The organism is Nocardiopsis moroccensis, assembly GCF_055763695.1.
Genome location: NZ_CP199747.1, coordinates 2559669 through 2616949, shown reverse-complemented (window position 1 = coordinate 2616949; position 57281 = coordinate 2559669). Strand labels below are relative to the sequence as shown.

The 57281-nt window shown below is 72.5% G+C and carries 52 protein-coding genes and 1 pseudogene (1 of these 53 only partly in view); 44 read left to right on the top strand and 9 right to left on the bottom strand.

Annotation, left to right across the window (positions count from 1 at the left end; translation table 11 throughout):
- Window positions 1-25 precede the first annotated feature (25 nt).
- The 14 genes and pseudogenes from ACUKCB_RS11620 to ACUKCB_RS11555 all read left to right on the top strand — a co-directional run bounded on the left by ACUKCB_RS11620 (window position 26) and on the right by ACUKCB_RS11555 (window position 16230).
- Window positions 26-805 carry a coiled-coil domain-containing protein gene (locus tag ACUKCB_RS11620; protein WP_473040521.1) on the top strand — a complete coding sequence of 260 codons (780 nt, stop codon included), beginning with the start codon at window positions 26-28 and terminating at the stop codon, window positions 803-805.
- A 37-nt stretch (window positions 806-842) separates the two neighbouring features.
- On the top strand, window positions 843-1022 hold the full coding sequence (locus ACUKCB_RS11615; protein WP_473040520.1) for a hypothetical protein: 180 nt from the start codon (window positions 843-845) through the stop codon (window positions 1020-1022).
- 21 nt (window positions 1023-1043) lie between these two features.
- Window positions 1044-1844, top strand: coding sequence for a TlyA family RNA methyltransferase (locus tag ACUKCB_RS11610; protein ID WP_473040519.1), 801 nt, complete (start codon window positions 1044-1046; stop codon window positions 1842-1844).
- Between the two features lie 109 nt (window positions 1845-1953).
- The gene (locus tag ACUKCB_RS11605) at window positions 1954-2880 is read left to right on the top strand and encodes an NAD kinase (RefSeq protein WP_473040518.1); all 927 of its coding nucleotides are present in this window, start codon (window positions 1954-1956) and stop codon (window positions 2878-2880) included.
- Window positions 2881-2924: 44 nt separating this feature from the next.
- On the top strand, window positions 2925-4637 hold the full coding sequence (recN, locus tag ACUKCB_RS11600; protein ID WP_473040517.1) for a DNA repair protein RecN: 1713 nt from the start codon (window positions 2925-2927) through the stop codon (window positions 4635-4637).
- Window positions 4638-4786: 149 nt separating this feature from the next.
- Window positions 4787-5959 (top strand): putative cytokinetic ring protein SteA, encoded by a 1173-nt coding sequence (gene steA, locus ACUKCB_RS11595; RefSeq protein ID WP_473040516.1) that lies wholly within the window; start codon window positions 4787-4789, stop codon window positions 5957-5959.
- A complete protein-coding gene (locus ACUKCB_RS11590; protein WP_473040515.1) occupies window positions 5956-7077 on the top strand; it encodes a copper transporter in 1122 nt (373 codons plus the stop codon). Before steA ends, ACUKCB_RS11590 begins: the two co-directional genes overlap by 4 nt.
- Before the next feature lie 5 nt (window positions 7078-7082).
- On the top strand, window positions 7083-8030 hold the full coding sequence (locus ACUKCB_RS11585; protein ID WP_473040514.1) for a hypothetical protein: 948 nt from the start codon (window positions 7083-7085) through the stop codon (window positions 8028-8030).
- Entirely contained in the window at window positions 8027-9640 is a 1614-nt protein-coding gene (gene murJ, locus ACUKCB_RS11580) for a murein biosynthesis integral membrane protein MurJ (RefSeq protein ID WP_473040513.1), read from the top strand. Before ACUKCB_RS11585 ends, murJ begins: the two co-directional genes overlap by 4 nt.
- Window positions 9637-10719 carry a glycosyltransferase family 4 protein gene (locus ACUKCB_RS11575; protein WP_473040512.1) on the top strand — a complete coding sequence of 361 codons (1083 nt, stop codon included), beginning with the start codon at window positions 9637-9639 and terminating at the stop codon, window positions 10717-10719. The genes murJ and ACUKCB_RS11575 overlap by 4 nt, the downstream gene beginning before the upstream one ends.
- Window positions 10720-11077: 358 nt before the next feature.
- On the top strand, window positions 11078-12106 hold the full coding sequence (locus ACUKCB_RS11570) for a TerC family protein (RefSeq protein ID WP_473040511.1): 1029 nt from the start codon (window positions 11078-11080) through the stop codon (window positions 12104-12106).
- Window positions 12107-12447: 341 nt separating this feature from the next.
- On the top strand, window positions 12448-15282 hold the full coding sequence (uvrA, locus tag ACUKCB_RS11565) for an excinuclease ABC subunit UvrA (RefSeq protein WP_473040510.1): 2835 nt from the start codon (window positions 12448-12450) through the stop codon (window positions 15280-15282).
- A 74-nt stretch (window positions 15283-15356) separates the two neighbouring features.
- Window positions 15357-15726: pseudogene (locus ACUKCB_RS11560) on the top strand (VOC family protein).
- A gap of 117 nt (window positions 15727-15843) precedes the next feature.
- Window positions 15844-16230, top strand: a complete 387-nt coding sequence (locus ACUKCB_RS11555) for a Rieske (2Fe-2S) protein (protein WP_452548433.1) — start codon at window positions 15844-15846, stop codon at window positions 16228-16230.
- Between the two features lie 75 nt (window positions 16231-16305).
- Here the strand turns inward: ACUKCB_RS11555 and ACUKCB_RS11550 are convergent, their stop codons facing one another.
- Window positions 16306-17463, bottom strand: a complete 1158-nt coding sequence (locus tag ACUKCB_RS11550) for a mechanosensitive ion channel family protein (protein ID WP_473040509.1) — start codon at window positions 17461-17463, stop codon at window positions 16306-16308.
- A 179-nt stretch (window positions 17464-17642) separates the two neighbouring features.
- Here ACUKCB_RS11550 and uvrC point away from each other — a divergent pair, with 179 nt between their 5' ends.
- From uvrC to ACUKCB_RS11500, 10 genes are all read left to right on the top strand, one after another.
- Window positions 17643-19688, top strand: a complete 2046-nt coding sequence (gene uvrC, locus ACUKCB_RS11545; protein WP_473040508.1) for an excinuclease ABC subunit UvrC — start codon at window positions 17643-17645, stop codon at window positions 19686-19688.
- Entirely contained in the window at window positions 19685-20569 is an 885-nt protein-coding gene (rapZ, locus tag ACUKCB_RS11540) for an RNase adapter RapZ (RefSeq protein ID WP_473040507.1), read from the top strand. Before uvrC ends, rapZ begins: the two co-directional genes overlap by 4 nt.
- Before the next feature lie 103 nt (window positions 20570-20672).
- Window positions 20673-21659 (top strand): gluconeogenesis factor YvcK family protein, encoded by a 987-nt coding sequence (locus ACUKCB_RS11535; protein WP_473040506.1) that lies wholly within the window; start codon window positions 20673-20675, stop codon window positions 21657-21659.
- 67 nt (window positions 21660-21726) lie between these two features.
- A complete protein-coding gene (locus tag ACUKCB_RS11530; protein WP_473040505.1) occupies window positions 21727-22137 on the top strand; it encodes a DUF488 domain-containing protein in 411 nt (136 codons plus the stop codon).
- 201 nt (window positions 22138-22338) lie between these two features.
- On the top strand, window positions 22339-23319 hold the full coding sequence (whiA, locus tag ACUKCB_RS11525; protein WP_473040979.1) for a DNA-binding protein WhiA: 981 nt from the start codon (window positions 22339-22341) through the stop codon (window positions 23317-23319).
- 329 nt (window positions 23320-23648) lie between these two features.
- On the top strand, window positions 23649-24653 hold the full coding sequence (gene gap, locus ACUKCB_RS11520; protein WP_473040504.1) for a type I glyceraldehyde-3-phosphate dehydrogenase: 1005 nt from the start codon (window positions 23649-23651) through the stop codon (window positions 24651-24653).
- Between the two features lie 142 nt (window positions 24654-24795).
- A complete protein-coding gene (locus ACUKCB_RS11515; protein WP_473040503.1) occupies window positions 24796-25980 on the top strand; it encodes a phosphoglycerate kinase in 1185 nt (394 codons plus the stop codon).
- A gap of 85 nt (window positions 25981-26065) precedes the next feature.
- The gene (tpiA, locus tag ACUKCB_RS11510) at window positions 26066-26845 is read left to right on the top strand and encodes a triose-phosphate isomerase (protein ID WP_473040502.1); all 780 of its coding nucleotides are present in this window, start codon (window positions 26066-26068) and stop codon (window positions 26843-26845) included.
- A gap of 287 nt (window positions 26846-27132) precedes the next feature.
- Window positions 27133-27369, top strand: a complete 237-nt coding sequence (gene secG / locus ACUKCB_RS11505; RefSeq protein WP_191271489.1) for a preprotein translocase subunit SecG — start codon at window positions 27133-27135, stop codon at window positions 27367-27369.
- A gap of 78 nt (window positions 27370-27447) precedes the next feature.
- A complete protein-coding gene (locus ACUKCB_RS11500) occupies window positions 27448-27819 on the top strand; it encodes an RNA polymerase-binding protein RbpA (RefSeq protein ID WP_083927594.1) in 372 nt (123 codons plus the stop codon).
- A gap of 292 nt (window positions 27820-28111) precedes the next feature.
- On the opposite strand, the gene ACUKCB_RS11495 is transcribed toward ACUKCB_RS11500, so the two are convergent.
- Window positions 28112-28372, bottom strand: coding sequence for a hypothetical protein (locus ACUKCB_RS11495; protein ID WP_473040501.1), 261 nt, complete (start codon window positions 28370-28372; stop codon window positions 28112-28114).
- A 134-nt stretch (window positions 28373-28506) separates the two neighbouring features.
- On the opposite strand from ACUKCB_RS11495, the gene ACUKCB_RS11490 reads away from it, so the two are divergent.
- Entirely contained in the window at window positions 28507-29196 is a 690-nt protein-coding gene (locus tag ACUKCB_RS11490) for a hypothetical protein (RefSeq protein WP_473040500.1), read from the top strand.
- Here the strand turns inward: ACUKCB_RS11490 and ACUKCB_RS11485 are convergent.
- Window positions 29182-29952, bottom strand: coding sequence for an IclR family transcriptional regulator (locus tag ACUKCB_RS11485; protein ID WP_473040499.1), 771 nt, complete (start codon window positions 29950-29952; stop codon window positions 29182-29184). The genes ACUKCB_RS11490 and ACUKCB_RS11485 overlap by 15 nt on opposite strands.
- 236 nt (window positions 29953-30188) lie before the next feature.
- Here ACUKCB_RS11485 and hutH point away from each other — a divergent pair, with 236 nt between their 5' ends.
- From hutH to ACUKCB_RS11455, 6 genes are all read left to right on the top strand, one after another.
- Window positions 30189-31736 (top strand): histidine ammonia-lyase, encoded by a 1548-nt coding sequence (gene hutH / locus ACUKCB_RS11480; protein ID WP_473040498.1) that lies wholly within the window; start codon window positions 30189-30191, stop codon window positions 31734-31736.
- Window positions 31737-31754: 18 nt separating this feature from the next.
- Window positions 31755-33413, top strand: coding sequence for a urocanate hydratase (gene hutU, locus ACUKCB_RS11475; RefSeq protein WP_473040497.1), 1659 nt, complete (start codon window positions 31755-31757; stop codon window positions 33411-33413).
- On the top strand, window positions 33410-34648 hold the full coding sequence (locus ACUKCB_RS11470) for an allantoate amidohydrolase (RefSeq protein ID WP_473040496.1): 1239 nt from the start codon (window positions 33410-33412) through the stop codon (window positions 34646-34648). The genes hutU and ACUKCB_RS11470 overlap by 4 nt, the downstream gene beginning before the upstream one ends.
- Window positions 34645-36018, top strand: coding sequence for a formimidoylglutamate deiminase (locus ACUKCB_RS11465; protein ID WP_473040495.1), 1374 nt, complete (start codon window positions 34645-34647; stop codon window positions 36016-36018). Before ACUKCB_RS11470 ends, ACUKCB_RS11465 begins: the two co-directional genes overlap by 4 nt.
- Window positions 36015-37238, top strand: coding sequence for an imidazolonepropionase (gene hutI, locus ACUKCB_RS11460; protein ID WP_473040494.1), 1224 nt, complete (start codon window positions 36015-36017; stop codon window positions 37236-37238). Before ACUKCB_RS11465 ends, hutI begins: the two co-directional genes overlap by 4 nt.
- Window positions 37239-37363: 125 nt before the next feature.
- Window positions 37364-38314 (top strand): IS481 family transposase, encoded by a 951-nt coding sequence (locus ACUKCB_RS11455; RefSeq protein WP_473040978.1) that lies wholly within the window; start codon window positions 37364-37366, stop codon window positions 38312-38314.
- Here ACUKCB_RS11455 and ACUKCB_RS11450 read toward each other — a convergent pair.
- A complete protein-coding gene (locus ACUKCB_RS11450) occupies window positions 38311-39354 on the bottom strand; it encodes a DUF2867 domain-containing protein (protein ID WP_473040493.1) in 1044 nt (347 codons plus the stop codon). The two genes, ACUKCB_RS11455 and ACUKCB_RS11450, sit on opposite strands and share 4 nt — an antisense overlap.
- 66 nt (window positions 39355-39420) lie before the next feature.
- Here ACUKCB_RS11450 and ACUKCB_RS11445 point away from each other — a divergent pair, with 66 nt between their 5' ends.
- Both ACUKCB_RS11445 and ACUKCB_RS11440 read left to right on the top strand, forming a co-directional pair.
- Window positions 39421-40014 carry a TetR/AcrR family transcriptional regulator gene (locus ACUKCB_RS11445; RefSeq protein WP_473040492.1) on the top strand — a complete coding sequence of 198 codons (594 nt, stop codon included), beginning with the start codon at window positions 39421-39423 and terminating at the stop codon, window positions 40012-40014.
- Between the two features lie 444 nt (window positions 40015-40458).
- Entirely contained in the window at window positions 40459-41523 is a 1065-nt protein-coding gene (locus ACUKCB_RS11440; RefSeq protein WP_473036352.1) for an IS110 family RNA-guided transposase, read from the top strand.
- 333 nt (window positions 41524-41856) lie between these two features.
- Here the strand turns inward: ACUKCB_RS11440 and ACUKCB_RS11435 are convergent, their stop codons facing one another.
- Both ACUKCB_RS11435 and ACUKCB_RS11430 read right to left on the bottom strand, forming a co-directional pair.
- Window positions 41857-42171, bottom strand: a complete 315-nt coding sequence (locus tag ACUKCB_RS11435) for a sigma factor-like helix-turn-helix DNA-binding protein (RefSeq protein WP_473040491.1) — start codon at window positions 42169-42171, stop codon at window positions 41857-41859.
- 9 nt (window positions 42172-42180) lie between these two features.
- Window positions 42181-42519, bottom strand: coding sequence for a sigma factor-like helix-turn-helix DNA-binding protein (locus tag ACUKCB_RS11430; RefSeq protein WP_473040490.1), 339 nt, complete (start codon window positions 42517-42519; stop codon window positions 42181-42183).
- Between ACUKCB_RS11430 and ACUKCB_RS11425 the strand changes: the two genes are divergently transcribed.
- Entirely contained in the window at window positions 42513-43241 is a 729-nt protein-coding gene (locus tag ACUKCB_RS11425; RefSeq protein ID WP_473040489.1) for a GAF and ANTAR domain-containing protein, read from the top strand. The two genes, ACUKCB_RS11430 and ACUKCB_RS11425, sit on opposite strands and share 7 nt — an antisense overlap.
- Window positions 43242-43244: 3 nt before the next feature.
- Window positions 43245-44327 carry a GNAT family N-acetyltransferase gene (locus ACUKCB_RS11420; RefSeq protein WP_473040488.1) on the top strand — a complete coding sequence of 361 codons (1083 nt, stop codon included), beginning with the start codon at window positions 43245-43247 and terminating at the stop codon, window positions 44325-44327.
- 162 nt (window positions 44328-44489) lie between these two features.
- Here ACUKCB_RS11420 and ACUKCB_RS11415 read toward each other — a convergent pair whose 3' ends face one another.
- On the bottom strand, window positions 44490-44762 hold the full coding sequence (locus ACUKCB_RS11415; protein WP_473040487.1) for a hypothetical protein: 273 nt from the start codon (window positions 44760-44762) through the stop codon (window positions 44490-44492).
- Window positions 44763-45286: 524 nt separating this feature from the next.
- Between ACUKCB_RS11415 and ACUKCB_RS11410 the strand changes: the two genes are divergently transcribed.
- Together ACUKCB_RS11410 and ACUKCB_RS11405 are read left to right on the top strand one after the other, a co-directional pair.
- Window positions 45287-45724 carry a DUF485 domain-containing protein gene (locus tag ACUKCB_RS11410; protein ID WP_473040977.1) on the top strand — a complete coding sequence of 146 codons (438 nt, stop codon included), beginning with the start codon at window positions 45287-45289 and terminating at the stop codon, window positions 45722-45724.
- Window positions 45724-47472, top strand: a complete 1749-nt coding sequence (locus ACUKCB_RS11405) for a solute symporter family protein (RefSeq protein ID WP_473040486.1) — start codon at window positions 45724-45726, stop codon at window positions 47470-47472. The genes ACUKCB_RS11410 and ACUKCB_RS11405 overlap by 1 nt, the downstream gene beginning before the upstream one ends.
- Before the next feature lie 60 nt (window positions 47473-47532).
- Here the strand turns inward: ACUKCB_RS11405 and ACUKCB_RS11400 are convergent, their stop codons facing one another.
- On the bottom strand, window positions 47533-48588 hold the full coding sequence (locus ACUKCB_RS11400; protein WP_473040485.1) for a hypothetical protein: 1056 nt from the start codon (window positions 48586-48588) through the stop codon (window positions 47533-47535).
- Window positions 48589-48709: 121 nt separating this feature from the next.
- Between ACUKCB_RS11400 and ACUKCB_RS11395 the strand changes: the two genes are divergently transcribed.
- Window positions 48710-49252, top strand: a complete 543-nt coding sequence (locus tag ACUKCB_RS11395) for a DUF1697 domain-containing protein (RefSeq protein ID WP_473040484.1) — start codon at window positions 48710-48712, stop codon at window positions 49250-49252.
- A 351-nt stretch (window positions 49253-49603) separates the two neighbouring features.
- The gene (locus tag ACUKCB_RS11390; RefSeq protein ID WP_473040483.1) at window positions 49604-50551 is read left to right on the top strand and encodes a CRISPR system precrRNA processing endoribonuclease RAMP protein Cas6; all 948 of its coding nucleotides are present in this window, start codon (window positions 49604-49606) and stop codon (window positions 50549-50551) included.
- A gap of 129 nt (window positions 50552-50680) precedes the next feature.
- Here ACUKCB_RS11390 and ACUKCB_RS11385 read toward each other — a convergent pair whose 3' ends face one another.
- Window positions 50681-50869 (bottom strand): hypothetical protein, encoded by a 189-nt coding sequence (locus ACUKCB_RS11385; protein ID WP_473040482.1) that lies wholly within the window; start codon window positions 50867-50869, stop codon window positions 50681-50683.
- Window positions 50870-51107: 238 nt separating this feature from the next.
- On the opposite strand from ACUKCB_RS11385, the gene ACUKCB_RS11380 reads away from it, so the two are divergent.
- Window positions 51108-52994: a hypothetical protein gene (locus tag ACUKCB_RS11380; RefSeq protein WP_473040481.1), complete on the top strand. Its 1887-nt coding sequence runs from the start codon at window positions 51108-51110 to the stop codon at window positions 52992-52994.
- Window positions 52991-53701 carry a hypothetical protein gene (locus ACUKCB_RS11375; protein WP_473040480.1) on the top strand — a complete coding sequence of 237 codons (711 nt, stop codon included), beginning with the start codon at window positions 52991-52993 and terminating at the stop codon, window positions 53699-53701. Before ACUKCB_RS11380 ends, ACUKCB_RS11375 begins: the two co-directional genes overlap by 4 nt.
- Window positions 53698-55596 (top strand): hypothetical protein, encoded by a 1899-nt coding sequence (locus ACUKCB_RS11370; RefSeq protein WP_473040479.1) that lies wholly within the window; start codon window positions 53698-53700, stop codon window positions 55594-55596. The genes ACUKCB_RS11375 and ACUKCB_RS11370 overlap by 4 nt, the downstream gene beginning before the upstream one ends.
- Entirely contained in the window at window positions 55593-57281 is a 1689-nt protein-coding gene (locus tag ACUKCB_RS11365; RefSeq protein ID WP_473040478.1) for an RAMP superfamily CRISPR-associated protein, read from the top strand. The genes ACUKCB_RS11370 and ACUKCB_RS11365 overlap by 4 nt, the downstream gene beginning before the upstream one ends.
- Window positions 57278-57281, top strand: the 5' end (the start) of a protein-coding gene (locus ACUKCB_RS11360; RefSeq protein WP_473040477.1) for a hypothetical protein. The gene runs 785 nt beyond the window's last position; the window shows 4 of its 789 coding nt (coding positions 1-4); its start codon is at window positions 57278-57280; its stop codon lies beyond the right edge, outside the window. Before ACUKCB_RS11365 ends, ACUKCB_RS11360 begins: the two co-directional genes overlap by 4 nt.

Genomic DNA, 57281 nt, shown 5'->3' with positions numbered 1-57281 from the left:
CGGTCCCATCAAGGAGCACTTCATCATGGTCGTCGACGCGGTACGCACCTATCTGGACGCCGCCAATGGCCTTACCGAACTCTCGCGTAAGCAAGCCGTCGCGGCTGCCAAGACCCTGCTCAGGGCCGACGGGGCGGTGGCCCCCGCCCCTCCGGCCGCGGGGGGCGAGGCGCCTCCGCGGGTGGGGCAGAGCATCCAGACCTTGGCGGGGGAGCTGATCGAGACCAGCCAGGCCAACCGGGCGGCCGTCGCCGAGCTGGTCCGGGCCGAGGTCGGGCGCGCCCTGGAGCAGATGGACGTGGTGCCGCGCGCCGAGTACGAGCGGATGGCCCGCCGGGTGGCGGAACTGGAGCGTCGGATGGCGGCCCGGCACGCGGTGGAGCGGGTGCTGGCGCCCCGGGGCGGGGCCTCCTCCGTGTTGCCCGCCGGGCAGGAGGGCGCTTCCGGGGCGGCCTCCCCGGCGGCCGGGCAGGTGCAGGAGGCGCCCGGGGGTGAGCGTCGGGGTGCCGGTGACGCGGAGTCCGGGGCGCGGCCCGAGGCCGAGGGCACCGACGCGACGGGTGCCGGAGACGCCGACGGGGCCGGACCGGAGGCGGAGGAGTCCGTCCCGGCCGGAAGCGCCGAGGAGAAGGGCGCTGACGGGGCCGCTGCCGCCGATACGGGCGCGGACGCCGGGGACGGGCCCGAATCCGGGGCCGCCGCCAAGCGGACGGCCTCCCGTGGCAAGGGGAAGACCGCCGTCAAACCGCCCAGGTCGCGTTCGACGGCCAAGCGCCCCGCCAAGGGCAAGGGCGCGAAGAAGTAGGGTCCGTCCCGGCGGCCGAGTGAAGGGAGGAGGCTCCATGGACCGGAGCGAACAGGCCGAGGCACTGGCGGAGCGGACCCTCGACGCCACGAGGGAACGGCTGGCCGGCCTGGATGCGCTGCCCACCGCGGAGCACGTCGCGGTGTTCGACGCGCTGCACCAGGAACTCTCCGGTGTTCTGGGCGCGCTGGGACAGAGCCCCCAGAGTCCTCGATAGCGGCCGGTACCCTAGGTGACCATGGCAAAACGTAGTCGGCTCGACGCGGAACTGGTCCGCCGCGGTCACGCACGCTCCCGGGGCCACGCGGCCGAGATCATCGAGAACGGTTTCGTCCGTGTGTCGGGCATGGTGGCTTCCAAGGCCGCGACCCAGATCGGAACCGACCAGCCCATCGTGGTGCGCACCCCCTCCGAGGAACCGACCTACGTGTCCCGGGGTGCCCACAAGCTCGTCGGGGCGCTGGACTCCTTCGGGTTGGCGGTGCGGGGACGCCGGGCGCTGGACGCCGGGGCCTCCACCGGGGGTTTCACCGACGTGCTGCTGCGTCGTGGTGCGGCGCACGTCACGGCGGTCGACGTCGGGTACGGGCAGCTCGCCTGGGCGTTGCGCAGTGACGAGCGTGTACGGGTGATGGAGCGCGTCAACGTCCGGGAACTGACCCCGGAGCAGATCGGTGAGCCCCGCCCGGACCTGGTGGTCGGCGACCTGTCGTTCATCTCCCTCAAACTCGTGCTCGGTGCACTGCGCGACTGCACGGCCCCCGACGCCGACTTCGCGATGATGGTCAAACCCCAGTTCGAGGTCGGTAAGGCGCGTGTCGGTGCGGGTGGTGTGGTCCGTGAACCCGCCCTGCGGGCCGAGGCCGTCTCCGAGGTCGCGGCGCACGCCCTCACCCTGGGACTGGGTGTGGTGGGGGTGACCGCGAGCCCTCTGCCCGGGCCCTCGGGGAACGTCGAGTACTTCCTGTGGATGCGGGCCGGTGCCCCGCCACTGGACCCCGCCGCGTTGGAGCGGGCGATCCAGGAGGGGCCGTCCTGAGCGCGTGGCCTCCTGTCGCAGGAGTCCGGTAACGTGACCCGGCCGGGTGCGGTCGAGTACCCGGCCAGCAGCAGGCTTCCCGCGGGGGAGTGAACGTAAGGGGACGGCGATGACCGGCGGACGCAGTGTTCTCCTGCTGGCCCATACCGGCCGGCCCGCGGCGGTGCGCAGCGCGGAGTTGGTCCACGGCCGCCTCAGCCGGGCGGGGCTGACCGTGCGCATGCTCCGGAGCGAGGTCGAGGACCTGGCCGCCGTGGGTTGCACCCTGGCTCCGGTCGAGGCCGTCGAGGCGGCGGAGGCCGCCGAGGGTGTGGAGCTGGTCATGGTGCTCGGCGGTGACGGGACCCTGCTCAGGGCCGCGGAGCTCGCCCGGCCGGCCGGTGCCCCGCTGCTCGGTGTCAACCTGGGGCACGTCGGTTTCCTGGCCGAGGCCGAACGCGAGGACCTGGGCGCCACGGTGCGCAGTGTGGTCGACCGCGACTACGCCGTCGAGGAACGCATGACCCTCGACGTGGCGGTCTTCAACGGAGGACGCGGTGACGGGGCGCCCCCCGTGCGCTCGTGGGCGCTCAACGAGGCGACCCTGGAGAAGGCGGAGTCCCGCCGCATGCTGGAGATGGTTCTGGAGGTGGACGGGCGCCCCCTGTCCAGTTGGGGCTGTGACGGTGTGGTGTGCGCGACTCCCACCGGATCGACCGCGCACGCCTTCTCGGCGGGCGGCCCGGTGGTGTGGCCGGACGTGGCGGCGCTGCTGGTGGTGCCGATCAGCGCGCACGCGCTGTTCGCGCGGCCCCTGGTGGTGGGGCCCGAGGCCACGGTGGCGCTGGAGGTGCTGCCGGACACCACGCCGGGCGTGCTCTGGTGTGACGGACGGCGTATGGTCGAATTGCCCGCGGGGGCACGAATCGAGATCACTCGTGCTGATACGCCGGTCCGGCTGGCCCGGTTGCACCGCGCCCCGTTCACCGACCGCCTGGTGGCCAAGTTCGGTCTGCCGGTCAGCGGTTGGCGGGGGCGGGCCGAAGACAGGCGCTGAACGCCGTCACATGCAGAGGTCGTCAACTATCAGGAGAGGGATCGGTGCTCGAAGAAGTCCGTATCCAAGGCCTCGGTGTCATCGACGACGCCGTGTTGGAGTTGTCACCGGGCCTGACCGTCGTCACCGGTGAGACCGGCGCGGGCAAGACCATGGTCGTCACCGGGCTGGGACTGCTCTTCGGTGGGCGTGCCGATCCCCAGCGGGTTCGTCCCGGGGCCGACCGCGCGGTGGTCGAGGGGCGGCTGACCGTTCCCCGGGGCGGTCGGGTGGCCGACCGGGTCCTGGAGGCCGGCGGCGACATCGACGACGACGTCCTCATCCTCACCCGTGCGGTGTCGGCGGAGGGGCGTTCGCGGGCCACCATGGGCGGCCGTTCGGCCCCGGTGAGTCTGCTGGCCTATCTGGCCGACGACCTGGTGGCGGTGCACGGGCAGTCCGACCAGCAGCGTCTGCTGCGCGCGGACCGTCAGCGCTCCTCCCTGGACCGTTTCGCCGGCGAGGAACTGGCCAGGAAGATGAAGCGGTACAGCTCCGCCTACCGCCGCCACCGGGAGGTCTCCGCCGAGTTGGCGGAGTTGGTCGAGCGGGCGCGTGAGCGCACCCAGGAGGCCGACATGCTGCGGTTCGGGGTGGAGGAGATCGCCGCCGCGGAGCCGCTTCCGGGGGAGGACGCCGAGCTTCTGGCGGAGGAGACCCGGTTGGCGCACGCCGACGGGCTGCGGGTGGCGTCGACCACCGCGCACGAGGCGCTCACCGGCGACCCGGCCGCCGCCGAGGTGCAGGCCGACGTGGTGGGGTTGTTGTCGGCCGCCCGCCAGGCGGTGGGTGCGGTGAGTGAGCACGACGAGGAGCTGGCGGCCATCGGGGGCCGGTTGGACGAGGCGTCCTACATCCTCACCGACGCGGCCACCGAGCTCGCCTCCTACGCCGAGTCGGTGGACGCCGACCCGGCTCGCCTGGCCGCGGTCCAGGAGCGCAGGGCCCTGCTGACCCAGCTTTCGCGCAAGTACGGTGAGACCACCGACGAGGTGTTGGCCTGGGCGGAGAACGCGACCAAGCGGCTGGCCGACCTGGAGGGCGACGACGAGCAGATCGACGCTCTGCGCGCGGAGGCCGAGGAGCTGCACGCGCGGATGGACGAGGCCGCCACCGAGTTGACCCGGATCCGCTCCGCCGCGGCCGAGCGTTTCGGCGCTGCGGTCACGGAGGAGCTGACCGCGCTGGCCATGCCGCACGCGCGGGTGAGTGTGCGCATCACCACGGGTGAGGAGTTCGGGCAGCACGGGCGGGACGAGGTCGAGCTGTTGTTGGCCCCGCACCCGAGCTCCCCGCCGCTGGCTCTGCACAAGGGGGCCTCGGGCGGTGAGCTCTCCCGGGTGATGCTGGCGATCGAGGTGGTCTTCGCCGGAGCCGATCCGGTCCCCACCTTCGTGTTCGACGAGGTGGACGCCGGGGTGGGTGGCAAGGCCGCGGTGGAGATCGGGCGACGGCTGGCCCGGCTGGCCCGGCGCGCCCAGGTCATCGTGGTCACGCACCTGCCGCAGGTGGCCGCCTTCGCGGACGCGCACCTGGTGGTGGAGAAGTCCACCGAGGGGCTGGTCATCGAGAGCGGTGTCGTCCGGTTGGACCGGGGCGGGCGGGTCCGTGAGCTCTCGCGGATGCTCGCCGGGTTGGAGGACTCCGAGCTGGGCCGGGCCCACGCCGAGGAGCTGCTGGGCAACGCCGATCCGGAGCGCGCCTACCCGGCGGCCTGATCCCTTCCTGACGGTGCCCGTGCCGGTCCGGCGCGGGCACCGTTGGTGTTTTGCCCCGAAAACGCCGATCGCCCGCCTGTTGTGACACAGGGTTATCGAGTTCTGACAGTATGCCACCGATGAAGGTATCGGATGCGCTCAGAGCCACAATGCGATTCCGCCGCTCGGGGGCGGAAGCTCCCACCGGTTTGGTCGCTCCCGTTCGTTCGGACCGTCGTACCAAGAACCTGACCAAACGGCTGCGCCCCGGCGACATCGCGGTGATCGACCACGTCGACCTCGACCGGGTCAGTGCCGAGGCCCTGGTGGGGTGCGGGGTGTCGGCGGTCCTCAACGTCGCCCGCAGCATCAGCGGTCGCTACCCCAACCAGGGGCCCGAGATGATCGTGGCGGCGGGCATCCCCCTGGTGGACGACGTCGACCCCGAGGTCCTCACCCGGGTCCGTGACGGGGAACGTCTCCGGCTCCAGGGGGCCACCCTCTACCGGGGCGGGGAGGTCGTGGCCAGCGGTGTCCGGCAGGACAAGGACACGGTGGGCGCCGCCATGGCCGAGGCCCGTGCCGGGCTCGCCACCCAGCTGGAGGCCTTCGCGGCCAACACCATGGCCTACCTCCAGCGTGAACGCGACCTCCTCCTGGACGGCGTCGGCATCCCGGTGATCGGGACCGCGGTGGAGGGCCGCCACGTCCTCATCGTGGTGCGCGGTTACCACTACCGGGAGGACATCGCCGCGCTCAGGCCCTACATCCGCGAGTTCAGACCGGTCATCGTCGCGGTGGACGGGGGAGCCGACGCGGTGATGGAGGCCGGATACCGGCCCGACATCATCGTCGGCGACTTCGACTCGGTCTCCGACAGGGCGCTGAGCAGCGGTGCCGAACTCGTGGTGCACGCCTACCGCGACGGCCGGGCCCCGGGGCTGCGACGGCTGACCGACCTGGGCCACGAGGCCGTGGTGTTCCCCGCGACCGGCACCAGCGAGGACGTGGCGATGATGCTCGCCGACGGTTCGGGCGCCAGCCTCATCGTGGCCGTGGGCACCCACGCCACCCTTGAGGAGTTCCTCGACAAGGGCCGCTCGGGCATGGCCAGCACCTTCCTCACCCGGTTGCGGGTCGGCGGCAAGCTGGTGGACGCCAAGGGGGTGAGCCGCCTCTACCGGTCCCGTATCTCTCCGTGGGCGCTGCTCGGCCTGGTGGCCGCCTGCCTGCTCACCATCCTGGTCGCCGCCTACAGCTCACCGGCCGGGCAGGTCTATCTCACCTTTCTCGCGGCGCGCTGGGACGCGTTCGTCTACTGGATGACGGGGCTGTTCACGTGATCGACTTCCGCTATCACCTCGTGTCCATCGTCGCGGTCTTCCTCGCGCTGACCGTCGGGCTCGTCCTGGGCACCACGATGCTCCAGGACCCGCTGCTCAACACGCTGCAGTCCGAGACCGCGGACCTGCGCGGACAGAGCGAGGAACTGCGCGCCGAACGCGATGACTCCGAGCTGCGCAACGCCGGCGCCGACCAGCTGGCCGACGCCGTGGCCGGGGACGTCCTGGAGGACCGGCTGCTCGGCCGGGACGTGGTCCTGGTCGCGGCCCCCGGGGCCGACGAGGATCTCGTGCGCGCCCTGGGAGGGCGTGTCGAGGAGGCGGGTGGAGGGGTCGTGGGGCAGCTCGTGTTCGAGGAGGCGTTCCTGGACCGCGCCGGCTCCGCCTTCGTCGACGAGCTCGCCCTCCAGGTCTGGCCCGGTTCCGAGGAGCTCTCCGGCAGCCCCTACGACAAGGCCGGGGTCGTGCTGGGCCGGGCGCTGGCCGCCGGGGACGGCGGCGACGGGGACAGCGAGGACGCCGAGGAATCCCGGGACGACGAGGCCACCGGGGGCGACGAGGAGGACAGGCAGGACACGGAGGACCGGGACGACGCCGAGGACGGCGGGCAGCGGGACTCGGGCCAGGACGCGGAGGCGGTACTGTCGGCCTTCGCCGAGGGCGGTCTGCTCTCGGTCGAGGGTTCCGTGGCCCGCTCGGCCGACACCGTGGTCGTGGTCGCCCCGGACGCTCCCCCCGAGAACGGTGCGGAGGAAGCCGGCACCGCCCTGACCAGTCTCACCACGGCCCTGCACGAGGAGGTCGGGCCCGTCGTCCTGGCCGGGAACGCCGCCTCGGGCCGGGACGGCGGACTCATCGCCCGGGCCCGGGCACAGGAACCGCCCTTCGCCACGGTGGACGTGGCCGGGCGGCCCGCCGGCGACCTGGTCGTGGTGCTCGCCCTGGCCGAGTCCCTCACCGGATCGGGCGCCGCCTACGGCATCGGTGAGGGTGTTTCCGGTTACCTCCCCGACCCGCTCCCCGGGCCCGTCGAGCGTTCGGTGGCCGACGGCGAGGGGCAGGACCCGTCCGGCGACGGGGACGGGGCCCGCCGGGCCGCGCCCGGGAGCGGGGAGTGAACCCCGTGCGAGAGCCCCACGCCTTGCTCCGGGCCGGCCAGGGGCTGGCCGGGGCGGCACTCGGCGCCCTGGCCGCCCGCTCCGCCTACCGACTGCTGACCCGGTCCCGGGACGCCCGGTCTTCCGGGGCCGCCGGCGATCCCGACCGTCCGCAGACCTGGCAGCGCACCAACTTCCGCGGCCGTACCGTCACCCTCCAGGAGGGACCCGCCCTGGCCTCGGGGGTGTGCGCGGCCTGTGCGCTCTCCCCGGGGTTGACCCCGCGCGTGCGCGCGGCCGTGGTCCTGGCCGCCGCCGGTTCCGCCGCTTTCGGCGCCTACGACGACCTCGCCGGGTCCGCGCGGGCCAGGGGGTTGCGCGGCCACCTGGGTGCCCTGTCCCGGGGGGAGGTCACCACGGGGGCGGTCAAGATGGCGGGTATCGGTGCGACGGGTCTGGCCTGCGCGTTCATGCTGCGCAGGGGGCCGTGGGACACACTGGCGGACGGGGCCCTGATCGCGGCCGGCGCCAACCTGGTGAACCTCTTCGACCTGCGCCCCGGGCGCGCGGTGAAGTTCGCCCTGCTCGCTGCGGCGCCCGCCCTGGCCTCACCGGCCGCACCCCTGGTCGGTCCCGTACTGGGGGCCGCGCTCGCCCTGCTGCCCGACGACCTCGCCGAACGCTCCATGCTCGGCGACGCCGGGGCCAACGCGCTGGGCGCCGCCCTGGGGGCGGCCGCCGTGGCCCGGGCCCCACGGCCCGTTCGGCTGGCCCTGCTCGGCGGGGTGGTCGGGCTGACCCTGGCCAGTGAGCGCACGAGCTTCTCCCGGGTGATCGACGGCGTTCCCGTCCTGCGCCGTCTGGACCGGTGGGGCAGGACCGTACCGGAGGAGTCCGCCGGGGGCGGGCCGAGGCGTGTACGGCGGGTGGTCCGGCGCAGGGCAGGGGCCGAGCCGGAGCCGGCACCCGGGTGACCCGGGGGGTCGCCACGGCGGCGGCGCTCATCGCGGTGGTCACCGTGGGCGCCCGGCTGGCCGGGTTCGGCCGTACGGTCGTCTTCTCGCAGACCGTCGGCGACACCTGTCTGGGCACCGCCTACGTCACCGCGAACCAGCTTCCCGCGGTGCTGTTCGAGATCGTCATCGGCGGCGCCCTGACCGCGATGGTGGTGCCGGTCCTGGCCGCCGCGGTCGAGCGCGGCGACCGGGAGCAGGTCCACCGCACCGCCTCGGCGCTGGTCACCTGGGTGCTGTTGCTGTCCTTGCCGCTGGCCGCCCTGCTGGCTTTGGTCTCGGTTCCGGCGATGACCCTGATGCTGGGCGCGGGCACCGGCTGCCAGGGCCGGGCCCTGGTGGGGCTGGCCGCGCGCATGCTGGTGGTGTTCGCCCCGCAGATCGTCTTCTACGGGTTGGCGGCGGTGCTGTACGGGGTGCTCCAGTCACACCGCCGGTTCCTGGGGCCGGCCCTGGCACCGCTGGTCTCCAGCCTCGTGGTCATCACCGTCTACCTGGTGTTCGTGCCGCTGGGCGCCGACCACCGCCAGGACATCGACGCCCTGCCGCTGTCCGCCGAGCTCACGCTCTCCCTCGGCACCACCGCAGGGGTGGCCGCGCTCTTCCTCACCGTTCTGGGACCCGCCCGGGGGCTGCGGATCCGGCTGCGCCCCCGGTTCACCTTCCCGCCGGGGGTGGGGGAGCGGGTGCGGTCCCTGGCCGCGGCCTCCCTGCTGCCCCTGGTGGCGATGCAGGTGTGTCTGCTGCTCTCGGTGGCCCTGGCCAACTGGGGCGGGGGAGCGGGCGCGGCCGTCCTCTACAGCTACGCCTGGGCACTGTTCACCCTGCCCTACGGGGTGATCGCGGTGCCCATCGCGACCAGTGCGTTCACCGCGCTGGCGGTCGCCGACGCCGAGCAGGACCGGGCCGGGTTCGCCCGGTTGCTGTCGGTGAGCGCGCGGGCCGGAGTGGTGGTCACGGCCGGGGTCGGTACGGCTCTGGCCGCGGCTGCGGGCCCGCTCGCCGCGGTCTTCGCGCAACTCGATCCGCTGCCGTTGGAGCGGGCACTGCTCGCCTACGCTCCGGGGGTGGTGGGCTTCGCTCTGCTGGCCCTGCTGAGCCGGGCGCTGTACGCCTCCCATCACGGGCGGAGCGCCGCCGCCGCCCAGGTCGTGGGCTGGCTCGCGGTGATGGTGTGCGCCTCTGCCCTGGTCTGGGTACTGCCTGCGGGGTGGGCCGTCGCGGGGCTGGGTACGGCGACCACGGTCGGGCTCACCCTGGCCGCGGTCCTGTTGTGCGCGGGGGTGGTCCGTGCCCACGGCCGTGACTGCCTGGCCGGGCTGGGGCGGTCCCTGGTCGCCGCGGTCCTGGCCGGTGGTGTCGGCTGGGTGGTGGGGCGAGCGGCCGCCTCGGGGCTGGCGGACCTCGCGCGGGTCCGGGGGGTCTGGGGGTCGGTGCTGGCCGCTGCTGGAACGGGTGCGGTGGCGCTGGTGGTCTTCGGCGCGGTCGCGGCCGCGGTGGACCGCGGTGCGTGGGCCGTGGTGGCTGACCGGGTTCGGAACGTACGTGAACGTAGGAGGGGGACACGGTGAACGGCAGGGTCGCGTTGGTCGTCGGGACCGTCAGCGGAGGGGTGGGCCGCCATGTCCGCTCGTTGGGGGAGGGGCTGCTGCGGCGGGGCTTCCAGGTGGCGGTGGTCGGACCGGCCTCGGCCGAGCGGGAGTTCGGGTTCTCGGAGGCGGGGATGCGTTTCGCGCCGGTGCAGATCGGTTCCTCGCCCTCCGTGGGGGACGCCGGGGCGGTGCTGCGACTGCGGGCCCTGCTGCGCGGGGCCGACGTGGTGCACGCGCACGGGTTGCGGGCCGGTGCGGTGTGCGCGTTGGCGGGTGCCGGTCCGCTGGTGGTGACCGCGCACAACGCCCCGCCGGTGGCCCCGGGGCCGATGGGCGCGGTCTACCCGGTGCTGGAGCGGATCGTGGCGCGTCGGGCGCGGGTGGTCCTGGGGGTCTCCGGTGACCTGGTGCGTCGTCTGCGCCGGGCGGGTGCGCGGGACGCCCGGATGGCGGTGGTGGCGGCTCCGGAGACGGGCCGGCCGTTGAAGGGAAGGGAGGCCACCCGGGCGGACCTGGCGGTGGAGCCGGACCGCCCGCTGCTGCTGACGGTGGCGCGGCTCGCGGAGCAGAAGGGCCTGGGAATGCTGCTGGAGGCGGCTCCGGCGATCGCCGACCGCGTCCCCGAACCCGTGGTGGCGATCGCGGGGGACGGCCCGCTGTGGGGGGAGTTGCACGACACCGCGGCCGAGATGGACGTGGACGTGCGGATGCTGGGGCACCGCGGCGACGTCGCGGACCTGTTGGCCGCGGCGGACGTGTTCTGCCTCACGAGTTGGTGGGAGGGTCCCTCCCTGGTGATCATGGAGGCGCTCCGGGCCGGGTTGCCGGTGGTCGCCACCAGGGTGGGCGGGATCCCCGACCTGTACGCGGACACGGTTCTGATGGTGCCGCCCGGCGACGCCGGTGCGTTCGCGGCCGAGGTGGGCCGGGTGCTGGACGACCCCGCCCTGGCCGCCGACCTGCGGGCGCGGTCACGGGAGGCGGCCCGGGGGCTGCCCGCGGAGGAGGACGCGGTGGAGGCCGCGTGCTCGGTGTACAAGGCGGTGGCGCGCGGGTGAGCGGGTCCGGTGCGGGCCGTCCGTCCCCCGCGGAGGACGTCGGACGGTGTCCGGAGGGTGTGCGGGACCTGTCCTCGCGGTGTGGTGGCCACCGCCGCGCGGGTGACTTCCACAGAGAGGTTTTCGGTGGCATGCTGAGGAACGGCTCGGATGGCGTAGCCTGTTCTGGTGCGCTTCATGCGCCTGCTTCACCACGTGAGGGGAGTATCCCTGTCGCGGCGGTGCCGTCATCACGGAGTACAACGGCGTGCTCCCGGTTCCGTCGGTTCACACCGTTTCGGTGTGAACGGGAGAGACCTCCGGTTTACCGTCGTGCGTGCAAAACGCTCGCGCGCACCAACCGGAGGAGAGTCCGTCCGTGAACGTTCCCCTGTGGGTCTGGGCTGCCACGATCGCTGCCATGGTTCTGATCCTGGCGCTGGATCTGGTGATCGTCGACCATCCTTGGAGCAAGACCAAGGGTCCCAAGGAGTTCGGGATGAAGCAGGCCGCCTGGTGGGCGGTCTTCTACATCGGCATCGCCGTGTTGTTCGGCTTCGGGGTGATGTACTTCGGCGGTGTGACCTCGGGCGCCGAGTACTTCGCCGGGTTCGTCACCGAGAAGAGCCTGAGCATCGACAACCTCTTCGTGTTCTATCTCCTGATGACCGCCTTCGCGGTTCCCAAGAAGTACCAGCACGAGGTCCTGCTCGTCGGCGTCGTCATCGCGATCGTCATGCGCGGTATCTTCATCGTCCTGGGCGCCCAGGTCATCAACGCCTGGAGCGAGGTCTTCTACCTCTTCGGCGTCTTCCTCATCTACACCGGGTACAAGATCGTCCGGGACCACCTGAAGGGTGACGAGGAGGACAAGGACTTCACGCAGACGCCGGTCGTGCGCATGGTCAAGCGGTTCTGGCCGGTGACCGACGACTACCACGGCGCCCACCTGACCGTGAGGCTCGACGGCCGCCGCCACGTGACCCCGATGTTGTTGGTGATCGTCGCTATCGGCGTCATCGACCTGGTCTTCGCGGTCGACTCCATCCCGGCCATCTTCGGTCTGACCCAGGACGCCTACATCGTCTTCACCGCCAACGCCTTCGCCCTGATGGGGCTGCGCCAGCTGTACTTCCTGCTGGCCGGTCTGATGGACCGCCTGGCCTACATCAGCTGGGGCCTGTCGGCGATCATGGTGTTCATCGGTGTGAAGATGATCCTGCACGCCCTGCACGAGAACGGTGTGCACGTCGTGGACATCGGTATCGGCGCCTCGCTGACCGTCATCCTCGGCATCATGACCGTCACCATCATCGGCAGCCTGGTCAAGTCCCGTTCCGCCGGTCCGGGGCGCTCGGGATCCGGTGGCGAGCGGGACGAGCGGGACGCGACGGCCGACCGCTCCTGAACCCGGGCCGCCCGGCCCGCGGTGCGAGCCGGGCGGGCGCGGGGGATTGTGGAAACCCGCCTCCTTCGAACGTCTGTTCGCCTATAGTGGTGGTGTCCTGGCGCCTGAGCGCCATGGGCACCACCACTTCTGCGTGGTGGAAGAAACCGTCATGGGCGATCGTTAGTCTTGTCGGGTGGGGAGGAACGTCGTCCTCCCCGTCCCTTCAGCGGCCCGGTTCCGGGGCCGCCGCGGCCCCGGGGGGCCGGCGACCGCCGTACCGCGAATCCGCACACGGGTCAGCCGACGTCACGCGACGTGGTCCACGTCCTGTGCTTCAGAGCCGAAGGATGTCTCACTCGATGGTCGAACAACTCGTGGTCCGTGGAGCACGGGAGCACAACCTCAAGGACGTGTCCCTGGACCTGCCGCGCGACTCCATGATCGTGTTCACCGGCCTGTCCGGTTCGGGCAAGTCGTCGCTCGCCTTCGACACGATCTTCGCCGAGGGGCAGCGCCGCTACGTCGAGTCCCTGTCGGCGTACGCCCGCCAGTTCCTCGGGCAGATGGACAAACCCGAGGTCGACTTCATCGAGGGGCTCTCGCCCGCGGTGTCCATCGACCAGAAGTCGACCAGCCGCAACCCCAGGTCCACGGTCGGCACCATCACCGAGGTCTACGACTACCTGCGCCTGCTCTGGGCCCGCGTGGGCGTTCCGCACTGTCCGGAGTGCCGCCGCGAGATCGCCCGGCAGACGCCGCAGCAGATCGTCGACCGGGTCATGGAGATGACCGAGGGCACCCGCTTCCAGGTGCTCGCGCCCGTCGTGCGCGGCCGTAAGGGGGAGTACGTCGAACTCTTCAAGGACCTGCAGTCCAAGGGCTACACCCGCGCCGTGGTCGACGGTCGGGCGGTCCGGTTGGACGAGGCGCCCAAGCTCGGCCGCTACGACAAGCACGACATCGCCGTGGTCGTCGACCGGCTCAGCGTCAAGCCCGGCTCCCACGGGCGGCTCACCGACTCGGTCGAGACCGCGCTCAAGCTTGCCGGCGGCACCATCGTCCTGGACTTCGTGGACCTGGCAGCCGACGACCCCGAGCGCGAGAAGGTCTTCTCCGAGCACCTGTACTGCCCCTACGACGACCTCTCCTTCGAACAGCTCGAACCGCGCTCCTTCTCCTTCAACGCCCCCTACGGCGCCTGCGACGACTGCTCGGGTCTGGGCACCCGGATGGAGGTCGACGCCGAACTGCTGGTCCCCGACCCCGAGAGGACCCTGGCCGAGGGTGCCATCGCTCCCTGGTCGAGCGGGCCCAACGGTGGCTACTGGGAACGCATCCTCAAGGCCCTGGGCGAGGCCGTGGGCTTCGACACCGACACCCCCTGGGAGCGGCTGCCGCGCCGCGCGCGCAAGGCGATCCTGGAGGGGCACGACACCCAGGTCCACGTCAGTTACCGCAACCGGTACGGGCGCAGCCGTTCCTACTACACCGAGTTCGAGGGTGTGGTGCCCTGGGTCAAGCGCCGCCACTCCGAGGTGGAGAGCGACCACACCCGGGAGCGGCTCGAGGGCTACATGCGCTCGGTGCCCTGCCCGACCTGTGACGGCACCCGCCTCAAGCCGGTCGTGCTCGCGGTGACGGTGGGCGGCAAGTCCATCGCCGAGGTGGCCTCGATGGCGCTCAGCGAGAGCGCGGCCTTCCTGGCCGACCTCCGGCTCTCCGACCGCGACATGGTCATCGCCGCGCAGGTGCTCAAGGAGATCAACGCCCGACTCGGTTTCCTGCTCGACGTCGGGCTCGACTACCTCAGCCTGGCCCGGTCCTCCGGTTCGCTCTCCGGCGGCGAGGCCCAGCGCATCCGGTTGGCCACCCAGATCGGCTCCGGGCTGGTGGGTGTCCTGTACGTCCTGGACGAGCCCTCCATCGGCCTGCACCAGCGCGACAACGCCCGGCTCCTGGAGACCCTCCAGCGGCTGCGCGACATCGGCAACATGCTCATCGTGGTCGAGCACGACGAGGACACCATCCGCGCCGCCGACTGGGTCGTGGACATCGGCCCCGGCGCCGGTGAACACGGCGGACACGTCGTGGTCTCGGGCATCGTCGACGAGCTGCTCACCTCGACCGACTCGCTGACCGGTGACTACCTCGCCGGGCGCCGGGTCATCGAACTGCCCTCGGTACGGCGGCCGCTGACCCGGGGTCACGAGCTCGTGGTCCGGGGCGCGCGGGAGAACAACCTCCACGGCATCGACGTGTCCTTCCCGCTGGGTGTGTTCACCGCGGTCACCGGTGTGTCCGGCTCGGGGAAGTCCACGCTGGTCAACGAGATCCTGTACAAGGCCCTGGCCAAGGAGCTCAACGGCGCGCGCAGCGTGCCCGGCCGCCACCTGAGGGTCAACGGCATGAACAAGGTCGACAAGGTGGTGCACGTCGACCAGAGCCCGATCGGCCGTACTCCGCGCTCCAACCCGGCGACCTACTCCGGTGTCTTCGACCACGTGCGCAAGCTGTTCGCGCAGACCACCGACGCCAAGACGCGCGGCTACCAGCCGGGCCGGTTCTCCTTCAACGTCAAGGGCGGCCGCTGCGAGGCCTGCTCCGGTGACGGCACGCTCCGCATCGAGATGCAGTTCCTGCCCGACGTGTACGTGCCCTGCGAGGTCTGCCACGGGGCCCGGTACAACCGGGAGACCCTCCAGGTGAAGTACAAGGGCAAGAACATCTCCGAGGTGCTCGACATGCCCATCTCGGAGGCCCTGGAGTTCTTCGAGCCGGTCAACGCGATCCGCCGCCACCTGCAGACCCTGGCCGACGTGGGGCTGGGGTACGTGCGGCTGGGGCAGCCCGCCACCACGCTGTCGGGTGGTGAGGCCCAGCGGGTCAAGCTCGCCGCCGAGCTCCAGCGCCGCTCCACCGGTCGGACCGTGTACGTGCTGGACGAGCCCACCACCGGTCTGCACTTCGAGGACATCCGCAAGCTGCTGGGCGTTCTCAACCGGCTGACCGACACCGGGAACACGGTGATCGTCATCGAGCACAACCTCGACGTGATCAAGACGGCCGACCACGTCATCGACATGGGCCCCGAGGGTGGGTCCGGCGGCGGCACGCTCGTGGCCGAGGGCACCCCCGAGGAGGTCGCCGCGGTCGCCGAGTCCTACACCGGGCAGTTCCTGGCCAAGCTGCTCTGACCGGGGCCCGGAGCCGGGTCCCCCACTGGTCGGGGACCTTCCGCCCGCGGGGGGCGGATGGAAGACTGTGACGCATGATCGGACGACTACGCGCCATCGCCATCGACTGCCCTGACACCGGTGCCCTCGCCGACTTCTACTCCGAGCTCCTGGGCCTGCCCGTCACCAGACGGGATCCCGACTGGGCGCAGATCGGCGACGGGACGTCCCCGGCCATCGACTTCCAGCAGGCCGAGGACCACCGCCCCCCCGGCCTGGCCGGACCCTGAGCGGCCCCAGCAGATGCACTTCGACATCGGGGTCCAGGACATCGAGGCGGCCCAGGAGCGGGTCCTGGCCCTGGGCGCCCGGCTGCTGGCCGTGTACGAGGAGGACCCCGACAACCTGTACCGGGTCTACGCCGACCCCGCCGGCCATCCGTTCTGTCTGGAGTTCACCCGCTGACCGCCGGACCCACCCCGGTACGGGGCACCCGGCCTGGCCTACTACATTGTGTAGTGGAATTCAGGCGCAGGTGAGGAGCGTTCGGTCGTGGCCGGAAAGAGGACATGCGGGTGCGGGGTGAGCAGGCGGCGTCTGCTCGGTTCGGCGGGGGCGGCGGCCGCCGTGTCCGCCGTGAGCGCCTGCGGAGAGCCTCCCAGCCCGCAGGAGGTCCGGCGCGGGCACGTGGTCGGCCAGACCACGGACGTGCCGGAGGGCGGCGGGGCGGTGTTCAGCCACAGCAAGCTGGTGGTGACCCAGCCCGAGGAGGGCGAGTACAGGGCCTTCAGCGCGGCCTGCACCCACGGCGGCTGCACGGTTCAGGAGGTCGAGGACGAGGTGATCCGCTGCCTGTGCCACGGCAGTGAGTTCGACATGGCCTCGGGGGAGCCGCTGGCCGGACCGGCCAAGGAACCCCTGGAGTCCTTCACCGTCACGGTCGACGGAACCGACATCATCCTCGACTGAGCACACGTCCGGGAGACGACGGAACCCCGCCGAGGACTTCTCGGCGGGGCTCCGTCGTCTGTGGTCCGGCCGGGCTCAGACCTCTTCCGGGTTGCCCGCCTGGGCGGACCCGTTGGTGCTGTCGTGGGCCGTGCCCGGGGCGGCGGCCCGGCGGAACGCCGAGGTGGGGAACTGTGCGGCGTAGTCGGAATCGTCGTTCCCGGCACCGGTGACGAACTCGGTGCGGCTGCGCGGCAGCGACTCCGGGTAGTTGGTGGCCAGCCAGGTGATGAGGTGCTCGCGGATCTCGCAGGCGATGTTCCACTGGTCGCCGGTGTCTGCGGCGGTGGCGACCACGCGGACCTGGATCTCACCGGTTCCGCTGATGTCCACGACCTGGCAGGACCAGCTGCGGCCGTCCCAGTGCTTGCTGCCGGTGATCAGGTGCCCGGCTTCCTCGCGGAGCTCGCTGATGGGCACCTCCCAGTCCAGGGGGAGCACCACCTTGGCGGTGATGTTGGTACCCGACTTCGTCCAGTTCTCGAAACTGGTCGTGGTGAAGTTGACGACCGGTACGACCAGGCGGCGCTCGTCCCAGATCTTGATGGTGACGTTGACCAGGCTCAGTTCCTCGACCCGGCCCCACTCGCCCTCGACCACGACCACGTCGCCGATGCGCAGGGCGTCGCTGAAGGCCAGCTGGAGCCCGGCGAACAGGTTGCTCAGGGTCGACTGGGCGGCCACACCGGCGACGATACCGATCACACCGGCGGAGGCCAGGAGTCCGGCACCCAGAGCGCGCACGGAGTCGAAGGTGAAGAGGATGGAGGCGATCGCCAGGACCACGATGACGGAGGTGATCACCCGGCGCAGCAGGCGGACCTGGGTCTGCAACCGGCGGGCGCGGCGGTCGGCGTCACCGTTCTTGGCCGACAGGCGCTGCAGAACCATGTCGGTGGCCGCGTAGGCCAGGCTGATGCCCAGGGCCGTCAGCGTGCCGATCATCAGGATCTGCATCGCGTGCTGGATGATCTGGTAGGTGCTCCAGCCCACCTCCCCGCGGTCGGGCAGGGCCAGGTTGGCGCCCACGACCGCGGCCGCGGTGTAGGCGGTCACGGCCGAGCGCGAGGCCACGTAGCGCGCGTTCGGCCAGATCTTTCCCAGCTTGTGGTTGAGCAGCCAGTGCACCACGAAGACCAGGGTCATGGAGACCGCGACGGCGATGCCGATCGCGATCCAGTGCGTGATGCTCACGGCGCGGAGCCCCCTTGTCGTCTATTTCGGGAAGTTGCGGCGGTACCCGCCCAACCTAGACTATGCAGATATCCAATCGTGACGTTTGCTTGAACAATTATTCGGTAGTGAGCTGCCCCACCGGCGGACGTGAGCCGTACAGGTGGCCGTCCGTCCTTCGGACCCACCAGAATGGGGTCATGGCTGCGACTCCTCACCTGCGCCCCGCGCCCGGATCGATCCCGACCGAACCGGGTGTCTACCGGTTCCGGGACGCCTCCGACCGGGTCATCTACGTGGGCAAGGCCAAGAACCTGCGAGCGAGGCTGTCCTCCTACTTCCGGGACTTCGCCGGACTGCACCCCCGCACCCAGCAGATGGTCTCCACCGCCGCCGACGTGGACTGGACGATCGTCGGCACCGAGGTCGAGGCGCTCCAGCTGGAGTACTCGTGGATCAAGCAGTACAACCCGCGGTTCAACGTCAAGTACCGCGACGACAAGAGCTACCCCTACCTCGCGGTGACCCTCCAAGAGGAGTTCCCGCGGGTGCAGGTGATGCGCGGCGCCAAACGGAAGGGCGTGCGCTACTTCGGCCCGTACTCGCACGCCTGGGCCATCCGCGAGACCGTCGACCTGCTGTTGCGGGTCTTCCCGGTGCGCACCTGCTCGGCCGGGGTCTTCCGGGGGGCGCGCAACAGCGGCCGCCCCTGCCTGCTCGGCTACATCGGCAAGTGCGTGGCGCCGTGCGTGGGCAAGGCCACGCCGCAGGAGCACCGCGCCCTGGCGGAGGACTTCTGCTCCTTCCTGGCCGGGGACACCGGGCGCTTCATCCGGGAGCTGGAGAACCGGATGAGCGAGGCGGCCCAGGAGATGGAGTACGAGCGGGCCGCGCGGATCCGTGACGACATCGAGGCGCTGCGCGCCGCCCTGGAGAAGCAGGCCGTGGTCCTGCCCGACTCCACCGACTGCGACGTCATCGCGATGTCCGAGGACCCCCTGGAGGCGGCGGTCCAGATCTTCCACGTGCGCGGCGGCCGGATCCGCGGCCAACGCGGCTACGTGGTGGACAAGGTCACCGACGCCGACTCCGGTGAGCTCATGCAGACCTTCCTGCGCCAGATCTACGGCGCCCTGGACGGTGAGGAGGAGACCGCGGGCACCGGTACCTCCGTGCCGCGCGAGGTCCTGGTCTCCCACGAGCCGACCGACCGCGAGGCCGTCGCCGCCTGGCTGTCCGAGCACCGCGGGTCGGCGGTGGACCTGCGGGTGCCCCAGCGGGGCGACAAGAAGTCCCTGATGGAGACCGTCGACAGGAACGCTCGTGAGGCGCTGGCCCGGCACAAGACCCACCGCGCCGGAGACCTGAGCACCCGCAGCCGCGCCCTCAACGAGATCCAGGAGGCGCTGGAGCTGCCCGAGGCGCCGCTGCGCATCGAGTGCTTCGACATCTCCAACCTCCAGGGCGAGCACGTCGTCGCCTCGATGGTGGTCTTCGAGGACGGCCTGGCCCGCAAGTCCGAGTACCGGCGCTTCTCGGTCCGCGGCAGCGGCGCCGGGGGAGCCGAGCAGCATGACGTCGCCGCCATGTACGAGGTGGTCAAACGGCGTTTCCGCCGCTATCTGGAGGAGAGTTCGCGCTCCGGCGAGGTGGCGCGGATGGGCGGCGGGCCGACCGGCCCCGGGCCCGAACCCGAACCCGGGTCCGCATCCGAGGTCGAGTCCGCACCCGGCAAGTTCGCCTACCCGCCTAACCTGGTGGTGGTGGACGGTGCCCGGCCCCAGGCCGAGGCGGCCCGGCGTGCGCTGCAGGAGCTCGGGATCGAGGACGTGGCGGTATGCGGCCTGGCCAAGCGCCTGGAGGAGGTGTGGCTGCCCGAGGACGAGGACCCGGTGATCCTCCCGCGTGCCGGTGAAGGCCTCTACCTGCTCCAGCGGGTGCGCGACGAGGCCCACCGTTTCGCCATCCAGTACCACCGGCAGAAACGGGCCAAGGCGCTCACCGGCAGCAGCCTGGACGAGCTGCCCGGGCTCGGCCCGACGCGCAGGACGGCGCTGATCAAGGAGTTCGGTTCGGTGAGACGACTGGCCTCGGCGAGCGCCGAGGAGATCGCCGCGGTGCCCGGGATCGGCCCCAAGATGGCCGAGGCCGTGCACGCGCACCTGTCCGGTGGCCCCGGTCGGCAGGGTGGGGACGACGACGGGGCGACGGCAAGGCAGAGCACAGACGGGGGAGGAGACACATGACGGTCGAACTGGGCGGGGAGCTACCGCCCGAGGTGGTCATCGTCACCGGTATGTCCGGTGCGGGTCGCAGCACGGCGGCCAGGGCCCTGGAGGACCTGGACTGGTTCGTGGTGGACAACCTGCCACCGGGCCTGCTGCCGACGATGATCGAGCTTGCGGGTCGCACCCACGGTGCGGTCCCCCGGGTCGCGGTGGTGGTGGACGTGCGTTCGCTCGCCTTCACCGAGGACCTGCTGTCCACGGTCGAGGAGCTGCGCAAGCGCGACATCACCGCGCGGGTCCTCTACCTGGAGGCCTCCGACGAGGCCCTGGTCCGCAGGTTCGAGAGCGTCCGCCGTCCGCACCCCCTCCAGGGGGACGGCAGGGTGACCGACGGTATCTCCCGTGAACGCGAGACCCTGTTCGCGGTCCGCGGCGAGGCCGACCTGGTCATCGACACCTCCCAGCTCAACGTGCACCAGCTCAAGGCCCGGGTGATCGGGTTCTTCGGGGAGAGCGACGAGGCGCGCCCCCGCGCCAACGTGGTCTCCTTCGGTTTCAAGCACGGGCTGCCGGTCGACGCCGACCTGGTCCTGGACTGCCGTTTCCTCCCCAACCCGCACTGGGTGCCCGAGCTCAGGCCGATGAGTGGCCGCGACGAGCCGGTCCGTGACTACGTGCTCTCCCAGGACGGCGCGAAGGAGATGCTGGAGGCGTACTCGGAGGTCCTGAAGCTGACCACCGCCGGCTACGAGCGCGAGGGCAAGCACTACATGACCCTGGCGATCGGCTGTACCGGCGGAAGGCACCGCAGCGTGGCGATGGCCGAACAGTTCGCCGAGCGCCTGCGCGGACAGGGCGTGGACGTGAACGTCGTCCACCGGGACGTGGAAAGGGAATAGTCCGGAGACGGCCCGCCGGCGAACCGAATCGCCAAGAGCGGCGTCTTCCCTTACATTGGCCCGGTCATTATTGGTGCCGGTCCGGAGGGGGCAGGCCACAGGCATGTCGAAGAGCACCGCGTCGGACGGGGACGACCTCGGGCGTCCGCCCCGGGTGGTGGCGCTGGGGGGCGGGCACGGCCTGTACGCCTCGCTGTCGGCGCTGCGCAGGGTGACCACGGACGTCACCGCGATCGTGACGGTCGCTGACGACGGGGGGTCCAGCGGTCGGCTGCGGGAGGAACTGGGCGTGTTGCCGCCCGGTGACCTGAGGATGGCCCTGGCAGCGCTGTGCGGGGACGACGAGTGGGGGCACACCTGGAGCCAGGTGCTCCAGCACCGGTTCCGCTCCGAGGGCGACCTGCACGGCCACGCGGTGGGCAACCTGCTGATCGTCGCGCTCTGGGAACTCCTGGGCGACTCGGTGGCCGGGCTGGACTGGGTGGGTCAGCTCCTGGGCGCCCACGGCAGAGTGCTGCCGATGTCGTCGGTGCCGTTGGAGATCTCCGCGGAGGTGTCGGGGATCGACCCGGCCCGGCCCGAGGAGCTCACCACGGTGCGCGGCCAGGTGGCCTGCGCGAGCACCAGCGGCCGGGTGCGTTCGGTCTCGTTGCTCCCGGGGGACCCTCCGGCCAGCCCGCAGGCGGTCAAGGCGGTGCGTGAGGCCGACTGGGTGGTGTTCGGCCCCGGTTCCTGGTTCACCAGTGTGCTGCCGCACCTGCTGGTACCCGAACTCGCGCACGCCCTGGTCACCACCCGGGCCAAACGGCTGGTCGCCCTGAACCTGTCGCCCCAGCGGGGGGAGACCGACGGTTTCCGGCCCGAGACCTACCTGGAGGTGCTGCGCGAGCACGCGCCCAAGCTGGGGGTGGACGTGGTGCTGGCCGACTCCGGCACCGTGGAGGACGTCACTCCGCTCATGTCGGTCGTGGCTGAGCTGGGCGGCCGTCTGGAGCTGGCCGAGCTGAGCCGTGACGACGGCACGCCCCGGCACGACTCCGACCGGCTCGCCACCGCCCTGGAGCGGATCCTGGGGACCGAGGGCCGCTGAGGGGCCGGGGGCCGTCGTTTCCGTCCCGGTGGTTTCCTCGTGGCCCGCGTCCGGGAAGGGTGGCCCCATGGACGCTCACCGTATCCACCTGGAACGTGTCTACGACGAGGTGCGCGCGCAGGAGCACCCCGGGCAGGAGGAGGTCCCGCCCGGGAGCCGGTTCCTCGTGGACCGCCTCTGGCCCCGCGGCGTGCGCAAGAGCGCGGTTGCGGAGGGCCGGTGGATCAGGGACGCCGCGCCCAGTTCCGAACTGCGCACCTGGTTCGGGCACGACCCGAGCCGCTTCGCGGAGTTCGCCGAGCGCTACCGCGCCGAGCTGGAGGAGCACCCCGAGGTGCTCGCCCCGATTCTCTCGGCGGCGCGTTCGGGGCCGGTGACCCTGTTGTACGCGGCCAAGGACACCGAGCACAACCACGCGGTCGTGCTCCGGAACCATCTGGAGTCCCTTCTGGCTTCCTCCGGCCCCGGGAGCAATTGACCGCACAACGCCACGAAGACCGACACGCCGCCTGTGAGCAGGGAAGGGGGATCGGCAACACGCCGTGCGGGGGTCGGCGTGAGAGCCCGCGTCACGTAGTCTGCACCGAGAAAGCCGCCCGTGGCCCGGCCCCGTGGCGGCTCCCCCGGCACCGGGTGTGTGGTGTCGGAGTTCTGCCAGTTCAAGGGGAGGATCGCAGCGATGGCGATGACCGGCGTGGTGAAGGACGAGTTGAGCCGTCTGGCGATTCTCAAGCCATGCTGCCGCAAGGCGGAGGTGTCCACCATCCTGCGTTTCACCGGAGGACTCCACCTGGTGGGCGGTCGGATCGTGATCGAGGCGGAGCTCGACACGGGGGCCGCCGCCCGTCGGCTGCGCAAGGACATCTCGGAGGTCTTCGGGCACGAGTCCGAAGTGGTGGTGCTCTCCCCGAGCGGGCTGCGCAAGGGCAACCGGTACGTGGTGCGGGTGATCAAGGACGGGGAGTCCCTGGCCCGCCAGACCGGTCTGGTGGACAACAACGGGCGTCCGGTGCGCGGCCTTCCCCGGCACGTCGTCGCGGGAGGCGCCTGCGACTCCGAGTCCGCCTGGCGCGGTGCCTTCATCGCGCACGGCTCCCTGACCGAACCGGGCCGTTCGATGTCGTTGGAGGTCACCTGCCCGGGCCCCGAGGCGGCGCTGGCGCTGGTCGGCGCCGCCCGTCGGCTGAAGGTGCACGCCAAGGCGCGCGAGGTGCGCGGAGTGGACCGGGTGGTGGTGCGCGACGGTGACTCGATCGGTGCGCTGCTGACCCTGCTGGGCGCCCACCAGAGCGTTCTGACCTGGGAGGAGCGCCGGATGCGCCGGGAGGTGCGGGCCACCGCGAACCGGCTCGCCAACTTCGACGACGCCAACCTGCGCCGCAGCGCCCGCGCCGCGGTCGCCGCGGGTGCGCGGGTGGAGCGGGCCCTGGAGATCCTGGGCGAGGACGCCCCCAAGCACCTGGTGGCCGCCGGCCAGCTGCGACTGGCACACAAGCAGGCGTCCCTGGAGGAACTGGGCCAGCTGTCGGTTCCGCCGTTGACCAAGGACGCCATCGCCGGCCGTATCCGCAGGCTGTTGGCCATGGCCGACAAGCGGGCCAGTGATCTGGGCATCGAGGGGACAGAGGCGAACCTCACTCCGGACATGCTCGTTCCCTGACCCCGGGCGGGGGCCGAGCGGAACGGAACGCGGACGCAACACGGATGTTCGGCTTTGTTAACTGCGAAAACTCCGGGATAACTTCCGAAAATGGTATAGACCTCTTCGCTTTGCGGTGCCAGGATGGTCGCGAAACCGCGAAGGGTCGAAGAGCTGTCGAGCACGGGGTGGGAACTGCTCCCCGTCGACACTCCGCTAGGCTCTCTGTGAACACCTGTTATGCGTTCACGCTGCTCAACACCGGTGGCTCCGGCCGTACCAGTCCGGATCCCCGGAGCGGCCGGACGCCCGGGTGAAAATGATGTGCGACAAATGAGGAGATTGGTTCCGTGACCATCCGTGTAGGCGTCAACGGCTTCGGTCGGATCGGCCGCAATTTCTGGCGCGCGGTCGCCGCCGGCGGCAGCGACATCGAAATCGTCGCGGTCAACGACCTCACCGACACCAAGACGCTCGCGCACCTGCTCAAGTACGACACCGTGCTCGGCACCCTCGAGGGCAACCTCGAGGTCGGTGAGGACTTCATCCGCGTCGGCGACCAGACCATCAAGGTCCTGGCCCAGCGCGACCCCGCCCAGCTGCCCTGGGGCGAGCTGAACGTCGACGTCGTCGTCGAGTCCACCGGTATCTTCACCAAGGCCGAGGACGCCAAGAAGCACATCGCCGCCGGCGCCAAGAAGGTCATCATCTCCGCCCCGGCCAAGGGCGAGGACATCACCGTCGTGATGGGCGTCAACGACGACAAGTACGACGCCGCCAACCACGACGTCATCTCCAACGCCTCCTGCACCACCAACTGCGTGGCGCCGATGGCGAAGGTGCTGCTGGACAACTTCGGTGTCCAGCAGGGCTTCATGACCACGGTGCACGCGTACACCAACGACCAGGTCATCCTGGACCTCCCGCACAAGGACCTGCGTCGCGCCCGCGCGGCCGCGCAGAACATCATCCCGACCAGCACGGGTGCGGCCAAGGCCACGGCCCTGGTCATCCCCGAGCTCGCGGGCAAGCTGGACGGCATGGCCATGCGCGTCCCGGTCCCGGACGGCTCCGCCACCGACCTGGTCGTCACCCTGGACCGCGAGGTCACCAAGGACGAGGTCAACGCGGCGTTCAAGGCCGCGGCCGAGGGCCCGCTCAAGGACGTCCTGGTCTACACCGAGGACCCGATCGTCTCCTCCGACATCGTCGGCACCGCGCCCTCCTGCACCCTGGACGCCGGGATGACCATGGTCTCCGGCAACCAGGTCAAGATCCTGGGCTGGTACGACAACGAGTGGGGCTACTCCAACCGCCTGGTCGACCTGGCCAAGCTGGTCGGCTCCAACCTGTAGCCGGTCCACCGACCCCATGGTCGCGAACGCGTGACCCGGCACCCCCTCCGCCTGCGCGCGGTGGGGGTGCCGTCACGTGCGCACCCCTCCCGGCCCGCCGCCCGGGACCCCCAGACCCCAACACCCCAACGAGGAGACCAGCATGCGGACGATCGAGGACCTCGACGTCTCCGGAAAGCGCGTGTTCGTCCGGGCCGACCTGAACGTGCCCGTGGACGGCGACCGCATCACCGACGACGGTCGCATCCGCGCGGCCCTGCCCACCATCACCAAGCTCCGTGAGCGCGGCGCCCGCGTCATCGTCGCCGCGCACCTGGGCCGTCCCAAGGGCGCACCCGACCCCCGGTACTCCCTGCGCCCCGTCGCCGCCCGCCTGGGCGAGCTGCTCGGCACCGAGGTCGCCTTCGCCGCCGACACCGCCGGAGAGGCCGCCCGCGCCACCTCCGCGGCCCTGGCCGACGGGGAGGTCGCGCTGCTGGAGAACGTGCGCTTCGAGCCCGGCGAGACCAGCAAGGACGACGCCGAGCGCGGCGAGCTCGCCGACCGCTTCGCCCAGCTCGCCGACCTGTACGTGGGCGACGCCTTCGGTGCGGTGCACCGCAGGCACGCCAGCGTCTACGACCTGCCCGGCAGGCTTCCGCACGCCGTCGGCGGCCTGGTCCTGACCGAGGTCGAGGTCCTGCGCAAGCTCACCGCCGACCCCCAGCGCCCCTACGCCGTGGTCCTCGGCGGTTCGAAGGTCTCCGACAAGCTCGGTGTCATCGACAACCTCCTCGGCACCGCCGACCGCCTGCTCATCGGCGGCGGCATGGTGTTCACCTTCCTCAAGGCCCAGGGCTACGAGGTCGGCTCCAGCCTCCTGGAGGCCGACCAGCTCGACACCGTCCGCGGCTACCTGGAGCGCGCCGAGCGTGAGGGCGTGGAGATCGTCCTGCCCGTGGACGTCGTGGCCGCCGAGAAGTTCGCCGCCGACGCCCCGCACGCCGAGGTCGGCGTCGACGCCATCCCGGCCGACCGCATGGGCCTGGACATCGGCCCCAGGAGCCGGGTGCTCTTCGCCGAGAAGCTGGCCGACGCCAAAACCGTGTTCTGGAACGGCCCCATGGGTGTGTTCGAGATGGAGCCCTACGCCGGCGGCACACGCGCCCTGGCCCAGGCGCTCATCGACTCCGACGCCTTCACCGTGGTCGGCGGCGGCGACTCCGCCGCGGCCGTGCGCGCCCTGGGCTTCGACGAGGCCTCCTTCGGCCACATCTCCACCGGCGGCGGAGCCAGCCTGGAGTACCTGGAGGGCAAGGACCTCCCCGGTATCGACGCCCTCGCCTAGGGGCCGTGTTCCTCCCGGGCCCTCGCACGCCCCCGGGGACACCACGTTCAGCACGCCCTCTCCGACGAAACGAAGTGAGTCAAGGATGACCAAGCGCCAGCCGCTCATCGCGGGCAACTGGAAGATGAACAACAACCACCTGGAGGCCATCGCTCTCGTCCAGAAGCTGGCCTTCGCCCTGAACGACAAGGACTACGAGGCCGCGGAGGTCGTCGTCCTGCCGCCGTTCACCGACATCCGCAGCGTGCAGACGCTGGTGGACGGGGACAAGCTGCGGATCAGGTTCGGTGCGCAGGACATCTCCGCCCACGACAAGGGCGCCTACACCGGTGAGGTCTCCGGTGCGATGCTCGCCAAGCTGGAGTGCTCCTACGTCCTGGTCGGCCACTCCGAGCGTCGCGAGTACCACGCGGAGGACGACGCCCTGGTCAACGCCAAGGTCAAGGCCGCCTACAAGAACGACATCGTCCCGCTCCTGTGCGTGGGCGAGGGCCTGGAGGTGCGCAAGGCCGGGAAGCAGGTCGAGCACGTCCTGGCCCAGCTGGACGGCGCCCTCAAGGAGGTCCCGGCCGAGCAGGCGGAGCGGATCGTCATCGCCTACGAGCCGGTGTGGGCGATCGGCACCGGTGAGGTCGCCACCCCGGAGGACGCGCAGGAGGTCTGCGCCGCGATCCGCGGGCGCCTGGCCGAGCTGTACTCCTCCGAGGTCTCCGGCGCGGTCCGCGTGCTCTACGGCGGTTCGGTCAAGGGGGACAACGCCCCCGGCATCATGGCCAAGGAGGACGTCGACGGCGCCCTGGTCGGCGGTGCCTGCCTCAAGGCCGACGAGTTCGCCAAGGTGATCCGCTTCGGTGAGAACGGCTGACCAAACGTCTTGCGAAACCCCGCCCGTCACTCTCTGATGTCCAGGTGTGACGGGCGGGGTGCCCGACAGGTGCCCTGTTCGGGCTAGACTTCGCTATGGGGATTCCCGTGCCTCGTGGTTTCCCCTCCCGTGTCGGCGACGGCACGGTAAAATCCGAAAACGTCCCCGGTCTCCTCCTTCCGCGACCCGCTCTCAGGTCGGTGCCCTCATGCCGACGCTGTCAGGGGTGGGGAAAGGGGGCCGAGGTGTCCATCCCCCCGCTGCGGGGTCGAGCTACGGGTGAGCGTGTGATCCTCGGTCTGTCCATCTTCGTGATGCTTCTCAGTGTGCTGCTGGTCCTCCTCGTGCTGATGCACAAGGGCAAGGGCGGTGGCCTGTCCGACATGTTCGGCGGTGGTGTCACGTCCTCGCTCGGCGGATCCTCCGTTGTCGAACGCAACCTCGACCGGATGACCGTCGGCATCGCGGTCACGTGGATCGTGGCGATCGTCGTTCTCGGCCTGTTGATCAACCGGGGAATGTAGCGCGCCGATCGGCCGTAGGCCCCCCGTCCAAGTCAATCTCGTCCGAGTCAGTCGGCGAGTTCGCCGAAGGAGTTTTTCGTGGGTAGTGGCAGTGCCATCCGTGGCAGCCGAGTCGGAGCCGGCCCTATGGGCGAGGCGGAGCGGGGCGAGGCCGCTCCCCGCGTCCGGGTTCCGTTCTACTGTGCGAACTTGCACGAGGTCATCCCCAGCTTCGCCAGCGAGGCCGCGGTGCCCGACGAGTGGGACTGCCCGCGCTGCGGGTTCCCCGCGGGCAAGGACAAGGCCAACCCTCCGTCGCCGCCGCGCACCGAGCCCTACAAGACGCACCTGGCGTACGTGAAGGAGCGCCGCAGCGAGGAGGAGGGCAAGCTCATCCTCGATGAGGCCCTCGCCAAGCTCCGCGCCGACCGCGCCGCGGTCGAGGCCCACATGAAGGCCTCCCAGAACTAGGCTTCCCGGTCTCCCCGTCGGGGCCCGCCGTCAGTCACCCCGGTCGCTGGCGTCGGGCCCCGACGCGTGTGCGGAGGCGGGCCCGCCCGGACATGCGACTCCGCCGGACATGAGGAAGAGGCGCATCTTCTCATTCCCGCGACTGGTGTTGCTGGTGGGAAATACGATGACCGACACACCCCCGAAGCCCCCTTCCTGAGGAGTTGGTGTCGATGTCAGCGTGCCCTACCGGCGGGGACCACGACTGGATCCTCGGCGACGACCGCAAGTTCCAGTGCGCCAAATGCGGAGCTCAGAGCGCCAGGCGGTTCTGAAGCACCTCGCCCGGCCGCGCGGTACCCTGCGCCTCCGGTTCGTTCTTGGCCCTGGCCCGCCACGTCACCGGACGCCCCAGACTCTCCGCCACGCCCTTGGCCCAGCGCTCCAACGGCGCGAACCGCTCCGCCCCCTCCTCGTCGAGCATCGTCCGCCCCCGGTAGACGATCCCCCCGACGACCAGGACCTCACCGTCCACCAGGAGCGCCGTCTCGTACTCACGTGTGCTGCGCCTCATGGGACAGGACTGTAGCGCTGTGCGCCGACGGACATCAGGTGTTTACCGGGATTGACCGCACGCGGCCGCACATCGACGACGAACCGGGGTGAGCCACCGCACCGAGCACCCGCAGAACTTGGAAGAATGGGGGCATGGCCTCCCCCGAACCACCTGACGTCCCCCCTGACGCGCGGGGGGTCCCCTCGGACCTGACCCAACCACCCGCGAGCGTGTCCCACCTGCGCCGCTACGTCAGTCTGCGCGGTCCCAACACACGCATGTGGATGACGGCCGCCTACTTCTCCGGGGCCCTCACCCTGGGGTTCCTCGTGGTGGTGGGGTCCACGTTCTGGCACGTGCTGCGTGAGGAGACCACGGTCGGCTCCGTCGCGCTGTGGGCGTCCGCCGGGCTGGTCATGTTCTTCATCGGCCCCGGGAGCAACGTCTTCCTGGTGCGGGGTCTGCCCCAGCGCATCACCCGCCAGGGCATCAGCGCCGACAGCGACGGCATCACCGTCCTCCAGGAGCGCAAGTGGTGGTTCCCCGGAGAGGGGACCTTCATCGCCTGGCCGGAGATCCGCCGCATCCGCGAGGTGCACACCGGAGGTCGCAGGCTCACCTACTTCATCGAGTTCGCGCTGGACACGCCCCGGACCGACCCCGAACTGCCCAGCTGGGCGGAGACGGCCGAAAGCCTCGATCTCGACGCCGACCCCGACGCCGCCACCCAGTTCTACGTACAGGTGCCGCGCAACCGGAAGGAGCACATCCTGAGGATGGTGGAGCGCACCGCGCCCCTGCCGGCCGTCGTCGAGCGGACCCCGCCGCTACGTCGCCGGTGATCCCGACCGGCCGCTCAGCCTGCGGGTGAGCTCGCCCGCCGCGTCCCGCACCCGCGCGGCCAACGCCTGCGGGGTGACCGGCCGCGCGCTGGGAACCGTCAGACTGATCGCCGCCGCGGGGCGCCCGTTGTGGTCGGCCGCGGCCGCCGCCACCGAGACGAACCCCTCGGTGACCTGGCCGTTCTCGATCGACCACCCCTGCGCACGCTCCTCGGAGAGCAGCGTGCGCAGTTCCCCCGGGGTGGCGGGCCCGCGGCCGGTGCGGTCGGTGAAGGCAGCCTTGTCCGGGTACAGGGCGCGCACCTGGGCGCGCGGCAGCCGGGCGAGCATCGCCCGCCCCGAGGCGGTCAGGTGCGCGGGCAGGCGCACCCCCACCCCGGTGATGAGCGTGGGCGCGTGCGGGGGCTGTTCCTTGAGCAGGTACAGGGTGTCCGAGCCGTGCAGCACCCCCAGGTGGGCGGTGGCCCCGGTGGTCTCGGTGAGCTGGTGCAACAGGGGGCGGGCCAGCCGCTCGATCCCGTCGTGGCGCAGGTACGCCGACCCGATCTCGAAGGCCGCCACCCCCAACCCCCACCGCCGCTCCTCGGGCAGGTGCGTCACGAACCCCTCCTCGGCCATCGCCTCCAGGAGCTGGTAGACGCTGGAACGGGGCAGCCCGAGCCCGTTCGCGATCGCCGAGGCCGACACCGGGCCCGGCCGGGAGGCCAGGAAGCGCAGCAGCCGCAGCGCACGCGTGGCCGCCGGGACGAGACTCATGCCCCGATGATCCCACAGTCCGTTCCTGCGCCGCTGTAGCGCTCGGTCGGATGCCTTCCACTGCTGGTCACGCTTGCTTCTCCTCGTCCCCGGGGACGCCTGGGGTGCGGCTCGCCGGGGCTCAGGTGCGAGGTGCGGGTGATCCGGTAGGGGGGCCGGGGCAACTGTCTGAAATATCGGACAGAACCCACGTGTTGGCACTTCCCGCAGGGTCCCGGGAGCGGTGCAATGGAGGCATGTCCACAGCAGTTGCTTCCGTTTCCGTCGGCGGTGCCCCGCTCACCCCGGCCCAGGTCCTCGCCGTCGCCCGCGACGGCGCCCCCGTCACCCTCAGCGAGGAGACCCGCAAGGCCGTGCGCCACGGCCGCGAACGGGTCGAGGTGCTCGCCCGGGGCGAGGTACCCGCCTACGGGGTCAGCACCGGGTTCGGCGCCCTGGCCACCCGGCACATCGCCCCCGACCTGCGTGCCCACCTCCAGCGTTCGCTCATCCGCTCGCACGCCGCCGGAGCCGGACCCGAGGTGGAGACCGAGGTCGTCCGTGCCCTGATGCTCCTGCGCCTGCGCACCCTGGCCTCCGGCAACACGGGCGTGCAGACGTCCACCGTCGAGGCCCTCGCCGCCCTGCTCAACGCGGGTGTCACCCCGATCGTCCACGAGTACGGCAGCCTGGGCTGCTCCGGTGACCTGGCGCCCCTGTCCCACGTCGCCCTGGCCCTGATGGGCGAGGGACGGGTCCGTGACGCCGACGGCGAGCTCAGGGACGCCGCGGACGCCCTGGCCGAGGCGGGCATCCGGCCGGTGGAGCTCGGCGCCAAGGAGGGGCTGGCCCTCATCAACGGCACCGACGGGATGCTCGGCATGCTGGCCATGGCCTGCATGGACCTGGAGCGCCTGCTCAAGGTCGCCGACATCACCGCGGCCATGAGCGTCGAGGCCCTGCTCGGCACCGACCGGGTCTTCGCCGAGGAGCTCCAGCGCCTGCGCCCGCACCCCGGCCAGGCCGCCTCCGCCGCCAACCTGCGCGCGATGCTCGCGGGCTCGCCGATCGTCGCCTCCCACCGGGGCCCGGACTGCAACCGCGTCCAGGACGCCTACTCACTGCGCTGCGCCCCGCAGGTCGCCGGTGCGGCCCGCGACACCCTGTCCCACGCCCTGCTCGTGGCCGGGCGCGAACTGGACAGCGTCATCGACAACCCCGTCGTCCTCGACGACGGGCGGGTGGAGTCCAACGGCAACTTCCACGGGGCGCCGGTCGCCTACGTACTGGACTTCCTCGCCGTGGCCGTCGCCGACACCGCCTCGATCGCCGAGCGCCGCACCGACCGCATGCTCGACGTCTCCCGCTCCCACGGGCTGCCCGCCTTCCTCGCCGACGACCCCGGTGTGGACTCGGGCCACATGATCGCCCAGTACACCCAGGCCGCCATCGTCTCCGAGCTCAAGCGCCTGGCCGTGCCCGCCAGCGTCGACTCCATCCCCAGCTCGGCCATGCAGGAGGACCACGTGTCCATGGGCTGGTCGGCCGCACGCAAGCTGCGCCGCGCCGTGGACGGGCTCACCAACGTGCTGGCCGTGGAGCTGCTCACCGCCGCCCGCGCCCTCGACCTGCGCTCACCGTTGGAGCCCGGTCCCGCCACCGGCGCCGTCCTGCGCACGGTGCGCGAGCGGGTCCAGGGGCCCGGCCCCGACCGCTACCTCGCCCCGGAGATCGCCGCCGTGGCCGCGATGGTCGCCGACGGCTCGGTCGTCGAGGCCGCCGAGTCCGTCACCCCGCTCGCCTGACCCCCGGAGGAGAACCCGATGAGCAACCCACGCACCGTCCGCGCGGCACGCGGCCTCACCCTGTCGGCCAAGGGCTGGCAGCAGGAGGCGGCCCTGCGCATGTTCCACAACAACCTCGACCCCGAGGTCGCCGAGCACCCCGAGGACCTGGTGGTCTACGGCGGTACCGGCAAGGCGGCACGGGACTGGCGCAGCTTCGACCGGATCACCGCCTCCCTGCGCGACCTGGAGGGCGACGAGACCCTCCTGGTGCAGTCCGGGCGGCCGGTGGGGATCATGCGCACCCACGAGTGGGCCCCCCGGGTGCTGCTGGCCAACAGCAACCTGGTGGGGGACTGGGCCAACTGGCCCGAGTTCCGCCGCCTGGAGGCCGAGGGCCTGACCATGTACGGGCAGATGACCGCCGGTTCGTGGATCTACATCGGCACCCAGGGCATCCTCCAGGGCACCTACGAGACCTTCGCCGCCGTGGCCGCGAAGAGGTTCGCCGGTTCGTTGGCCGGGACCATCACCCTCACCGCCGGGCTCGGCGGCATGGGCGGCGCCCAGCCGCTGGCCGTCACCATGAACGACGGTGTGGCGATCGTGGTCGAGTGCGACGGCAGCCGGATCGACCGCCGTATCGAGCACCGCTACCTGGACGTGCGCGCCGACAGCCTGGACGAGGCCCTCGACCTGGCCGTGCGCGCCCGCGACGAGCGCCGGCCGCTGTCCGTCGGCGTCCTGGGAAACGCCGCCGAGATCTTCCCCGAACTCCTGTCCCGGGGCGCGCCGATCGACATCGTCACCGACCAGACCTCGGCCCACGACCCGCTCGCCTACCTGCCCGCGGGCGTGCCGTTCGGAGACTGGAAGGACCTGGCGGCGGCCAAACCCGAGGAGTTCACCGTCCGGGCCCGCGAGTCCATGGCCGCGCACGTGGAGGCGATGGTCGGCTTCCTGGACGCGGGCGCCGAGGTCTTCGACTACGGCAACTCCATTCGCGACGAGGCGCGTGAGGGCGGGTTCACCAGGGCCTTCGACTTCCCCGGGTTCGTGCCCGCCTACATCCGGCCCCTGTTCTGCGAGGGCAAGGGTCCGTTCCGCTGGGCCGCGCTCTCCGGCGACCCCGCCGACATCGCCCGCACCGACCAGGCCGTCCTCGACCTGTTCCCCGACAACGAGCACCTGACGCGGTGGATCCGGATGGCCCAGGACCGGGTCGCCTTCCAGGGCCTGCCCGCCCGCATCTGCTGGCTGGGCCAGGGCGAGCGCGCCGCCGCCGGGCAGCGCTTCAACGAACTGGTGGCCTCCGGTGAGGTCTCCGCGCCCCTGGCCATCGGCCGCGACCACCTGGACACCGGTTCGGTGGCCTCGCCCTACCGCGAGACCGAGGGCATGAAGGACGGCTCGGACGCCATCGCCGACTGGCCGCTGCTCAACGCCCTGGTCAACACCTCCTCGGGCGCCTCCTGGGTGTCCATCCACCACGGCGGCGGCGTGGGCATGGGCCGATCCATCCACGCCGGTCAGGTCAGTGTCGCCGACGGCACCGAACTGGCCGCCGCCAAACTCGACCGGGTCCTGACCAACGACCCCGCCATGGGCGTCATCCGCCACGTGGACGCCGGTTACGAGGAGGCCGAGCGCGTCGCCGGCACCCACGGCATCCGGGTGCCCATGAAGGAGGGCGAGTGAGCTTCGACCGGCTCTGGGCCGAACTGGCCCCCGTCGGGCGCTCCGCGGACAGCGGTGGCTACCACCGATACACCTGGGCGGGCGCCGACACCGACGCCCGCGCCTGGTTCACCGAGGCGGCCGCCGCCCGCGGTCTGGACGTGCGGACCGACCGCAACGGCAACCTGTGGGCCTGGTGGCCCGCGCCCGGTCCCGGGGCCGTGGCCACCGGTTCCCACCTGGACTCCGTACCCGACGGCGGTGCCTTCGACGGGCCGCTCGGGGTGGCCAGCGCCCTGGCCGCCGTGGACGAACTCCGCTCCCGGGGGTTCACTCCCGCACGGCCGCTGGCCCTGGGCGTGTTCGTCGAGGAGGAGGGCGGCCGGTTCGGCGTGCCCTGCCTGGGCAGCCGCCTGAGCACCGGGGAGATCGACCCGGCGCGCGCCCGGACCCTCACCGACGCCTCCGGCACCACCTGGGCGCGGGCCATGGCGGACGCGGGGCTGGACCCCGAGGGGATCGGCCCCGACCCCGAGCTCCTGGCCCTGCTGGACGTCTTCGTCGAACTGCACGTGGAACAGGGGCGGGCCCTGGAGGAGACCGGGCACCCGGTCGGCGTGGCCAGTGCGATCTGGCCGCACGGACGGTGGCGGATGGACTTCACCGGCCGCGCCGACCACGCGGGCACCACCCGCTTGGAGGACCGTGCCGACCCCATGCTGCCCTTCGCGCACACGATCCTGGCCGCCCGCGCCATGGCCGAGAAGCACGACGCCCGAGCCACCGTGGCCAGGAGCCTGGTCGCCCCCAACGGCACCAACGCCATCCCCTCACTGGTCAGTGCCTGGCTGGACGCCCGGGCCGCCGACTCCGGCACCCTCGCCGCGGTGGTGGACGGTGTGCGCGAGGCGGCCGAGCGGGCCGCCCGCGACCACGGGGTCACCCACACCATGGCGGCCGAGTCCACCACGCCGCTGGTGGAGTTCTCGCACGACCTGCGCGACCGGCTGGCCGCGATCGTGCGGACCCGCGCCGCCGAGTCCGCCGGGCCGGTCCCGATCCTGCCCACCGGGGCCGGACACGACGCCGGGGTGCTCTCCGCGCACGTGCCCACGGCGATGCTGTACGTGCGGAACCCGACCGGGGTCTCGCACTCGCCGCAGGAGTGGGCCCGCCCCGAGGACAGCCACGCCGGGGTCACCGCCCTGGCCGACGTTCTGGCCGACCTGCTCTCCGTTCCGGGAGGTGCCCCGTGAACGCACACTCCCGGGAGCGCCGGTACTGGTGCGAGTGGGCGTGGCTGGGCGGAGACGCACCCGAGCCCGGGGTGCTCCTGACCGTCGACGCGCGGGGCCGGCTGGCCTCGGTCGCGGCCGTGGACACACCCCCGGCCGACGCCGAACGCCTCACCGGGCTGACCCTGCCCGGCATGGCCAACGCCCACTCGCACGCCTTCCACCGGGCCCTGCGCGGACGCACCCACACCGGTGGCGGATCCTTCTGGACCTGGCGCGAGGTGATGTACCGGGTGGCCGAACGCCTCGACCCGGACTCCTACCACCGTCTGGCCCGGGCCGTCTTCGCGGAGATGGCCCTGGCCGGGGTGGTCTGCGTGGGCGAGTTCCACTACCTCCACCACGGCCCCGGCGGACACCGCTACACCGACCCCAACGCCATGGGCCACGCCCTGGTGGCGGCCGCCGCCGACGCCGGGATCCGGCTCACCTTGCTGGACGTGTGCTACCTGTCCGGCGGACTCGGCGAGGACGGCGCGCACCTGCCGCTGTCCGGACCCCAACTGCGCTTCGGCGACGGCACCGTCGGGGCCTGGGCCGACCGGGTCGCCGCGTTCACCCCCCGGGGCGCGCACGCCCGGACCGGTGCGGCCGCGCACTCGGTGCGCGCGGTACCCGCCGCCGACCTGCCCCGGGTGGCGGAGTTCGCGGACGGGAGGGGGCTGCCCCTGCACGTGCACGTCTCCGAACAGCCGGCCGAGAACGCCGCCTGTCTGGCCGCCCACGGGCTCACCCCAGTGCGGGTCCTGGCCGAGGCCGGGGCGCTCACCGAACGCACCACCCTGGTGCACGCCACCCACCTGACCGACGCCGACGTGGACACCGTCCGTGAGCACGGGTCGGCGGTGTGCCTGTGCCCGACCACCGAGCGCGATCTCGCCGATGGCCTGCCGCGCACCGGAGACCTCGTGGCCGCCCCGCACCGGGTCCCGCTGAGCCTGGGTACCGACCAGCACGTCCAGTCGGACCTGTTCGAGGAGGCCCGCGCGGTGGAGCTGCACGAACGCCTGCGCACCCACCGCCGGGGAACCCTGGGCAGCGGTGCCCTGCTGCGGGCCGCCACCGCCGCCGGACACGCCGGGCTCGGCTGGCACGACGCCGGTGCCCTGCTCCCCGGCGCCCGCGCCGACCTGGTCAACGTCTCCCTGGACAGTGTGCGTCTGGCCGGGGCCGACCCCGAACGCGCCACCGACGCCGTGGTCTTCGCCGCCACGGCCGCCGACGTGCGCCACGTGATGGTGGACGGGGAGTGGACCGTCCGGGACGGGGCGCACACCCGCCTGCCCGACACCGCCAGTGAACTCGACTCCGTGATCAAGGAGCTGCTTTGACCGAGAACGAAACCGCCTCCGGGGTGCCCGGGACGATCCTCGTCGACGCGATCGGCACCCTGGTCACCAACGATCCGGCCCTGGGACGGGGCCCGCTCGGGGAGATCGCCGACGCCGCTCTCGTGATCGAGGACGGCCGTGTCGCGTGGGCGGGCCCCCGCGACCGGGCGCCCGCCGCCGACGCTCGGGTGGACGCCGCCGGACGCTGTGTGCTGCCCGGTTTCGTCGACAGCCACTCCCACATCGTCTTCGCCGGGGACCGCAGCCGTGAGTTCGCCGCCCGGATGAGCGGGCAGCCCTACTCGGCGGGCGGTATCCGCACCACGGTGGCCGCCACCCGCGCGGCCACCGACGCCGAACTCCTCGACGGGGCACGGAGGTTCGTCCGCGAGGCGCACGGGCAGGGCACCACCACCCTGGAGGTCAAGTCGGGCTACGGGCTCACCGTCGCCGACGAACGGCGCTCCCTGGAGGCCGCCTCCCGCGTCACCGACGAGGTCACCTTCCTCGGCGCGCACGTGGTCGCCCCCGAGTACGCCGACGACCCCGCCGCCTACGTCGACCTGGTGACCGGGCCCATGCTCGACGCCTGCGCGCCGCACGCCCGCTGGGTCGACGTGTTCTGCGAGCGCGGCGCCTTCGACGAGCAGGCCTCGCGCCGGGTGCTCACCGCGGGCATGGAACGGGGCCTGTTGCCCCGGGTCCACGGCAACCAGCTGGGCGAGGGGCCCGGGGTCCGGCTGGCGGTGGAACTGGGGGCGGCCTCGGTCGACCACTGCACCTACCTGAGCGCCGAGGACGTCGACGCTCTGGCCCAGGCGGCCGGGCGCTCCGAACCCACGGTGGCCACCCTGCTGCCCGGGGTGGACTTCTCCACCCGCCAGCCCTACCCCGACGCCCGCGCCCTGGTGGACGCCGGTGCGCTCGTCGCCCTGGCCAGCGACTGCAACCCCGGGTCGTGCTTCACGTCGAGCCTGGCCTTCTGCATCGCGGTGGCGGTGCGCGACATGGGTCTGACCCCGGACGAGGCCGTGTGGGCGGCCACCCGGGGCGGTGCCCGGGCGCTGCGCCGCGAGGACGTGGGCCACCTGGCCCCGGGGGCACGCGCCGACCTCACGATGCTCGACGCTCCGAACCACCTCTACCTGGCCTACCGACCCGGCGTCCCCCAGATCGCCGCGGTGTGGAAGGACGGGGGACTGGTCTCCGGACGGCCCTAGCTGTACTGACCACAGAGGTTGAGTACAGCCCGGCAATGATTTGACAGCAAGAGAGGGCCTCCGACATAGGTGTGGATTGTCTAGATCAACACCTGAAGAAGGTCAGGAGGCCCTCCGTGGCCCATATTACCCATGCCAACGCCAAGCTCACACCCACCGGACGCCTCGCGTTGGCCCGCTGCGTGGTCGAGGACAAATGGCCGCTGCGCCGGGCCGCCGAACGCTTCCAGGTCGCGGTCACCACCACCAAACGCTGGGCGGGCCGCTACCGCGCACACGGCAAGGCGGGCATGGGCGACCGTCCCAGCCGCCCGGCCCACTCACCCCTGCGCACCCCCACCCGATGTGAGCGCCGCGTCATCAAGCTCCGCGTTACCCAGCGGTGGGGACCGGCCCGCATCGCCGGACACCTGGGCATGCACGCTTCGACCGTGCACCGGATCCTGACCCGCTACCGCATGCCCCGCCTGACCCACACCGACCGGGCCACCGGGCGCACCGTGCGCCGCTACGAGCGCGAACGCCCCGGCGAACTCGTGCACGTGGACATCAAGAAGAGCGGCAACATCCCCCATGGCGGCGGCCACAAGAGCCTGGGACGCGCCCAGGGCCGCAAACACCGCTCCGGGGCCGGCTACGCCTACATCCACAACGCCGTGGACGACCACTCCCGCCTGGCCTACTCAGAGATCCTGCCCGACGAGAAGAAGGAGACCGCCACCGGGTTCTGGAAGCGCGCCCACGCCTACTTCGCCTCGGTGGGCATCGCGGTGGAGCGGGTGTTGACCGACAACGGGGCCTGCTACAAGTCCCACACCTGGCGCGATGTGCTTCACGCCCAGGGCATCAAGCACAAGCGCACCCGCCCCTACCGGCCCCAGACCAACGGCAAGGTGGAGCGCTTCAACCGGATCCTGGCCCAGGAATGGGCCTACGCCCGCCCCTACACCAGCGAGACGCGGAGGCGGGAGGCGTTCCCGGCATGGTTGCACCACTACAATCACCACCGGTTCCACACCGCGATCAGCGGCCCTCCCGCCACCCGCGTACCTAACCTCTCAGGGCAGTACACCTAGCCCCCTGCTCTCCCGAGCCCCTGGCGTGGGCCCACCCCGTGCCCGGGGTCCGTTCCACCCGCTCGCGGACCCTCCGCGCCGTACCGCCCGTCCCGTGCCCGGTCGGCCAGCCGGTGCGCGGCCCGGCGGAGCATACCGCGCACGACGACGGGGTGCAGCTGTCGGACCACGGCCCAGTACATCCGCCCGCGCCGGTTCTTCAGCCGCACCACCGTGGTGAGCGTGACCGACCGTTCGCGGACCAGGAGCGAGACGCGGAAGTCGAGATGGCCCGAATCGGTTCCGAGCAGGACCTCCGCCGGACGCGAGGAGAGCGTGTCGAAGGCGGACCGGCCCGCGCGTTCGATGCCGACCAGCCCCACCAGAGCCTCGCGCAGGTACAGGAGGGCGAGGACCCAGCGCGGCGGATCCCGGAAGACCGCGTCCGCCCACTCCTGCGGATCGGTGCTGACACCGGGGCGGTGCTCCACCGTGAAGGCGCCGGTGTGGTGGGGGTCGTCGAACGCACCGCGCGCGAGCCGGGCGCCCTCCGGGACCGGGCAGGGCCTGGTGCGCGGCCGTTCGGTGATCCGCAGGAGGCGCACCCACGCCGACCAGCGGGCCGGTCGGGGCGGCCGTGCCGCGAAGGCGCGCTCGGCGTTGTCGAGCAGGTCCTCGACCACGGCGTCGTGCAGGGGGCGGACCGCGAGGGGCCACAGCAGGCGCATGGCCCCCCGGGGCGCGGCTTCGACGTGGTGGCGCAGCAGGGCCCTGTCGTCGGGGAGGGGTTCGACCACGAGTTCGTGGAAGCCGCGGAGCCCCGTCCCCGGGTGGAAGGTGAAGCGCACCCGGCGGCCGGGGGCGTGTGCGCTCACCCGGTAGCGGATCGGCCCGTGCCCGCCGTCGGCACCGACGGACAGCGGTCGGTCCAGGCGCATCGGAGGCCAGGCCGGGTTCGGCCACAGGCGGTCCCCGTCGCCGCCGAGCGTGGCGAGCAGCTCGCCGACCGCTTCGGCGGAAGCGGGGACGACGCGTTCGTGGGTGTTGCGGACGAGTCTCACGGTGACCTCCGTCGACCTTCACCATACGCAACCGTATGGTTCGTTTCCATACGGTACCGTACGGGGATGGCGAACGAGAAGACCCGTAGACGGCTCACCGCGGGGGACTGGGCCCGCGCGGCCCTCACCGCGATCGGGGACGGTGGGATCGCGGCCGTGGCCGTCGAGCCGATCGCCGCGCGGCTGGGCGCGACGAAGGGGAGTTTCTACTGGCATTTCGCCAACCGCGACGCACTCGTGGAGGCGGCACTGCGGCTGTGGGAACAGCAGCACACCGAAGCCGTCATCGCCAGGGTGGAGGAGGAACCGGACGCCCGTGCCAGGCTGCGCCGTCTGTTCCTCGACGTGACCTCGGGGGAGACCGAGGCGGCCGAGAACCGCATCGAGGTCGCGCTGCTCGCTGCCGCCGAGCACCCGCTCGTGGCCCCCGCCGTCGGTCGCGTCACCGAGCGGCGCATCGCCTACGTCGCCGATCTCTACGAGGAGCTCGGCGTGCCCCCGGCCTCGGCCCGACACCACGCACTGCTCGTCTTCACCACCTGGATGGGGCACACCCAGCTCGTGCACGCGGCCCCCGGGGTACTGCCGACCGGTGGGGACGCCTCGGCCTACCTGGACTTCGTGCTCGGCAGCCTCGTCGGCACGGGGGAGAGCTCCTGACGTTGCCTCGGTTCGCCCGACGGGAGAGCGCCCCTGACGTTGCCTCGGTTCGCCTGCTGCGCGACAGCGGCAGCCGGGCTCTCTACGGTGATGAGGGATGACGGGGGCGGTTCCCGAACCTCCCTAGTCGCGGTGATCTTGCTACCAGGAGCGAAATGGGCGCCGAAGTTGCCCCTGGTAGCAAGATCTACTGGTTCATCCTGGTGTGTGTCGGGAGGGTTTCGACGGGAGCCGCCCGACAGCGGGGCTGGGGTGACTCCAGCAAGATCTGTCCCACGTGGACCTTGTCGTGACCTGTCCACCAGCACCCGCAGGCCAAGACCCTGGCCGCGGGAGTGACCTCATAGAAGCCTGTGCAGCCGATAACTCACAGTAGATCTGTCCCCCGGGCCAGGGCCCTGGTAGTCGTCCCGTTCCTGAACAAAGGAAAGACAGGACACCACCATGGTGACAGTGGGCATCGATCCGCACAAGAACATGCACCAGGCCCTCGCGCTGGCCGATGACGGCACCCGGCTGGGCACTGCCAAGAAGGTCACCGCGGGCCCGCAGGCCCTGGGCGAGCTCCTGGCCTGGATCCGCCCTCTGGCGGGCGATGCCCCGGTGTTGTGGGCGATCGAGGGCGGCCCCGGGCTGGGCCGGGCCATCGCTGACGCCTTGTTGGGGGCGGGCCAGGAAGTGGTGTGGGTGCCGGCGCGCGCGATGGCCGCCCACCGCCGCCTGAGCGGGGCGGTGGGCGCCAAGTCCGACGTGATCGACGCGGTGGCGGTGGCCCGCGCGGCGATGGCCGACCCTGATCTGGCCCGCCACCGTCTCGATCCGCTGGTGCGGCAGGTGCGTGTGCTGGTGGATCTGCGCCAGGACCTGGTGCGGCGGCGGGTGGCCCTGACCAACCGGGTGCTGGCGATGCTGCACCGGGAACTGGACCACAACCTGGGCAAGGGTGCGTTGGCCACCCGGGCCAAGGTGGGACGGGTGCGTGCGCTGGTGGAGGGGGCCGAGCTGGGTGAGGTGGTGCGATGGGCGCTGGCCGAGCAGCTGGGTGAGGTGCACACGCTGTTGGTGCGTATCGCTGGGGTGGAGCGGCGGCTCAAGGAGTTGGTGGAGCCGTTGGCGCCGAACCTGTTGGGGATTCGTGGTGTGGGTGTGGTCTGGGCTGCGGTGTTGCTTTCGCAGGTAGGGGACGTGTCGCGGTTCAAGACCTCGGCGAGGATGGCCCGGTGGGCGGGGTGCGCGCCGATCCCGGTGTTCTCCTCGGGGCGCCAGCGGCACCGGTTGCATCGGGGTGGGAACCGGCAGGTGAACCGGGCGCTGCACTCGATCGCTGTGGTGCAGGCCCGGTTCCATGGGCCGGCCCGGGAGTTCGTGCGTTCCCGGCAGGAGGCCAAGGGCACCAAGGGTGCGTATCGGGCGTTGAAGCGGCATTTGATGGATGTGGTGTATCGGGCGATGGTCGCTGATCAAGTGGTGAGAGAGCGGGCTGTTGTCTCTCTTCAGCCCGCCACTTGACATAGAAGCGTCACCGCGAAAAAGGTGACCCGCACAGCGAAGACGGCCGTACTCACACGGCCGGAAACAGGGCCCTCTTGAGCCGGTGGTGGGCGGGATCCCCGAACCGTCAGCGGACGGGGTACTCCAGGCCGACGACAAACCACAGGTGTCCACCGAACCGAAGCAACGTCACTCCGTCGGATGAGCCCTGCGGGTGCGCGCGGTCCGCGTCGCGCCCGGGATGAGGAGGTGCCGGGGCCGATTCGCCCGACCGGGCCGAGAAGAGCTGTGGGGCGTGCGGTGCTCGCCCCCGCGAAACACCGCGCGCCCCACGTGCGGGGGACCTCGTGGTCAGGTCAGGAGGTCATGGCGGATCCGTGCCAGGCCCCGTGTCAGGAGCAGCACGACACGGGGTCGGGGCAGGTCCAGGGCGTCGGCGATGGCGTCAGCGGACTCGTGGCCGGACAGGCGCATACGGACGACGCGGCGCTCGGCCGGGGGTAGCCGGCGGAGCGCCGCCCTCAGCGCCCGGTGGTCGGCGCCGCCGCCGAAAAGGGCGGGGCCGCCGGCGAAGAGCGCCTCACGGGCGTGTTCGGTGTCGCTGAGCTCCACCCCGCGGTCGATGTCCTCGGTGGCGGGCGCGGCCCAGGTCAGATCGGTGCTCACCGGCAGTTCTCACCACCCCTCCGCGTCGGCAGCGGCGGCGGTGGTGGCCCCGCCGGGGACGCCGTGGTCCACCAGGCGCAGACGCGCCCGCAGGTGCATCCGTTCGGAGTGGATCATGGTCGCCACGGTCCGGTGCGGTACCCCGAGGACGGTGCTGATCTGCTCGGAGGTGCACCCCCGGTAGTAGGCCAGGAGGACGGCCCTGCGTTGCGCGGCGGTGGAGGGAGGGGGTCCGGGGCCGGGTTCGACGCCGACGGACCCGGTGGGTGCGGACTCGATCCGGGCGTACGCGGCCTCGCGCGGGGCGGAGCGGATCCGCTCCACCACCGTGCGCTGTGCCAGTGCCATCACCCAGGCCGGCGCCGAGCCCTGATCGGGGGTGTACCGTCCGGACGCGGGAGGCGCTGCACACCGGCGACGAGGCGAGGGACCGGATCCAGCGGTTGCGGGAAAGCCTGGGCGAAGGGCCCTCCTACGAGGCGTACGAGAGACGCAGGCCGACCCTGGTCCTCGACCTCGCCGCCGTCCCGGGAACTCGCTGGCCGGTGTTCGCCACCGAGATCGGCGCGTACCCGGTCGGAGCGATCTTCGCCTTCCCCCTGCAACGCGGGGCGATCACGATCGGGGCCCTGGACATGTACCGCCGTGAGCCGGGATGGTTGTCGGCCGAGGAAGTGACCACCGCTCTGCGCGTCGTCGACATCGCCACGTTGGCCCTGCTCGCGCTGCGGGTGGACTCACTCCACGGGGACTGGGTCGTGGCCCTGCCCCTGGAACGAGCCCAGGTCCACCAGGCGACGGGGATACTGATCTCGGGTCCGGGTGTGTCCGCGGAGCAGGCGCTGGCGAAACTGCGGGCCCACGCGTTCTCCGTCGGCCGCATGGTGGACGAGATCGCCGACGACCTGGTCTCCGGTTGGTCGGCCCCGGCCGACATCGAACTCAACGGGCGCCTAACCGCAGCGAAACCTCGGGCCGCCACAGTGGAACCACGTCGGTGCGCGTACCTCCGCCGCGGCACAGTGTCGTGGAGCGGCGGAGGGTACCGCCCGCGCTGCGCGAGGAGGTAGCCCGTGAGCCTGTGGCGTGTCCGTACGGCGGTCGAGGACCGCCCCGGCGGCCTTTCCGGGGTCGTCAACACCCTCGCCGAACACGGCGGGAACATCGTCGGCCTGTCCGTGCACACCGACGTCCGCGGTGTGGTCGACGAATTGGTCGTGGACTTTCCGCGAGGCCCGGACGACGCGGTCCGGGAGCTGTCCCGACAGTGTCCCGCCGGTACCGTGACGGCCGTCGCCGCCCGGCGGCGCGAGGTCGGTGACGACGTCACCCGGGCCCTGCTGCTCACCGCACGGCTGCGCTCCCACCCGAACCGGCTCCCCGGGGCGCTGGCCGAGCTCCTGCTGGCCGACGGCGCCCGGTGGACCAACCCGGCTCCCGGAGAGGTGGACCGGGGCACCTCGATGCTGGTCCCCGTCGGACCGCTGCGCGGGGTCCTGGTCAGTCGGGAATCGCACCCCTTCACCTGGACCGAGGCCAGCCGGGCCGACGCCCTGGTGCGTTCGGTCATGCCCTCCGCCGGACCGGTGCCCGCCGACCGCGTCATCCACACTGCCGAGGGTCTCGGGCTCTGCCTCGGCCAGGTGCACGAGACCGAGGCCGCGGCCCTGCGAGCCCTGCACCGCCGCTGCTCGCCGGGGACCCTGCGCAACCGCTACTTCGCGGGCGTCAGCGAACCGGGGGCGCACATGCTGCGGGTGTTCTGTGACGCGGAGCGTGGTCTGACCGTCGCGGTGCGCCCGCACGGCCAGGAGGAACCGGTGGCGCTGGGCCACCTGATGTACACGCTGGACCCGGGGGTGGGCGAGATTGCCTTCCTGGTGGAGGACGCCTGGCAGGGGCGCGGGGTGGGCACCGCGCTGACCCGTGCGCTCACGGTCGTCGCCGCGGACTGGGGACTGGCCGAGGTGCGTGCCGAGACCACGCTCGCCAACACCGCGATGCTGAGGATCATGCGCCGTTCCGGTGCCTCGGTCCAGGCCCGGGAGGGGACGTACGTGCACGCCCGACTGCCGGTCGCGGAGGCGGTCCAGGGCGGGTTCGCTGCCCGGAACCGGCGCGGCGGCCAGGTGGCGCGGCTGACGGGGCCGGGCTGACCCCGTCCGTTTCGCGGGGCGTTCGGGCCGGGCCCCGGGGCCTCCGAGGCGCGGACGAGGGCGGGGGCCGGCGGCCACCGCGGTGGCCGCCGGCCCCCGCCTCGCGGTTGACGCGATGAGGCCGTCCTTCCGTGTCCCCGGGTGGGGCCGCGGAAGCGAAACCTAGTTGTTGTCGCTGTCCGCGGCGTTGTCGGAGCCCTGGGGCTTCTCGGCGGCGGGCGCGGACTTCTTGGTGGCGCGACGCTTCTTCACCGGACGCGAGTAGTCGACGAGGGGCTCGTAGCGGGTCTCGTGCTCCTTGAAGCACTCCTCGCAGGCGTCGACCTCGCGGACAGCGCCCTCCCAGGCGAACTGGATGACCTCAGAGGCCTCGACCTTCTCCTCGCGGACGGCGTGGGGGTCGCAGTACTTGCGCGTGAAGACCTCGGTGACCACGGCGGGGATTTCCCTTCGATATCGCGTGAACAGTGCGGACCCCGCAATCATACACGTGTACGAAAGCGGAAACGGGTGATGAGCCGGGTTTCCGTGATGGGTCGGGGTCGCCCCGAAGCCTAGCGAAGTCGGAGGGGTCGCTGCGCCGCCGAGCGCCGCGTGTGGCCCGGGTGACCAGGCAGTCCGTTCGGGGGCGGGCACTGTGATCCCGGTCGCCGTCGGTTCGGGGATTCGATCCGGGGGCGGACAATGTCTTTCGTCCCTTTTCCTGTTCCCGTCGCGGATATTCGCACCAGCCGATTTGTGTATTTGGTGAACACGGCGCCCGGGGTGTGGTTAGTGTGATGGCCACCCCGGGGAGGGGCCGTCGGCCGCAGCCGGCGGGTCGCCCCGGGAAACCGGCCGCAGCGCCCTTGTCGGCGCGCGCCGAGGGAAGGACCGGAGGCCGTGGGGGAGCGGGTCCGGTGCCGTACGAGTGGGCCCCGCGTGCGCGGGGTGCGTTTGCCGTGTTCAGGGGGATGGTCGTGGTCGAGTACATGGAAGGTGCGCCCAGAAGGCGTGGTGACAGCGCTGGGGAGGGGGCGCGCCCCGGCGGTGGGAGATCGGCGCGCCTGCGCGCCGAGGCCGATATGGCACACGCCTGCGAGCGCATGTCCGTGGATCCGAGTTTCGTGAAACTCCGTAGGAGGTTCGCACTTCAGGCGGGAGCGTTGGTGGGAGCCTTCCTGTTCAGTTACACGGCCTATCTCCTCCTTTCCGCCTACGCGCGCGATTTCATGAGTGTGCAGATCGTCGAATCCGTCAATGTCGCCCTGGTGTTGGGCGTCGGGCAGTTCCTGCTCACCTTCGTCCTCGCCTGGGCGTTCTGTCGTTTCTCCACGCTTTCCATCGACCCGTTGGCCGAGGAGATCCGGGACCGGGCCCGGGACGAGGAGACGATCAGCGGACGGGTGATCGGCTGATGGGTACCGTGATCCCGCTCCCGGGAACCGCCCTCCACCCGGCGGCCGCACCGGACCCGGGAAGTGTGCTCAGCGGCCAGTTCGGCGTCGCGCACGCCTGGACCATCGGCCTGTGCGCCCTGTTCGTCCTGGTCACCCTGGCCGTCACGGTCCGGGCCCGGCACACGACCAAGGGCGCCGTCGACTTCTACGCGGGAGGCCGCGGCTTCTCCAGCACCCAGAACGGCCTCGCCCTCACCGGCGACTACCTGTCCGCCGCCTCCTTCCTCGGCATCGCCGGGATGATCGCCCTCCAGGGCTACGACGGCTTCCTGTACTCCATCGGCTTCCTGGTGGCCTGGCTGCTGGTACTGCCGATGGCCCAGCTGATGCGCAACACCGGCCGTTTCACCATGGCTGACCTGCCCGCCTTCCGGATGCGGCGGATGCGGGTACGCCTGGCCTGCACCGTCTCCACGGTGATCGTGTGCGTTTTCTACCTGGTGGCCCAGATGGTCGGGGCGGGAGCCCTGGTCGCCGTCCTGCTCGGTCTGCACGACGGCGGCACCTTCCTGGGACTGGGCGCGGACCAGGCCCGCACCGGCGCGATCGTCCTGGTGGGCGTACTGATGATCGTCTACGTCATGTACGGCGGGATGAAGGCCGCCACCTGGCTGCAGATCATCAAGGCCGTGGCACTGCTGACCGCCACCGGGCTGCTCACCGTGATGGTGCTGGCCCTGTTCTCCTTCGACCCCAGGGCCCTGCTCGGCAGCGCTGCCGAGGCCAGCGGGCACGGGGCGGCCTTCCTCGAACCCGGGCTGCGCCTGGGCGTGGAGGTCCCCGGCGACGCGGCGCAGACCTTCTTCAACAAGATCGACCTGATCAGTCTGGGTCTGGCCCTGGTCCTGGGCACCGTCGCGCTGCCGCACATCCTCATCCGCTTCTACACGGTGACCGACGGCCGGGCCGCCCGCTCCTCGGTCAACCGCACCATCGTGATGGTCGGCGCCTTCTACCTGATGACCCTCGCCCTGGGGTTCGGCGCCGCGGCCCTGGTGGGCTCGGAACGCATCATGGCCCTGGACCCCTCCGGCAACTCCGCGGTCCCCATGCTCGCCGAGGAGCTCGGCAGCCGGGCCGCCGGTCCCGCGGGCGCCGCCGTGCTGCTCGCGCTGATCTCCGCGGTCGCCCTGGCCACCATCCTCGCGGTCATCGCCAGCCTCACCCTGGCCTCCTCCTCCTCGATCGCGCACGACCTGTTCGGCCACATCCTGATGTGGGGACGTCCCCGCGAGTCCCAGGAGATGAGTGTGGCCCGCCTCTCCGCCTGCGTGATCGGCGCGGTCGCCATCGCCCTGGCCGTGCAGGCCCAGGAACAGAACGTCGCCTTCCTGGTTGGGCTGGCCTTCGCCATCGCGGCCGCCGCCAACCTGCCCGTCATCGTCCTCACCCTGTTCTGGCGCCGCTTCAACACCAGGGGGGTGGAGTGGGGGATCTACGGCGGCCTGTCCGCGACCCTGCTGCTGATGCTGTTCTCCCCGGTGGTGTCCGGCAAGACCGACCCCGTCACCGGTGAGAACCTGTCGGTGCTGCCCGCCTGGGTCGACATCCAGCTCTTCCCGATGGAGAACCCCGCGCTGGTCGCCGTGCCCGTCGGCTTCGCCTGCGCCGTCCTCGGGAGCCTGCTCTCACCCGAACGCAACAGCGCCCGCTTCACCGAGCTGCGGGTGCGCTCCCTCACCGGGTGGGGCGCCGACCGGAGCTGAGCGGTCGTGCCCGCCCGGGCCGGGTCCGTCCCCGGCCCGGGAACGGCGGGACGACGGGCCTCAGTCCCGGCCGCTGGGTTCGGCCGTGGCCACGGACTCGGCCATCTCGTGCAGGAACCCCGGGAGGTCGGGCAGTACCCGGACGGTCTCGTCCCAGTCGCGCTCGAAGGCGGCGGCGTGTTCCGCCACGGAGGCGCCCTCGGCCCGGCGGATCGAACGCAGCAGGGCCCACGCGGCCGCGGCCACCAGCGGCCGGGACAGCCCGCGGCCGCGTACGTCCAACTCACCGGTCACCGACCACCGCCCGTGCGGCGCCGGGGCGGGCACGGCCGTGGCTCGCCCGCGGACCAGGCGGTGCTCCACCTCCAGGGTCAGGGGCGGATCGACCGTGGCCCCGGAGGCCGCCGAGAACCAGGCGCGCAGGTCCAACCGGGCGCTGACCCGGGCCGTCAACAGGTTCGAGCCCCAGCGGGCCAGCGCGCTCTGCACCGGAAAGCTCAGGTCCGCGCTGATCACCAGGGTCTGACGCGCGTGGTCGTGGACCACGCTTCCGCGGGTGGCCGGGGGAGCCTCGGACCCACCGGGTGCCTCGTCCCCGCGCATCGCGAAGTCGACCGAACACACACCCGTCTCGTCCCAGGCGGTGACGGTCAGGTCGGTACCGAGCCACCCCTCGCCGCCCTGGTCCAGGACGGGCCTTCCCTCGGCGTCCACCTCGGTCAGCAGGTACCTGCTCCCCGGGGCCAGGTGCTCCCCGTCGAGCAGCCTCAGGGAGGGGGCCGCCTCGCCCACGGCGGCCTCGTCCGCGAGGTCCCGGGCCCGCAGTTCCCGCTCCGTGTCGCTTTCCGGCGCCTCGGCGGGGTCGGGCCCCGGGACGTCGGCCAGTCGCCCCCGGTCCGTCCGCTCCCTTTCCCGACGCTCCTCAGCGGACAGGAGCAGTCCCAGTTCCTCGGCCCGTCCCCGGAGCCGCTCCCGCTCCGGCTCGCGGGGCAGGAGCAGCTCCCCGGTGCCGTCGAAGCGGGCGCGGCGCAGGACCTCGTACACCGCGGACACCGTGCGCGCGAGGTCGTCCCGGTCCGCGGAGGACAGGTCCAGGGTGTGGCTCAGGCGGGGCATGCGTCCCCTCCGCTTCGGTCGGTGCTCCGGTGTGGCCAGGCCATTGTGGTCCCTGGCGGTCAGGGAGGACAAGCGAGGCGGGCACACCCGGACTGTCCCAGGGGTCGGGCAGGATGACCCCGTGACCAGATACGTCGTACTGCTGCGCGGGATCAACGTCGGCGGGCACCGGAAGGTGCCCATGGCCGACCTTCGGTCCCTGCTGACCGGACTCGGGTACACCGACGTCGCCACCTACATCCAGAGCGGCAACGCCGTCCTCACCGCGCCCGGGGCGGGCCCGGCCGCGCCGGACAGGGTGGCGTCCCGGATCCGTGCGGCGATCGCCGCCGAACTCGGCCTGGACGTTCCGACCGTGGTGCGCACCCGGGACCGGCTGCGCGCGACGGTGGCCGAGAATCCCCTGGAGGTGCCCGACCCCGCCCGGTTCCTGGTGCTGTTCAGCTCCTCGCCGATCGACCCCCGGGTGCTGTCCGACGTGGACCCGGCCGGGTACCCGGACGAACACCTGGCCCTGGGGCCGGACGCGGCCTACACCCGGCACGAGCGGGGGATCCGGTATGCCAGGTATCCCGACCTGCTGGTCAACCGGGTCCCCGGGACCGTCACGGCACGCAACTGGCGTACGGTCCTGCGTCTGCTGGAGATAGCCGAGGGCGGCTGAGGGGGGTTCCGGGCCTGAGGTCCCGGGCCTGACGCCCCTTGTGGCTGAGGATCGCCTCTACCAGCACCAGCCATTACCAAGGAGGGGTGACGTTGCTTCGGTCCGGTCGGCATCTGTGGTCCACAGACTCGTCGCCGGTTGGGGCCCGTTTGTTGCCGGGTCGGGTTCGGGTCCCCTTTTTCCCGGTGATCTTGCTACCAGGGGCAACTACGGCGCCGAAATTGCCCCTGGTAGCAAGATCACCGCGGTTGGGCCGGGGCCGGTGGTGGGGACTGTCCGAGAGGAGTCAGCGGTGAACTGAGTACGGCGGTCGGAGCACCGCCGGTGCGACCACGTGAAGGGGTGGTGTCCGTGCCCAGACGGTGGACGGTGATTCTGCGGGACCACGCTGACGCGGCGCGGCCGATCCGGCCGGAGGACTGTCACGGGCTGCTCAACCACTGGTGGCCGCAACCGGCGTCGGAGCACACCGCGCCCAAGCGCTGGGCGATGAACGGGTGGCCCCGGCCCCTGGGCGACCGGCTCCACCACTGGACCCTGACCTGGTTGGACGACGCCGACCCGGCGCCCCTGGACCCCGGCGAGCTGCTCGGCGCGGTCCAGCGCATCGGCGACCACGTACTCGAACCCCTCTCGGTCACCCGGACCTTCGACCGCACCTACACCGAGATGCTCACCCCGCCGAGCGGCCCCGCCGCCGTGCGCGCCGCCGAGGTGCGCACCCGCACACCCGTCGTGACGACCACCCGGGACACCTCCGGTGAGCGCGTCCCGCACATCTGGCCCAGCCCCCGGCGCCTCTTCGGAGCCGTGCACCGTTCCGGCGGCGGGATCGTCGGCGGCAGCGGCGCGTTGGGTGCGGTGGCCCGCTTCGCTCCGCCCGCCCTGGCCGTCCCCTGGCTGGAGCAGGCGCTGGCCGGGCTGGCCCGGGTCCGGCGCTCGGCCCTGCCGGGACATGAGGTGCGACTGTGCGAACACCACCACGCGGAGAACCGGACGGTGCTGGGCTGGCGCGGCGGCCTTCTCCTGGAGGTGTTCGGCGGGGGGAATCAGGACACCGCCACCTTCGCCGCCCTGCTGGAGCTCCTGGAACTGGCCGGGGTCGGCAAGTACACCGCGCAGGGCTTCGGGTCGGTGCAGGTGGACACCGTCACCCGCGGTCGGAGCGCCGCCGCGGTCCCCGCTCCGCGCTCCGGCCGGGCGCCCCACCGGGTCCGCCGGACCCCGCCCCGGTCGGTGGAGGCCCGTGCGCACGCGGCGGCCGAGGCCGAGGAGTTCGGGGGCACCCTGTTCGACTGACCCACAGACCGCCGGTTCCCGCCCGAGGACGGCGGGCGGGGGCCGGTGCCCCTCCGGGCGGCCGTTCGGTCGCCCTGTCGGCTCCCACCCGGTGGACGGGGTGGGAGCCGACACCTGTCTCCGGGACGTTCAGATCGGGCTCTGCCGGGGCCCCGGCCCCGGGGCCGTTCTCCCGTCACCCCGCCGCAGGGCCCGGGCCAGCCCGAGCAGGTGCGGGACCAGGTCCTCCGGGGCCAGCGCGGGGCCGGTTCCGCCGTCGGAGGCGGGGTGCTCGCGTTCGGATCGGGGGAGCTGTTCGTTTCTGCGCGGGGTCGGCATGGGGCGCCTTCCTGGCCTGGGAGCGGGACGGGTCCGTGTACCCAGCTCTCTCGGACAGAGGCGGCGGCCCCGGCGCGCGCGAGGTGACCGGAAGAGGTCAACCGGATGACGCGGGGCCGAGACGCCTGGTATCGGTGGTGCCGACGGCACCGCCGTCCGAGAGAGGTCGGCAATCCCGATTCCGTTCGGCATCCGGACCGTTCCAGCCGTTGCCCCCGGCCATGAGGAGTCCGTCGCGGTGATCCACGCCCCCGAGAACCGACCGACCGAACCCCCGGAGAACGGCCCCCGCGCCCCCGTGGGCCCGCCGGACAGCGGGGTGGTCGTCGGGGTGGACCTGCGGGGGATCCAGGCCTACGTGTACAGCGGCCGTCGCATCCTGGACGCCGTCGGCCGGGCCGCCCTGGTCGCCGAACTCACCGACACCGCCGACCCCGTCCACGGGGTGGCCGACCTGGTGCCCGAGGACTGCCTGGTCCTGCGGGACGCGGGCGGCGCCCTGACCGTCGTCCTGCCCGACCTCGCGGCGGCCCGGTACTTCACCGCCCGATACACACGGCGGCTGCGGGAGCGAGCCGGGGAACTCACCCCGGTGGTCGCGTTCGTCCCCTACGGGCCGCGGGCCCTCCCGGTCCCGGGCGAGTCCGTGCTCCCCGACGTGGACACGGCCCTGACCGAACTGCCGGTCCGTCTGCGCCGGGCCCGCCGCCACATGTCCGCGCTGCACACCCCCGCGCACGGCTACGGGATCACGGCGGTGTGCTCGGTCAGCGGAGCCCCGGCCGAATCGGTGGACAGCAGCAGGTCCCTGGACAGCCGGGCCGGAGTGTACGAACGGGTGGCCGCCGACGTCGCCCGGGCCCGGGGGATCGGCCGCCGCTGGCACCGCGCGCACGGCGACGCCTGGCTGGCGGGTGCCGACACAGCCGCCGGAACACCCGAACTGGCGCTGCCGATGGAGGTGGACCGGCTCGGCCGCGACCGCGGTGACGTGAGCCGGCTCGCGGTGGTGCACCTGGACGTCAACGGTCTGGGGGCGATCCTCGGCGGGTACCGGGAACGGGCGGGAGACCCCCGTGCCCCCGGTTCCGGCGCCCTGGCCCAGCGGACGCTGTCCACCAGGATCGCCGGGCTCACGGAGGGGCTGGCCCGGGTCCTGGTGCGCGCGGTGGCCGCCACGGTCCGGACCGGCCCCGGACGGCGGCCGGTCATCCCCGCCGCCGGCGGGGGCGGTCCGATCACCCTGGACCACGAACCGCCAGGCCCGGCCCGGCTACCGGTGCGGCCGATCGTGGTCGCCGGGGACGACCTCACCGTGCTGTGCGACGCGAGGCTGGCCCTGAGCATGGTGCGGTACGCCCTGGACTGGCTGGACGCCGACCCGGAACTGGTCGGTGACCCCGAGGATCCGCGGGTGGCCCTGCACCGCGCCCTCGCCGCGGCGTACGACGCGGACCGGTCCGACGGGCCGTCCGTGCCGGGTACGCCGGCGGGCGGCCTCCCGGACGGACGCGCCGTGGTGGCCGCGGACGGGCGGCGGCACACCACGTTCGTCCCCACGGTCGGGGTGGGGGTCGCGGTGCAGCCGGTGGGGGCCCCGCTCTCGCTCGGGTACGACCTCTGCGAGGCCCTGTGCCGGCTGGCCAAGGACCGACGGGCTGCGGCCGCCGACTCCGACCCGTCCGCCGCGGGGGAGCACACGGTGGCCTGGACGACCCGTCTGGACGGAGTCGACCGGGTCCTGGACCGGATGGAACACGCCCGCCTGGCGGAGCGTCCGCGCACGGCACTGCCGATGACCGGGACAGCCTTCGTCCGGTTCCTCGACCGCTACCTGTCCCCGGGCGGCCCGGTCGCGGACGACGACAGCCGCCACCGGGGCTGGCTGGTCTCCGCCCTGGTCCCGCTGCTGGAGTCCGGGGCCGATCCCGGTCCCGAACTGGCCCGTCGGGCACGCGTCACCGGACGTACTGCGGCCCTGCCCGCGGGGTGGACCCCCGGCGAACTGCTGGACGCGGTCGGGGTGATGGACCTGTACACGGACCCGGGGCTGGCCGAGGCGCTCGACCCCCGGCGCCCCGTCGGGGCCGGCGGTTCAGCTCCGGGCGGGGGCGGGGATCGGTGAACGCCCAGGACTCGGGGGATCTCCCGGACCGGATCGTGGTGCGCCTGGCCTCTCCCGCGCTGTTCGTCGGGGCCAGCGCGGACGGCACGGGTGCCGACACCGACGTGGTCACCGACGCCCACGGGCTGCCCCACCTGCCCCGGCACCGGCTCGCGGCCCGGTTGCGCGCGGGTGCGGTCAGCGCCGCGGCGGTCGCCCCCGACCTGGCCGGTGCGGTGGAGAGCCTGTTCGGCCGCGGGCGCTCGCACGGCCCCGACCGGATCCTGCGGCTGGGGCACGCGGTCTCCGGCGACGGGGTGCGCGCCGCCGTGGCCCGGGCGCTGGCGGGGCGCGCCGAACCCGCGCGCTCCACGCTGCGCCGGGCCGTCACCGACGCCCACACCACCCTGGAGTCGGGGGTCGAGATCGGCCCGTACGGGGCGCCCGAACCCGGACGGTTGCGCACCAACCGGGTACTCCTGCCCGGGCTGACCCTGACCGCGGCCCTGACCTGGGCGGCCCCTCCGGGGGAGGAGCACTGGCGGTGCCTGGCGCGAGCCTGCCTGGCCACCGACCAGATCGGGCTCAGGGCCACCCGCGGGCGCGGCCGGGTGGACGTGCGCCTGGCCCGGAGCGAGGGCCCCGACCCCCACGCCACCACGCTGTCCCTGGCAGCGCCCCCGGCACGGCCGCCGGGCCCCGCCCGGTGGGAGGGGGCGCGGACATGAGTTCCGCCCCGGCCGTGAGCGCCTACCTGCCGCTGCGGTACGTGCTCACCGACTCCCTGGCCGTGCGTACCGCCTTCGACCCCCTGCGGGTGGACTCCGAAACCGTGCTGGGCGGGCGCGCGCAGCGCGGCATGCTCGCCGCGGCGCTGCGCCGGGCCGGCCTGGAGGACGAACTGACGGAGTGGGTGGCGCGCGGTGAACGGGTCCGGTTCGCCCCGGCCCACCCCCGGCTGGAACAGCACGCCCGGTCAGGGGCGCCGGTGACCGCCCATCCGCCGCCCGCCCACCTGTACGTCCCGGGAAAGGACGGCGACACCCTCGTCGACGTCTTCGCCGAAGGCGCCGACCAGCCGGGCGTCCCCCTCCGCGCGCTCCGGGACCCGCTCACCCCGGACCGGTCGCTGCGCGCCGCCGTACGCACCACCTCCGAGCGCTACCTGGGTCGTTCGAGGTCCGGGGGAGCGGGGCGGGGCGTGCCGTTCTTCACCACGAGCCTGGACCCCGGGCAGGTCTTCGAAGCCAGATGGCAGCTGCGCGGACCCGACCACGCCTTCCTCCGGGGGCTCGCGGAACGGATCGTGGCGGTCCTGGCCGAGGCCGAGGGCACGCTCACCCTCGGGTCGGGAGGGACCCGTGCGCACGGCGGGGTGGCGGTGGGGCCCGTCGACCCGGACCGGTTGTTGTCCCCGGACCGGGTGGAGAGCCCGGACGCGGACCGGACCCGCGGGGCCGGGGACCCGGTCGACCTGCTCCTGCTCTCCCCGGCGCTGCTGGTGGGCGGGCAGGGGCAGGCCCGCCCGCACGCCCTGGTGCCCGCGGTCCGCGACCTCCTGGCCCGGCTGCTGCCCCGCACACCGGTGGAGGTGGTGGCGGCCCACGTCGAGCCCGTCCTGGTCGGCGCCTACCACCGGGGCTACCGGGGGCCCATGGCCCAGCGCTGGGCGGCGGCCCCCGGTTCGGTGGTGCGGTTGAGGCCGGGCCGGGACCTGACCGCCGCGCACGTTCGCGATCTGGAAGCCCACCCGCTGGGGGAACGCCTCGTGGACGGGTACGGCCAATTCGCCCTGCTCGACCCGCCGCCGGGCGGCCCCGAACCGCTGCCCCCACCGTCCGAGCCCCTCCCCGCCCGGGCAGGGGGCACCGTCACCCTGCCCGACGGCCGGTCCCCGGCCGCCCCCGACCTTCCGGAGCCGGGGCGGGACGGGGAGCTGGACGCCCTGTACGGCGAACTGCTGTGGAACGCCGCCGCGCAGCCCGTCCGCGACCACGCCCGCGCGCTGGCCCACGCCTGCGCGGACACACTCGCCCCGATCACCCCCAGCCTGCTGGGACGGCTGCGGGAGGTGCTGACCCATCCCGGACGCAGCGCCGAGGAGTCGTTGGCCGCACTGGAGCGCACGCTCTCCCGGTCGCCGTCCGGGGGCGGCGTCCGGGGACCGGAGGAGCACGAGGGCCCGGGCGAGCGCGCGGTGCGCGTCCTGGAACGGGCCCGTCTGCTCCGCCCCGGCCCGGCCGAACCCGTCACGGTCCACGCGTGGTTGGGCGGGATCCGTGCGGGCGCACCGGTCTGGTGGCGCGACAACCGGCCCCGGCCCGACCGGGACCCCGCCTACGCCCGCGCCCTGGCCGCCGTCGACCTGGCCTCCCCCGACGGCCTTCCGGCCAGGGACCGGGAGAGCGGTCTCTCGGCCCGCGCCGAACAGTGGGAGGAGCGGGCCTCGGCCCGGCTGAGTCTGCTGCTGGTCTCCTCGTGGCTGGCGGAGGCGGCCCGGGTCCTGCGCACCGAAGGGGACCGGACCGAACAGGCACGGGGGAGCACCGACCGGGACCGGGGGAGCACCGACCGGGACCGGGGGAGCACCGACCGGGACCGGAGCGGGGGTGCGCCGCGGTGACCGCGCCCGAGGACGCACGCGCCCCCCGATCCGCCGGCCTGCTCTGGGAGTTCGCGGTCCGGCTGCTCCTGCTCACCGACACCCACGTCGGCGCGGCCCGGGTCACGCCCCGGCACGCTGCGGAGAGCGACGTCGACCTGCACCTGGACCGCGACCCGCGGTCCGGGGCGCCCCGGCTGCGCGCCACCACCCTCGCGGGGTTGCTCCGACACGAACTCCTCGCGCGTACCGCCGACCCCGACGACGCCGCCGCCCTGCTGGGCTCGGGCGACACGGGCGGGGCCGACGGCGCCCAGGCCTCTTCGCCGCTGCCCAGCGCCCTGGACGTCGACGACGCGTACGCCGTCCTGCCGGACTCCGCGGCGGTGTCGGTGCGGGTGGGCACCCGGGTGGACCCGGCCACCGGCAGTGTGCGCCCCGGCCGGATGTGGCAGTGGGAGGTCCTGCCCGCGGGCACCGTGTTCACCGCGCACCTGCGGCTGCGGGTGGCCGCCCCCGCCGACGAGGCCCGACTCCTCGCCCTGCTGGTCCTGGCCGTCCGCGGCTTGGGGGGCGACGGCCCCGGGATCCGGATCGGCGGGCGTTCGGGGCGGGGCCACGGAGCGGTCCGGGCCGCCCGCTGGGCCGCGCGCCGACACGACCTCACCGACGAACACGGCTGGTTCGCCTATCACGCACGCGACTGGGCAACCCGTTGGGGTGAGGGCGCCGAAGCGCTCACGGAACCGCCGGAGGCGCCCCCGACCGGGGCGGACCCGGTGGAGCCGGACCTGGCCGCCCTCCTCGACGCCCGGCTGCGCGAACACGGGCGGGCCGCGACCGCCGCGCACCTGGCGGCCCGGTCCGCGCACACCGACCGGCGGCGCCGGGCCGAACTGCGGATGGAACTGTACGTGGCCGAACGCCCCGACCCCGTCCCCACGGGGCGTCCGCCCGCCCCCGGGTACCTGCGCCCCGGGCTCCTCATGGTCGGGGACGCGCCCGCGGACAGCCGCCTGGCCGAGGCCGACCGCGGCCACCGGCGGCGGCCGTTCGTCGCCGACCACGGGGGCGAGCGGGCGCTACTCCGCCCCGTCCTCGGCGACACCGCCCTGTTCGCCCTGCTCAAACGGTTGGGCGGCCGACTCGTGCGGGACGCCTGCGAACACCTCGTGGGACAGGGCGGCCGTTGGCGGCAGTGGCACGGGCACTGGTGGGGCGCCGACACCGACCACCGCCCCGGCGCCCCGCCGGCCCCCTCCCGGATCCGGCTGCGCGCCACCCCGCTCCTCGACGGCGGCGCGCCCCTGACCACCACGCGCCTGACCTCGGACGCCCTGTTCGGTGATGCCGTGGACGGCCACCTGTTCACCACCGACCTGCACTGCGGGGGCTCGGCCCGGGTCGTCGTGGACGTCACCGAACCCGACGACGCCGTCCGGGGGATGCTCGCCCTCCTGGTCCGGGAACTGGCCACCGTCCCCCTGGACACGCTCGGCGCGGGGGCCGGAAGCGGCCAGGGCAGACTCGTCGCGACCCGGGCGGTCCTGACCAGCCACGGGGGCGGCCGGGCACCGGCCGAGGAGGTGGACCTGGTGGCGGCGCTGAACGAACCGGACGGCCGCGACGCCCGGACCGCGCGGGGGTGGCTGTCCGCCCTGCACACCCGGATCACCGGCTCCGACACGGAAGGGGAACCGCGTTGA

What these genes read in the sequence shown, in the direction of transcription:
- ACUKCB_RS11620 (WP_473040521.1), top strand. Translation starts at nt 26, where the DNA reads ATGGTCGTCGACGCGGTACGCACCTATCTGGACGCCGCCAATGGCCTT.
- ACUKCB_RS11615 (WP_473040520.1), top strand. Translation starts at nt 843, where the DNA reads ATGGACCGGAGCGAACAGGCCGAGGCACTGGCGGAGCGGACCCTCGAC.
- ACUKCB_RS11610 (WP_473040519.1), top strand. Translation starts at nt 1,044, where the DNA reads ATGGCAAAACGTAGTCGGCTCGACGCGGAACTGGTCCGCCGCGGTCAC.
- ACUKCB_RS11605 (WP_473040518.1), top strand. Translation starts at nt 1,954, where the DNA reads ATGACCGGCGGACGCAGTGTTCTCCTGCTGGCCCATACCGGCCGGCCC.
- steA (WP_473040516.1), top strand. Translation starts at nt 4,787, where the DNA reads ATGCGATTCCGCCGCTCGGGGGCGGAAGCTCCCACCGGTTTGGTCGCT.
- uvrA (WP_473040510.1), top strand. Translation starts at nt 12,448, where the DNA reads ATGGTCGAACAACTCGTGGTCCGTGGAGCACGGGAGCACAACCTCAAG.
- uvrC (WP_473040508.1), top strand. Translation starts at nt 17,643, where the DNA reads ATGGCTGCGACTCCTCACCTGCGCCCCGCGCCCGGATCGATCCCGACC.
- rapZ (WP_473040507.1), top strand. Translation starts at nt 19,685, where the DNA reads ATGACGGTCGAACTGGGCGGGGAGCTACCGCCCGAGGTGGTCATCGTC.
- ACUKCB_RS11535 (WP_473040506.1), top strand. Translation starts at nt 20,673, where the DNA reads ATGTCGAAGAGCACCGCGTCGGACGGGGACGACCTCGGGCGTCCGCCC.
- ACUKCB_RS11530 (WP_473040505.1), top strand. Translation starts at nt 21,727, where the DNA reads ATGGACGCTCACCGTATCCACCTGGAACGTGTCTACGACGAGGTGCGC.
- whiA (WP_473040979.1), top strand. Translation starts at nt 22,339, where the DNA reads ATGGCGATGACCGGCGTGGTGAAGGACGAGTTGAGCCGTCTGGCGATT.
- ACUKCB_RS11515 (WP_473040503.1), top strand. Translation starts at nt 24,796, where the DNA reads ATGCGGACGATCGAGGACCTCGACGTCTCCGGAAAGCGCGTGTTCGTC.
- tpiA (WP_473040502.1), top strand. Translation starts at nt 26,066, where the DNA reads ATGACCAAGCGCCAGCCGCTCATCGCGGGCAACTGGAAGATGAACAAC.
- ACUKCB_RS11495 (WP_473040501.1), bottom strand. Translation starts at nt 28,372, where the DNA reads ATGAGGCGCAGCACACGTGAGTACGAGACGGCGCTCCTGGTGGACGGT.
- ACUKCB_RS11490 (WP_473040500.1), top strand. Translation starts at nt 28,507, where the DNA reads ATGGCCTCCCCCGAACCACCTGACGTCCCCCCTGACGCGCGGGGGGTC.
- ACUKCB_RS11485 (WP_473040499.1), bottom strand. Translation starts at nt 29,952, where the DNA reads ATGAGTCTCGTCCCGGCGGCCACGCGTGCGCTGCGGCTGCTGCGCTTC.
- hutH (WP_473040498.1), top strand. Translation starts at nt 30,189, where the DNA reads ATGTCCACAGCAGTTGCTTCCGTTTCCGTCGGCGGTGCCCCGCTCACC.
- hutU (WP_473040497.1), top strand. Translation starts at nt 31,755, where the DNA reads ATGAGCAACCCACGCACCGTCCGCGCGGCACGCGGCCTCACCCTGTCG.
- ACUKCB_RS11445 (WP_473040492.1), top strand. Translation starts at nt 39,421, where the DNA reads ATGGCGAACGAGAAGACCCGTAGACGGCTCACCGCGGGGGACTGGGCC.
- ACUKCB_RS11440 (WP_473036352.1), top strand. Translation starts at nt 40,459, where the DNA reads ATGGTGACAGTGGGCATCGATCCGCACAAGAACATGCACCAGGCCCTC.
- ACUKCB_RS11430 (WP_473040490.1), bottom strand. Translation starts at nt 42,519, where the DNA reads ATGGCACTGGCACAGCGCACGGTGGTGGAGCGGATCCGCTCCGCCCCG.
- ACUKCB_RS11405 (WP_473040486.1), top strand. Translation starts at nt 45,724, where the DNA reads ATGGGTACCGTGATCCCGCTCCCGGGAACCGCCCTCCACCCGGCGGCC.
- ACUKCB_RS11400 (WP_473040485.1), bottom strand. Translation starts at nt 48,588, where the DNA reads ATGCCCCGCCTGAGCCACACCCTGGACCTGTCCTCCGCGGACCGGGAC.
- ACUKCB_RS11385 (WP_473040482.1), bottom strand. Translation starts at nt 50,869, where the DNA reads ATGCCGACCCCGCGCAGAAACGAACAGCTCCCCCGATCCGAACGCGAG.
- ACUKCB_RS11370 (WP_473040479.1), top strand. Translation starts at nt 53,698, where the DNA reads ATGAGTTCCGCCCCGGCCGTGAGCGCCTACCTGCCGCTGCGGTACGTG.